We start from the raw sequence: 50392 nt of genomic DNA on the forward strand, positions 1-50392 counted from the left end.
CTTGCGTTTCCGACTCTATCAGATCTTTCCGATCCGATTTCCTCGGTGCTTTCCAGGTTTCCGCTCTCGCGTTTCCCTTTCCGGCGGTTCCGACTTTATCAGAAGTTCTGAGCCGGAATTTCCACCCGGTCCTGGAGAACCGGATCCGATCCGTGAAGGACCGGGGTTCCCCGCTGGGCGGAGCCGTAAACGTACTGGAGCGGGGCGCCCCGATGCAAATCGAGGCGCCCCGCTCCTGGTTGACGCGTGCGAGCGTCAGACCTCCACGACCACCGGGAGGATCATCGGCCTGCGGCGATACGTGTCGGAGACCCACTTGCCGAGGGTCCGACGGATGAGTTGCTGCAGCTGGTGCGGCTCCACCACGCCGTCCTGGGCCGAGCGTTCCAGGACCTCCGAGATCTTCGGGACGACGTCCGAGAACGCCGAGTCGTCGATGCCGGAGCCACGCGCCTGGATGTGCGGGCCGCCCGTGATCTTGCCGGTGGACGAGTCCACCACGACGAAGACCGAGATGATGCCCTCGTCACCGAGGATCTTGCGGTCCTTCAGGGCCGGCTCGCCGACGTCACCGACGGAGAGGCCGTCCACGTACACGTAACCGGCCTGCACCTTGCCGGAGATCCTGGCCTTGCCCTCGACCAGGTCCACGACGACGCCGTCCTCGGCGATGACGATCCGGTCGTGCGGGATGCCCGTCAGGGCGCCCAGTTCGGCGTTGGCCCGCAGATGGCGCCATTCGCCGTGCACCGGCATCAGGTTCTTCGGCCGGCAGATGTTGTAGAAGTACAGCAGCTCGCCGGCCGAGGCGTGGCCGGAGACATGCACCTTGGCGTTGCCCTTGTGGACGACGTCGGCGCCCCAGCGGGTCAGTCCGTTGATGACGCGGTAGACCGCGTTCTCGTTCCCGGGGATCAGGGACGACGCCAGGATGACGGTGTCACCGTCGACGATGCGGATCTGATGGTCCCGGTTGGCCATCCGGGACAGGGCGGCCATCGGTTCGCCCTGTGAACCCGTGCAGACCAGGACCACCTGGCTGTCCGGGAGGTCGTCGAGCGTCTTGACGTCGACCACGAGGCCCGGCGGGACCTTGAGGTAGCCCAGGTCCCGGGCGATGCCCATGTTGCGGACCATGGAGCGGCCGACGAAGGCGACCCGGCGACCGTACTCGTGGGCGGCGTCCAGGATCTGCTGGATGCGGTGGACGTGGCTGGCGAAGCTGGCCACGATGATCCGCTTGCGGGCTCCGGCGAACACCTGGCGCAGCACGTTCGAGATGTCCCGCTCGGGCGGCACGAAGCCCGGCACCTCGGCGTTGGTCGAGTCGGCCAGCAGGAGGTCGATGCCCTCCTCGCTCAGCCGCGCGAAGGCGTGGAGGTCCGTCAGGCGGTGGTCCAGCGGAAGCTGGTCCATCTTGAAGTCGCCGGTGTGCACGGCCATGCCGGCCGGGGTGCGGATGGCCACGGCCAGGGCGTCCGGGATGGAGTGGTTGACGGCGACGAACTCGCAGTCGAAGGGTCCGATGCGCTCGCGCCGGCCCTCCGCCACTTCCAGGGTGTACGGCCGGATCCGGTGCTCCTGGAGCTTCGCCTCGATGAGGGCGAGGGTCAGCTTGGACCCGATGAGCGGGATGTCCGGCTTCTCGCGGAGCAGGAAGGGAACGCCGCCGATGTGGTCCTCGTGGCCGTGGGTGAGGACGATGCCCTCGATGTCGTCGAGGCGGTCCCTGATGGACGTGAAGTCCGGCAGGATCAGGTCGATTCCGGGCTGCTCCTCCTCGGGGAAGAGCACTCCGCAGTCGACGATCAGCAGACGGCCGCCGTACTCGAAGACGGTCATGTTTCGGCCGATCTCGCCGAGCCCGCCGAGCGGGGTGACGCGCAGGGCGCCTTCGGGGAGCTGGGGCGGCGGGCCGAGTTCGGGATGCGGATGACTCAAAAGACTCTCCTGACCACGCACGCCACGTACCGGTCGGGCACGTGGCGTGCGTGACGTTCGTGCATAAGCAGTTGTCGTTGTGGAATGCGGGCACCGGTGGCCCGCCGTATTCAGTTGTTAAGCCTCGCTACGCGGACGTCCGCGCGAAGTCTGTTGTCAGAGCTGTACCCCGCCGGCACCAAGATCGATCTTGAGCTGGGCAATCTCCTCGGGCGAACATTCGACCATGGGGGCGCGTAGCGGCCCGGCGGGCAGGCCCTGGAGGGCCAGCGCGGCCTTGGTCGTCATGACGCCCTGGGTGCGGAACATGCCGGTGTAGACCGGCAGCAGCTTCTGGTGGATCTCCGCGGCCTTCTGCACGTCACCGGAGGTGAAGGCCTCGACGAGGGCCCGGAGGTCCGGGGTGACCACGTGGCCGACGACGGAGACGAAGCCGACGGCGCCCACGGAGAGCAGCGGCAGGTTGAGCATGTCGTCGCCCGAGTACCAGGCCAGTCCGGACCTGGCGATGGCCCAGCTCGCCCGGCCGAGGTCGCCCTTGGCGTCCTTGTTGGCGACGATCCTCGGGTGCTCGGCCAGCCGGACGAACGTCTCGGTGCTGATCGGGACACCGCTGCGGCCGGGGATGTCGTAGAGCATGACCGGCAGGCCGGTGGTGTCGGCGACCGCGGTGAAGTGCCGGTACAGGCCCTCCTGAGGGGGCTTGTTGTAGTACGGCGTGACGACCAGCAGGCCGTGTGCGCCGTCGCGCTCGGCCTGACGGGCCAGCTCGGTGCTGTGGTGGGTGTCGTTGGTGCCGACGCCGGCCACCACGTGGGCGCGGTCGCCGACCGCCGCCACGACGGCCCGTACGAGTTCCGATTTCTCCGCATCGCTGGTGGTGGGCGACTCGCCGGTGGTGCCGTTGATGATCAGGCCGTCGTTGCCTGCGTCCACCAGGTGGGTTGCGAGCCGCTGCGCGCCGTCGAGGTCGAGTGCGCCGTCCGCCGTGAAGGGCGTGACCATGGCGGTGAGGACCCGCCCGAAGGGGGTCTGCGGAGTGGAGGTCGGAGCCATGGGTTACACGCTACTCGGTGCTCACGGCGCGGTCTGCCCTTGGGGTACGGGGAAAGTCCGGACAAATGCGGAGCCCGGCACTGCCTGCTCGGGGGTTCAAGCAGTGCCGGGTCCGTTTGATCAGGCTAGATGAACTTCTCCAAATGCCGCAATACGGACACTTCGCCAGGCTGATCCGCACATCTGTGCCGAGCACGACAACACGCGCGAGAAGCCGGGCGCCGCAACGGCCGGGTCACGGCGCGACGCGCCCGTTGGCGTTGAAGGCGGCGTGGGTGAGCGGCATGAGCCTGGCCCACTCCGCCTCCATCTTCTCGCCGACCATCTCGATCTCCCGCTGCGGGAAGGACGGCACCTTGGCCAGCTCGTGCTGGGTGCGCAGGCCGAGGAAGTGCATCAGTGAGCGGGCGTTGCAGGTGGCGTACATCGAGGAGAAGAGCCCGACGGGCAGCACCGCACGGGCCACCTCACGGGCGACACCGGCGGCGAGCATCTCCTGGTAGGCCTCGTAGGCCTGCCGGTAGGAATCCTCCATCGTCCGGGCGACGAGTTCCCGCTGGGCCTGGGTGCCCTCCACGAAGACGTACTTGCCGGGGCGGCCCTCCTGGACGAGCTTGCGGGACTCGTCGGGCACGTAGAACACGGGGTCCAGGCGGCGATACCTTCCCGACTCCTCGTTGTAGGACCATCCCACCCGGTGCCTCATGAACTCGCGGAAGACGAAGATCGGGGCGCTGACGAAGAAGGTCATCGAGTTGTGCTCGAAGGGGCTGCCGTGCCGGTCCCGCATCAGGTAGTTGATCAGACCCTTGGAACGCTCCGGGTCCTTCTTCAGCTCGTCCAGGGACTGCTCGCCGGCGGTGGAGACCCGGGCGGCCCACAGCACGTCGGAGTCGGCCGCGCTGTGCTTGACCAGCTCGACGGTGACATCGCTGCGGAAGCTGGGCTTGAGGTCGTCGGCGGGGGTGTCGGTCACGGCTCGGAGGGTCCTTCCATCACTTCTCTCGGGCGGCGCCCACTCTACGGCCCGGCACCGACAACAGGGCGTCGGCGGCGGGGCGCGACATCTTCGGCCAACTTCGGTGAAGTTCTGTGAATTCGGGGCAACCGGGCACCTAACGCTTCGTTCGCTCGTCTGTATCGGTGAGGGCGATTCGTTCGATCCCGTCCCGCAGTGCCCACCGCTCCCGAGAGGAGACACTCCAGATGTTCCGCCGGCGCGAGCCCGTGCCCTTCGCCTTCGTCGCCGAGGCCGACAGGTTCCGCAGCAACGTCACGCCCCCGCCCCGCGAGCGGTCGTCCGTGAGTCAGATAACCGGGCGGTGGCTGCTCGGACTCACCCTCGTCGCCGGAATGGCGGGTTCCCTGGTCCTGGGCATGCCGGCGCTGTCCACGCCGTCCGATCCGGGCACCCAGCAGTCGCAGGCCTCACAGGGGCACTGACCCTTCCGGCCCCCCGCGAGTGGTGGGCCGGGATCCGGCCGGATAATCTCACCGGGCACAGCCCATGCATGGATTGAGTGAGGACCAGCCGTGCCCCTGCCCTTCCTGATGGCCGACCGCGTCGACGACGCGGAACTCGACAGCGCCCTGCCCTACGACGACCGGGACCGCTGGCGCCGGCCCTACCGGCCAGGCCCCTGGCGGGTGGGCGGCGCCGCCCTGTGGCTGCTGCTGGCCTCGTTCGTGCTGTTCGCCGCCGTCGCGCTGGCCCTGACCGGCTCGCTGTCCGCCGCGGGTGTCGTCCTCGGCATCGCGCTGGTGATCATCGCCGCGGCCCTGCGGATACTGCGCATGGGCGTGTGGGTGAGCGCACGCGGAGTGCGCCGGATCGGTCTGCTGCAGACCCGGACGGTGCCCTGGAAGCGGGTCGTCGCGGTGCGCACCGCGCAGCAGCCGGTCCGCTGGCTGGGGCTGCCCCGCACGGTGCAGGGACAGGCCCTGACGCTCGTACGGCAGGACCGGACGGCCGACACCGAGCCGCTGCTGACCACGCACGGGATGGACTTCCTGGGCCGGGCCTCGGCCTTCGACCGCGCGGCGGACGCGGTGGAGGCGTGGGCGGCGGAGTACGGCCGCCGCTGAACGGCCGCCGACACCAGACGGCAGGGGCCGGTCCGCGTGACGCGGGCCGGCCCCTGCCGTGTGTGCGCGGGTTCTCAGGCCTCCAGCGGCCTGCCGTCGTGCAGGGCGATGGCCCGCTGCATGGCCTTGCGGGCGCGTGGGGTGTCCCTGGCGTCGTGGTAGGCGACGGCGAGCCGGAACCAGCTGCGCCAGTCGTCCGGGGCCGCCTCGGTCTCGGCCTTGCGCTTGGCGAAGACCTCGTCGGCGGAGTCCCGGTCGATGCGGCCGCCGGGGGTGCGCTTCAGCTCGTCCACGGGCAGGCCGCCCTCGGCGTCGAGCTTCGCGGCGAGTGCGTTGGCCCTGCGGACGAACTGGGTGTTCTTCCAGAGGAACCAGACGCCGATGACCGGCAGGATCAGCACGGCCACCCCGAAGGTGACGGTGAAGACCGTGCCGGTCTGGATGAGCATCACGCCGCGGCTGCCGACCAGGACGAAGTAGAAGACCAGGACGGCGGCCGTGAGGGCGTAGGAGAGCTTCGCGCGCATTGTCAGAGGCCTCGAATCAGCCCAGGTCCAGGAAGTTTTCCAGGCCGAAGGTCAGGCCCGGGGCGGTGACCACGCGGCGGGCGCCGAGCAGGATGCCCGGCATGAAGCTGCTGTGGTGCAGGGAGTCGTGCCGGACGGTGAGGGTCTCGCCCTCGCCGCCCAGCAGGACCTCCTGGTGGGCCAGGAGACCGCGGAGGCGGACCGCGTGGACCGGGACGCCGTCGACGTCGGCTCCGCGCGCGCCGTCCAGGGCGGTGACGGTGGCGTCCGGGGCCGGTGCGGTGCCGGCCGCGCGGCGGGCCTCCGCGATGAGCTGGGCCGTGCGCGTGGCCGTGCCGCTCGGCGCGTCGACCTTGTCCGGGTGGTGGAGTTCGACGACCTCCACGGATTCGAAGTACGGGGCGGCGATCTGCGCGAACTTCATCGTCAGCACGGCCCCGATGGAGAAGTTCGGGGCGATGAGCACGCCGGTCTCCGGGGACTGGGCGAGCCAGCCCGTCAGCTGCGCGAGGCGCTCCTCGGTCCAGCCCGTCGTGCCGACGACCGCGTGGATGCCGTGCCGGACGCAGAAGTCGAGGTTGCCCATGACGGAGGCGGGCGTGGTCAGTTCGACCGCGACCTGGGCGCCCGAGTCGGCGAGCGCCTCCAGCTTGTCGCCCCGGCCGAGGGCGGCGACCAGCTCCATGTCCTCGGCGGCCTCGACCGCCTTGACCGCCTCGGACCCGATCCTGCCCTGGGCGCCGAGGACCGCCACGCGCAGCTTGCTCATCTTCTTCGTTCCTTACCGGTGGTGTGTCAGGCGACGGCGTCGTGCAGGCGCGCGGCCTGTTTGTCCTTGAGCGGTCCGATGACCGACAGCGACGGGCGCTGTCCGAGGACGTCCCGGGCGACCGAGCGGACCTCGTCCGGGGTCACGGCGGCTATCCGGGCCAGCATGTCGTCGACGGACATCTGCTCGCCCCAGCACAGTTCGCTCTTGCCGATACGGTTCATCAGCGCGCCGGTGTCCTCCAGGCCGAGGACCGTGGAGCCCTGGAGCTGGCCGATGGCGCGGCCGATCTCGTCGTCCGGCAGGCCGTGCGCGGCGACCTGGTCCAGTTCGTCCCGGCAGATCTTGAGGACGTCGTGGACCTGCGAGGGCCGGCAGCCGGCGTAGACGCCGAACAGGCCGCAGTCGGCGAAGCCCGAGGTGTAGGAGTACACGCTGTAGGCCAGGCCGCGCTTCTCGCGGACCTCCTGGAAGAGCCGGGAGGACATGCCGCCGCCGAGGGCGGTGTTGAGCACTCCGAGCGCCCAGCGGCGGTCGTCGGTGCGGGGCAGCCCGGGCATGCCGAGGACGACGTGCGCCTGTTCGGTCTTGCGGCCGAGGAGTTCGACGCGTCCGGCGGTGCGGATGGTGCGGCTGCCTTCGCGCGGGCCGATGGGGGCGGCCTCGGCGGTCCGGAAGGCGCCGGCCTTCTCGAAGGCCGCGCGGACCTGTCGTACGACCTTGGCGTGGTCGATGTTGCCGGCCGCGGCGACCACCAGGTGGGTGGGGTCGTAGTGCTTCTTGTAGAAGCGGCGGATGCGGTCGGCGGAGAGCGCGTTGACCGTGTCGACGGTGCCGAGGACCGGGCGGCCGAGGGCGTTGTCGCCGAACATGGTGTGCGCGAACAGGTCGTGCACGCAGTCGCCGGGGTCGTCCTCGGTCATGGCGATCTCTTCGAGGATCGCGCCGCGCTCGACGTTGACGTCGTCCTCGAGGATGAGCGAGCCGGTCAGCATGTCGCAGACGACGTCGATGGCGAGCGGCAGGTCGGTGTCGAGCACGCGCGCGTAGTAGCACGTGTACTCCTTGGCCGTGAACGCGTTCATCTCGCCGCCGACGGCGTCGATGGCGGAGGAGATGTCCAGGGCGGAGCGGCGCGTGGTGCCCTTGAAGAGCAGGTGCTCCAGGTAGTGCGTGGCGCCGTTCAGGGCGGGGGTCTCGTCGCGGGAGCCGACGTGGGCCCAGATGCCGAAGGTCGCGGAGCGGACCGAGGGCAGGGTCTCGGTGACGATGCGCAGGCCGCCGGGGAGGGTGGTCCTGCGGACCGTGCCGATGCCGTTCTCGCCCTTGATCAGGGTTTGGGTACGGGCGACGGCCCGCGCCTCCGAGGAGGTGCGGGCCGTCGTCGTGGGGCTGCTCGACGTCACTTGTCGGTGTCGTCCTTTGCGTCCTCGGAGGAAGCGTCTTCCTCGCCCTCGACCACGGGGATGAGGGAGAGCTTGCCGCGGGAGTCGATCTCGGCGATCTCGACCTGGACCTTCTGGCCCACACCGAGGACGTCCTCGACGTTCTCCACGCGCTTGCCGCCGGCCAGCTTGCGGATCTGCGAGATGTGCAGCAGACCGTCCTTGCCGGGCAGCAGGGAGACGAACGCGCCGAAGGTGGTCGTCTTGACGACCGTGCCCAGGTAGCGCTCGCCGACCTCGGGCATCGTCGGGTTGGCGATGCCGTTGATCGTGGCACGGGCGGCCTCGGCGGCCGGGCCGTCGGAGGCGCCGATGTAGATGGTGCCGTCGTCCTCGATGGTGATCTCGGCGCCGGTGTCCTCCTGGATCTGGTTGATCATCTTGCCCTTGGGGCCGATGACCTCACCGATCTTGTCCACGGGGATCTTGACGGTGATGATCCGCGGGGCGTTCGGGGACATCTCGTCCGGCTTGTCGATCGCTTCCATCATCACGTCGAGGATGTGGAGGCGGGCGTCCCGGGCCTGCTTGAGGGCGGCGGCCAGGACGGAGGCCGGGATGCCGTCCAGCTTCGTGTCGAGCTGGAGGGCGGTCACGAACTCCTTGGTGCCGGCGACCTTGAAGTCCATGTCGCCGAAGGCGTCCTCCGCACCGAGGATGTCGGTGAGGCTGACGTAGTGCGTCTCGCCGTCGATCTCCTGGGAGATCAGGCCCATGGCGATACCGGCGACCGGGGCCTTCAGCGGCACACCGGCGTTCAGCAGCGACATGGTGGAGGCGCAGACCGAGCCCATGGACGTCGAGCCGTTGGAGCCGAGCGCCTCGGACACCTGACGGATCGCGTAGGGGAACTCCTCGCGGGTCGGCAGGACCGGGACCAGGGCGCGCTCGGCGAGGGCGCCGTGGCCGATCTCGCGGCGCTTCGGGGAGCCGACGCGGCCGGTCTCGCCGGTGGAGTACGGCGGGAAGTTGTAGTTGTGCATGTAGCGCTTGCGGGTCACCGGGGAAAGGGTGTCCAGCTGCTGCTCCATCCGGAGCATGTTGAGGGTGGTGACGCCCAGGATCTGGGTCTCGCCACGCTCGAACAGCGCCGAACCGTGCACGCGCGGGATGGCCTCGACCTCGGCGGCCAGGGTGCGGATGTCGGTGACACCGCGGCCGTCGATGCGCTTCTTCTCCTTGATCACGCGCTCGCGGACCAGCTGCTTGGTCAGCGAGCGGTACGCGGCGGAGATCTCCTTCTCGCGGCCCTCGAACTCCGGGAGGAGCTTCTCGGCGGCCAGACCCTTGACGCGGTCCAGCTCGGCCTCGCGCTCCTGCTTGCCGGCGATGGTCAGCGCGGCGGCGAGCTCGGGGCGGACGGCGGCGGACAGCGCCTCCAGGACGTCGTCCTGGTAGTCGAGGAAGATCGGGAACTCGCCGGTCGGCTTGGCGGCCTTCGCGGCGAGGTCGGCCTGGGCCTTGCAGAGCACCTTGATGAAGGGCTTCGCGGCGTCCAGACCGGAGGCGACGACCTCCTCGGTCGGCGCCTCGGCGCCGCCCTTGACCAGCTGGATGGTCTTCTCGGTGGCCTCGGCCTCGACCATCATGATCGCGACGTCGCCGTCCTCCAGGACGCGGCCGGCGACCACCATGTCGAAGACGGCGTCCTCGAGCTCGGTGTGGGTCGGGAACGCGACCCACTGGTTGTTGATCAGCGCGACGCGGACGCCGCCGATCGGACCCGAGAAGGGCAGGCCGGCCAGCTGGGTGGACGCGGACGCGGCGTTGATCGCGACGACGTCGTACAGGTGGTCGGGGTTGAGCGCCATGATGGTGGCGACGACCTGGATCTCGTTGCGCAGGCCCTTCTTGAAGGACGGGCGCAGCGGGCGGTCGATCAGGCGGCAGGTGAGGATCGCGTCCTCGCTCGGCCGGCCCTCACGGCGGAAGAAGGAACCGGGGATCTTCCCGGCCGCGTACATGCGCTCCTCGACGTCCACCGTGAGGGGGAAGAAGTCGAGCTGGTCCTTGGGGTTCTTGGAGGCGGTGGTGGCCGACAGCACCATGGTGTCGTCGTCCAGGTACGCCACGGCGGAGCCGGCGGCCTGCTTGGCCAGGCGGCCCGTCTCGAAGCGGATGGTGCGGGTGCCGAAGGCGCCGTTGTCGATGACGGCCTCGGCGTAGTGGGTCTCGTTCTCCACTAGCGTTTTCTCCGTTACTTTCGTCTGCGTTGCGTCTTTTGTCCCGGTCTGCCCGTGTGGCAGGGGGACGGTCCCGGAGAAGCGCGCCGTGCTGTGCGGGCCGGTCTTCGATCGAAGCACCCGGGGCTCGCTTCCCCCCGGGGGCCACTACCGAGGACCGGCGGCGGCTTGGGTGCGCTTCTCCTCGTTCTGGGTCGTACGGCGTCATTCTCTGTCGTACGACGTTCCGTGTCGTGCGTATTGCGTCGTGCTACCACACTACAAAGCGTCGGTGACACTCCGCACGTTTCCGCACGTACGGCAAAGGGAGCGGTCCCGGGTCTCTCCGGGAACCGCTCCCTTCACGGCGTGTTACTTGGCGCCCGCCGCACCGCGGCGGATGCCCAGGCGGTCGACCAGCGCACGGAAGCGCTGGATGTCCTTCTTCGCCAGGTACTGCAGGAGGCGACGGCGCTGACCGACCAGGATCAGCAGACCACGACGGGAGTGGTGGTCGTGCTTGTGGGCCTTGAGGTGCTCCGTCAGGTCGGAGATCCGACGGGAGAGCAGGGCCACCTGGACCTCGGGGGAGCCGGTGTCACCCTCCTTGGTGCCGAACTCGGAGATGATCTGCTTCTTCACTGCGGCGTCGAGCGACACGCGTACTCCTCATGATCTGTGGGTGCCCACCGAGCGCCCCCGGTCTTCATCGCGGGGGATCTTCCACAACTCGGAAGGCGGAATCCGTCGGCCGCGGCCTCAGGGGTCCACGGGGGACTCCGGGGGTGCGAACACAAACGGCCGTCGACCAGGGTACCAGTGCCGGGGTACGCGGATGTCCGTGACCGTCTCGGACGGCCGGAGACGGTGCCACCGCCAGTAGTGTGACCGTCACAGCGTAGGTACGTCGTCGGGAAGGGGTCGCCGCGGTATGAGCGAGACGGCTGAGGAGATGAAGGCACGCAAGGAGCGGGAACGGGACGAGCTCTACGCGCTCGACATCTCGGGCGTCGAGTGGCACTGCGCACCCGGCACCGAGCAGGACGAGGAGCGGGTGGAGATCGCCTATCTGCCCGAGGGCGCGGTCGCCATGCGGTCGTCGCTCGACCCGGGCACCGTGCTGCGTTACACGGAGGCGGAGTGGCGGGCCTTCGTACTGGGGGCCCGGGACGGCGAGTTCGACCTGGAGCCCAACGAGCGGAACGGCGGTCTGGCCGCGCAGTGACCGCCGGTCCGGTGGCGGGGGGCACACGCGCGTGCCGCCCACCACCGGACCCGGCCCCCTCCCCGCGCGACCGGCGCCCGCCCCGCCGTGCGGGCCCCCGCGCTGACCGAACCGCGGGCGGCCGGACGGGACGCAGCCAGGATCGCGCCGAAGTCTCCCTTTCCTCCCGCTTGTTGGCGGCTCGCGTCACCCTCCCCCGAGAGCGTCGATCCCGTCCCGCCCGCAGCCCCGGCATCATGGGCGTGACGCGCGGCCCACACACGGCCAACTACCGCCCGAACTGACGGTTCTTGCCCGATTTGTTCATCTTTTGTTCGGCAATACGAAAGCTCTGCACAGGAGTTCAGGGCATGGTGTGACCAGGCGGACGACCGTATCGAGACGGACGGGCCTGCCGAGGTGCGGCTCCCGGTGATTAGGCTGGGAGGGGGGCGCGACGTCAGGACCGTGCACACGGCGTCGGCATCCCGCGGGGGAGCGCCGGTGGATCGGACTACCTCGAACGAATACGGATGCTGAGAACGACACGACATGGTCGTCGCGCCGGCACGGCACGAGGTGCTCGACCACACCAGGAGGAACTGTGAGCAGCGATCGGGACGGGATCCGCGGGGGCTGGGCCACACCCGGCGAAGACCAGCCCGACGCGGAGTCCCTCAACGAGATGACGGGCGAGTTCACGATCGACTACGCGCCGCCCGCCTGGTACACGCAGAACGCGGCGAGCGGCCCGGACGCGGCCGAAGGGGCCGAAGGGCCGGGGACGGCCGGCTCCGGCTCCGGTTCCACGCCTGCCGCCACGACGCCCGCCGCGCAGCCCCGCTCACCGTTCCCGCCGGGGGCGCCGATCCCGGGGCTGACTCCCCCGCCGCATGCCCAGCAGGGGGGCGGAGCGGCCGGCCCCGCCGGACCGTTCGCTCCCGCACCGGCCCCGGCTCCGGCTCCGGCGGCGCCCTTCACCCCGCCGCCCACCGCCGCACCCGGGGCACCGTTCACGCCGCCGCCCGCCGCGACACCCGGCGCGCCCTTCACCCCGGCGCCCGCCGCGACACCCGGCGCACCCTTCACGCCCCCGCCCACCGCGGGTCCGGGTGCTCCGCCCGCGCCGCCCGCCGCGACGCCCGGCGCGCCCTTCACCCCGGCGCCCGCGTCGACGCCCGGCGCACCGTTCACGCCCGCGCCCGCGTCAACCCCGGGGGCGCCCTTCACCCCGCCGGCCGCGACGCCGGGGGCACCGTTCACGCCCCCGCCCGCCGCGACACCCGGCGCGCCCTTCACCCCGCCCGCCCCGCGGGCCGACGCGGGCGCGCAGGCCGCGCCGGTGGCCAAGCCCGCCGCGCCGTTCACCCCGGCCGCACCGCCCGCGGACGCCGCGGCCGCCGTGCCGAGGCTCCCGGTCGGTTTCGAGCCGCAGCCCGCCACCGCCGAGGAACCGGCACCGGAGCCCGAGTCGGACAGCGGTGACCTGGAGAGCGGGGCGACGATGCGGTTCTCCGCCGTCGCACTGAAGCGCGACATCGCCGAGGCCGCCGAGCGGACCGCCGCCGCCGAGGACACGGCCGACGGGCGGGGCGGCGCCGCGCACGAGGACGCGACCGAAGCCGAGGCGGAGGCGGACAGGCAGCCGGCCGCCGACGTCATCGCGATGCTGGTCGACTCCGACGCCCCGCGCCCGGACAGCGCGCCCCACGCCGACGCCTCCGAAACCGACGAGGGCGACGAGGGCGACGAGACCCACCCCGAGGACGCCGCCTCCCACGGCCGCACCGGAGCCCGCGCCGACGCCGAGACGGACGAACCCGCCCCGGACCTCGCCGATGACGGAGCCCGCGACGCGGCCCCGGCGGACGGCACCGAGGACGACGAGCCCGCGGACGCGGTCGCCGACGGCGAGTCCGACGGGCCCACCGACGAGACGCACTCCGGCTCCAGCGCCGACGCCGTGGCCCCCGAGGACGGCGACGAGCCCGCGGACGCGCCCCCCGCGTCACAGGACGCCGTAGCCGCCGCTGCCGCGCCGCAGGACGCGCCCCCGGCTCCCGAGACCGCCGCGCCGCCGGTCCACTGGGCTCCGCCGCCGGTCCCGCCTGTCCCGCCTGTCCCGCCGACGCCGCCCGCCGGGGTGCCGCCCCTGCCGCCGTCGTACCAGCCCGCGACCCCCGCACCGGCCGGCCACTGGCCCGCCCAGCCGGCGCCCTCGCAGGCCGGGCCGGCACAGTCGGCGCCGTCGCAGCCCGCTCCCGGGCAGGGTGCCGGGGGCGGAGCCGGGCAGCAGCCGCCGTTCCAGGCACCGCACGCGCCGATGCCCGCTCCCGCCGCCTGGCACCAGGCCCAGCCCCAGCCCCAGCCCCAGGAGCCGCACGCCCCCGTCCAGCCGCAGGCATCGGGCGGCTACGGCTTCCCGCAGCCCGGTGTGCAGCACCCCGCTCCCCCGGCCGCGCAGCCGCAGCAGGCCGCCGCCGACCCGCAGGGCGGCTACGGCTATCCCGGGGCCCCCGTGCCCCAGGCACCCGCCCCGGCCGGTTACGGCTTCCCGCAGCCCGGCCCGGCTCAGGCACCCCAGGACCCGCGCGCCGCGCAGCCCGCCCAGCCCCCGGCGCCGGCCCCGCACCCCGGGCAGCCGGACCCGCAGGCGCCGCAGGTCCCGCAAGCCCCGGTCGACCCGCGGGCCGGTGCCGCCTGGCCGCAGCCCATGCAGCACGACCAGCGGCAGATGACCAACCCCGGTGCCGCGCCGCTGGGTTACACCGCGGCCGTGGAGCTGTCCTCGGACCGGCTGCTCAACAACAAGAAGCAGAAGACGAAGAGCGGCCGGCCCGGTGCCGCGCCCTCGCGGTTCAAGCTCGGCGGCAAGAAGGAGGAGGCGGAGCGGCAGCGGAAGCTGGACCTGATCCGTACGCCGGTGCTGTCCTGCTACCGGATAGCGGTGATCAGCCTCAAGGGCGGTGTCGGCAAGACCACCACGACCACCGCGCTCGGCTCCACCCTCGCCACCGAGCGCCAGGACAAGATCCTGGCCATCGACGCCAACCCGGACGCCGGCACCCTCGGCCGCCGGGTGCGCCGCGAGACCGGGGCCACCATCCGCGACCTGGTCCAGGCGATCCCGTACCTGAACTCCTACATGGACATCAGGCGGTTCACCTCCCAGGCCTCGTCCGGTCTGGAGATCATCGCCAACGACGTCGACCCCGCGGTGTCGACCACGTTCAACGACGAGGACTACCGGCGCGCGATCGACGTCCTGGGCCGGCAGTACCCGATCATCCTCACCGACTCGGGCACCGGCCTGCTCTACAGCGCCATGCGCGGCGTACTGGACCTCGCCGACCAGCTGATCATCATCTCGACGCCGTCCGTGGACGGGGCGAGCAGTGCCAGTACGACACTGGACTGGCTCTCCGCGCACGGGTACGCCGACCTGGTGTCGAGGTCGATCACCGTGATCTCCGGGGTCCGGGAGACCGGCAAGATGATCAAGGTCGAGGACATCGTGCAGCACTTCGAGATGCGCTGCCGGGGCGTCGTGGTCGTGCCGTTCGACGAGCATCTGTCCGCCGGTGCCGAGGTCGACCTCGACATGATGCGGCCGAAGGTGCGCGAGGCGTACTTCAACCTCGCGGCGATGGTCGCCGAGGACTTCGTACGCCACCAGCAGATGCACGGGCTGTGGACCAGCGACGGCAATCCGCCGCCGGTCGCCGCCCCGCCGCTGCCGGGCCAGCCGCTGCCGGGCCAGCCGCTGCCCGGCCAGCAGTACACCCCGCCCCCGGCTCCGGGACAGCAGCCGTACCCGCAGCAGCCGTACGCGCCCGGACAGCCGTACCCGCAGCAGCCCTATCCGCAGCAGCAGCCGGGACAGCCCTACCCCGCGCAGGCCCCGGGGCCGCAGCAGCCGGGGTACGGCTACCCGCAGCCCGGCGCCCAGCCGCCCGCTCCCCCGGCCCCGCCCGCCGGCTACGGCTTCCCGCAGCAGCCGCAGCCCGGGGAGGCCCAGGAGCCGCCGCAACCGCCGCAGCAGTAGCCGCAACGCCGAAGGGCGGCCGGTGCCTCAGCGCACCGGCCGCCCTTCGGCGTCGAATGATCCGAACCCCCGGACGGGGCCCGGTCAGGCCTCCTCGGCCGCCACCAGGACACGGCAGCGGTCGACGTCGTCGGCCATCTGCACGAGGAGCGCGTCGAGCGAGTCGAACTTGGCCTGCCCCCGGACGAAGGCCAGGAAGTCGACGGCGACGTGCAGCCCGTACAGGTCGAGGCCGACCCGGTCGATGGCGTACGCCTCCACCGTGCGCTCGGTGCCGTCGAACTGCGGGTTCGTGCCGACGGAGATCGCCGCCGGCATCACCTCGCCCTGGGCGTGCAGGAATCCGGCGTAGACGCCGTCGGCGGGGATGGCGGTGTGCGGCAGGGTCTCCACGTTGGCGGTCGGGAAGCCCAGCTCACGGCCGCGCTGCGCGCCGCGTACGACCACGCCCTCCACCCGGTGCGGGCGGCCCAGGATCTCGCGGGCACCCGCCATGTCACCCTCGGCGACCAGCCGCCGGGTCAGGGTCGAGGAGAACGGCTCGCCGCCGCCCGCCTCGCCGCGCATGTACAGGTCGACGACCTCGACCTCGAAGTCGTAGACCTTGCCCTGCTCGGCGAGGAACTCGACGTTGCCCGCGGCCTTGTGGCCGAAGCGGAAGTTGGGGCCCTCGACGACCGCCTTCGCGTGCAGCCTGTCGACCAGCACCTTGACCACGAAGTCGGCCGGCGACAGCCGCGAGAACTCTGTGGTGAAGGGCAGGATCAGCACCGCGTCCACGCCCAGGTCCGCCATCAGCCCGGCACGGGTGTGGTGCGGGGCGAGCAGCGGCGGGTGGCTGCCCGGGCGGACGACCTCGCTGGGGTGCGGGTCGAAGGTGACGACGACGGCCGGAATGCCCAGCTCACGGGCGCGGTCCACGGCATGCCGGATGATCAGCTGGTGACCGCGGTGCACCCCGTCGTAGGACCCGATGGTGACGACGCTGCGCCCCCAGTCCTCGGGGATGTCCTCCAAGCCACGCCAGCGCTGCACTGTGACCGCTCCTCGAACCTGTGTCCGTTGTCCGTCGTACGCAGGTCTAAGGGTGCCATGTTTGGTGGACACGTCTCACACCGGCACGGTCGCTGTGACCTTGCGCACCCGTCCTGCGCGTCACGCCGGCACCCGGGCACCGGCCAGGTTCCCCAGCATCCGCCGGGTGCTCGGCCCCACCACAGCTGCCCATTCCTCCGGAGTGTCGGTGAGCCAGCGGATCATCAGCGCCGCGAACCCGGGCACGTGCCGGCCCAGGTCGACCAGTCCGCGGTCGAACCGGGTCGCCCCGTCCGGGGTACGGACCAGCAGCAGACCGGTGCGCCTGACCAGCTCACGCGTCCGGTCGCCGTCCTCCTCGCGCCGCCCGGCGGCCGCGTGCAGCAGCGCGTCGAGCACGCCCGGGTCCTCCTCGCGGTCCAGCAGGAACTCCACCAGCTCCCGCCGCAGCGGGCGGGAACCCGTGGTGCCGGCCGCGCCCAGCACCGTCGCCAGGGCCGCCCGCACCGGCTCGGGGCCGTCCGTCAGCAAGGCGGTGACCAGTGGCAGCAGGACGGCGCGGGATCCGGCACCCCGGTCGAGACGGCGCTCCACGAACCCGGCCACCTGCCCGGCGGTCTCCGGACGCAGCCGGGCGGCCTCCAGGACCAGCTCGGTGACCCGGTGGCCGAGATCCGGTGCGGTGACGTCGGCGAGGGCGCGCACCACCTGCCCCGCGGCGGGCCCGTGCAGCCCGGCACGGAAGGCCTCCAGGACCTCCTCGGGGTGGGTCACCATGGCGGGGACGAGGGCGCCGGCCGTGAGCTGCGGATCGCCGGTGGCGAAGTGCCGCAGCGCCTGCGGGAGATGACGGGTCCGTGTCCACGGGTCCCGCACCAGCAGGGCGAGCGCGCCGCCGTGCAGCGCGCAGTCGGCGGGGCGGGCGAGCAGGGCGAGCGCGGCGTAGCGCAGCAGTGCGCGGTCGGGCTCGCCGCGGACGTGCGGGGCGGCGCGCAGCGCGTGGGCCACGGCCGCCACCCGGCGGGCCGGGCGCTCGTCGTGGGCCCAGCGGTCGACGGCCCGGCACATGGCGGACGGTTCGTCCTCGGCGAGCACGGCGAGCAGCTCGTCGCCCCGCCGGTGCGCGGCGTCGACCAGCACCTCGGTCAGGTTGTCCAGCCCCCGGTGCCGGTGGGTGTGCAGCAGCGCCTGCGCGGCGGTCGCCACGGTGGCGTGCGGCATCGCCCGCAACGGCCGCTCGTCGTCGAACCACCGGGTCAGACACGGCTGTACGACGGCGGGGTCGGCGGCGAGCAGCCGGGCGACGGCGTCCAGGTACCGCGGAGCCCGGCTCGTCGGGGCCGTCGCCGTCGGCCGGGTCCCGAAGCGGCCTTCGTCCGCGGACTCCGGCGGCGGTTCGTCGGCGCGCACCAGCCTGCGCAGCAGGTCGAACCGGTCCGCGTCGGGCAGCGCGAGTGCGGTCCAGAAGTCCGGGCCGAACCCGGCGGGCGCGGTGCGCCGCCGGCCCACGACGCGGTCGGCTAGGAGCCGCAGCACCCCGGTGTACGGCGTGGCGTCGGGCAGCCTCGGCAGGGTCTGGGCGAGCAGCCGGGCGGCCCACCAGGAGCCGGGGTCCAGGTCCAGGGCGTGCGCCAGGTCGTTGAGCCGGGGGCCGAGGTGGGCGGGGCCGTACTGGCGGTCGAGCAGCAGCAGCGCCTGGACGACCGGGCCGACACGGTGGTGCGGGACGGGCTGGGGGTGGGCGCTGCCGGGGGTCCGGGGACGGTGCACGAGGGCGTGCAGGGCCTCGTCCACGTCCAGGTGCGAGCCCTGGATCCAGTCGGCGAACTCCTCGTGGGCGAAGCGGTAGCCCGCACCGGCCGGGACCAGCAGGCCCTCGGTGAGTACGGCGGAGGCCCAGCTCGAACCGCCGCCGAGCCGGGCCGGGGCGGGCCCCGGGGGGAACACCGCCTCGAACGACTCCCGGTCCAGTTCGCCCAGGCCGGGTCCGAGGCTGCGCCGGGCGGCCTCGTGCACCTGGCCGCAGACGCGGGCGGCGAGTCGTCGTAGCGCCGTACCGCGCAGGCCGCTCCCGGCGGCGACCCGGACGGCGATGCGCAGGCACAGCAGGTCGAGATGGGCGGCGAAGACGTCGTACCGGTCGAGCGGACCGGCGTCGGGGGCGTCCGGGAGGGCGGCGCGGACCTCGGAGAGCAGGCGCAGGGCGAGGGGGTGGCCGGCGTCGCGCTCGGTGAGGGCGCCGTCGGGCACGCCGTGGCTGGAGCGGGCTCGGCGGGCCTCGTCGGGCGTGAGACCGGGCAGGCGCACGCAGGCGAGGCCGTCGGCGTCCGCGCTCCGGTGCAGCAGCTCGGGCGGGAACTCGGCGCCGGCCCGCTCCCAGTACTCCTCGCGGCAGGCGAACAGGAGCCGGGCGCCGGTGTCGCGCAGCCATGAGGCGGTGCCGGCGGTCCACGCGGGCAGCCGGTGGGCGAGGAGCGGGGGCATCTCCTCCGGGCCGTCCAGCAGCAGCAGGAGCGGGCGTCCGGCCCGGGCGGCGAGCCGGGCCAGCCGCTCCACGGTGAGTTCGCCCAGGTCGCCCGGGAGCTGGGAGCGGGCGGCGGCGACGGTCCGGACCGCGCGCTCCAGGGCGCGGCGGGCCGCGTCGGCGACCGAGTCGTCGGTGTCCTCGAGGTCGGCGCCGCGGATCCAGAGGGTGGGGGCCGGGTGCGGTGCGCGGGTACGGCGGGCGGCGAGGGCGGCGAGTTCGGTGGTGCGGCCGGTTCCGGGGGCGCCGACGAGGGCGAGGACACTGGCGTTGGCCTTGGCGGTGCCTGTGCCTGTGCCTGTGCTGGTGCCGGTGACTGTGCCGGTGCCTTCGGCGAAGGTCGACAGCTCTTTCGCGATTGCCGCGCGTTCGACGGGCTGGACGTGCGCTCCGTGTCCGTCTGCGGCCGCGTGGGGGCCGTTCGCGCCGTTCCCCGCGCCCCTCCAGGGGGCCGACGGTCCGTATTCCGCTGCAGGTGCGTGGGGGCCGTTCGCGCCGTTCCCCGCGCCCCTTCGGGGCCCGGACGGTCCGGATTCGCCTGCAGGTGCGTGGGGGGCGATCGCGCAGTTCCCCGCGCCCCTTCGGGGCCCGGACGGTCCGGATTCGCCTGCAGGTGCGTGGGGGGCGATCGCGCAGTTCCCCGCGCCCCTTCGGGGCCCGGACGGTCCGGATTCGGGGGTGGGTGCGTGGGGGGCGATCGCGTCGTTCCCCGGGCCCCGCCAGGGCGCGGACGGTCCGGATTCGGGGGTGGGGGGGTCGGGGAGGGCGGTGTGGGGGGCGTCCTGGCTTAGGGAGGTGGTGGTCAGTTCCAGGATGCCGGCGAGGTTGAGGTCGATGCCGTGGGCGGGGACGGTCGCGGCGTTGCGGGCGAGCAGGTCGGTCAGGGGGGTGCGGTCCGTGTGGTGGAGGGGGACGGCGAAGCCGACGTCGCGGTGGCCGGACCGGAGGGCCGTGCCGAGGACCGCGAGGACCGCGCCGGTCTCCGTGTCCAGGACCGGGCCGCCGGCCGCTCCACCACCCAGGCGCAGGGCGTCGCGGCCGGCCGTGCCCATCGCCAACTCGAGTGCCTCGGGCAGGAGATGGAAGCGGTCGGTGGCCGTGTACGTCGCCTCCGCCGCGGCCAGCACCCGGGCCTCGCGCCAGCGGTCGGCGGCGATCCGTACGTACGTGCCGGACGGGATCCGGTCCCGCACCGTGATGGGCAGCGGGGGCACGCACAGGCCCTCGGTGCGGATCAGGGCCAGGTCGTGGGCGGGCAGCGGGGTGACCGCGTCCGAACCGACCACGCAGGTCCGGTCCCCGGCGGCGTGCAGCACGATACGGGCGAGGCCGTCGACGGCCTCGTGGCTGGTGACCAGGGTGCCGTCGTGGTCGGCGAGGAAGCCGGTACCGCGTGGGCGTCCGGCGAGGTCGCGGACCCGGACCAGCCGGTCGTCGAGTTCCGGCCAGGTGTCGTGCCGTGTCTCCCGCGCGCCGTCCGCCGTGTGGCGGCCGCTCCCGGTCCGCGGGGTCCGTCCCGCCATGATCGAACCTCCCGCCCGTGCACCCGTGCGCGAGGGCCGTTCCGGCGAGTCCGCCGGGGTCCGGCACGCGCGGCCGCGTGCCGGGACCCGCGTCGGCGTCGCCCGTGGGCAGGCCCTCGTTCGAGACGGTAGGGGCGAAATGATCAGCGGGACAGAGCCGGAGCCGAACGCGCCCCCCTCCGCTCCCCCGGTTCACTCCGAGCGCCTGCTCGGTCGGGTGAATAGGCCGGGACAGGTGGATACACCCTAGGGGTGGGGGAACCGAGGGGGGACCGTGGAGCGGCGGCGACATCAGACCCCGTGGTCGCCGCTCCACGGGCACACCCGGCGGTTCAGCCGAACACGGCGAGGCTCTTGGCCTTGCCCTTCTGCTCCTCGACGAGCACGAGGAAGCGCCCCTCGGGATCGAACACGGCGACGGGACCGGCGCCCGCGTACTGCTCGGGCATGTCGATCCGCACCCCGTTGGTGAGCAGACCGGCACGCCTCGCGTCGACCTGCCAGCGCGGGAACGCGGCCGTGGCCGCCTCGGCGACCGGCATCACGGTCAGCTCCTGCTGGAGCTGGTCCAGGGTGCGCGCGGAGTCCAGCTTGTACGGTCCCACGCGGGTGCGGCGCAGCGCGGTGAGGTGGCCGCCGACCCCCAGGCCGGCCCCGAGGTCCCGGGCGAGGGCACGGATGTAGGTGCCGGAGGAGCAGACCACGGAGACGACCAGGTCGAGCACGGGGGTGCCGTCCTCGGCGACGGCGTCCCGGACGTCGTAGACCGTGAACGAGGAGACGGTCACCGGGCGGGCCGGGATCTCGAACTCCTCGCCCTCCCGGGCGCGCTTGTAGGACCGCACGCCGTTGATCTTGATGGCGCTGACCTTGGACGGCACCTGCATGATGCGCCCGGTCAGCTCGGCGATGCCGGCGTCGACGGCCTCGCGGGTGACCCCGGAGGCGTCGGTGGACGAGGTGATCTCGCCCTCGGCGTCGTCGGTGAGGGTGTTCTGTCCGAGGCGGACGGTCCCCAGGTACTCCTTCTCGGTGAGGGCGAGGTGCCCTAGGAGCTTGGTCGCCCGCTCGATACCGAGGACGAGGACGCCGGTGGCCATCGGGTCGAGGGTGCCGGCGTGCCCGACGCGCCGCGTGCGGGCGATGCCCCGCATCTTGGCGACGACGTCGTGCGAGGTGAAGCCCGACGGCTTGTCGACGATGACAAGGCCGTCGGGCGGGGTGGGCTTGCTGGTCATTCGGTGGCGTCGTCCGTCTCGTCGGCGTCGTCCTCGGAACCCGGCTTCTTGTACGGGTCCGCTTCACCGGCGAAGGCGGCGCCGGCGGAGACCTCGCGGACCTTGGCGTCCGAGGCCTTCGCCTTGTCGAGCAGGTCCTCGATGGTCTTCGCGGTGTCCGGGAGGGCGTCCGCGACGAACGTGAGGCTCGGCGTGAACTTCACGCCCGCCGCCGCGCCGACCGCCGAGCGGAGCACGCCCTTGGCGCTCTCCAGGCCCGCGGCGGCCGCGGCCCGCTCCTCGTCGTCGCCGTACACCGTGTAGAAGACGGTCGCCTCCCGGAGGTCACCGGTGACCCGGGTGTCCGTGATGGTGACGTGGGTGCCGAGCCGCGGGTCCTTGATCCCGCGCTGCAGCTTCTGGGCCACCACCTCTCGGATGAGGTCCGCCAGCCTCTTGGCGCGCGCGTTGTCGGCCACTGGTCCGTCTCCCGTTCTTTCTTCTGTGTCGTTCTCAGGTCTAGTCGTCGTCGCCGTGCAGCCGCCGTCGCACGGACAGCAGCTCCACCTCGGGACGGGCGGCGACCAGCCGTTCGCACCGGTCGAGCACCTCGGTCAGGTGCGCGGTGTCTCCGGAGACCATGGCGAGGCCGATGCCGGCCCGGCGATGAAGGTCCAGGTGGTCCACCTCGGCCGCGCTCACGGCGAACTTCCGCTGGAGTTCGGCGACGATCGGGCGGACGACGGAGCGCTTCTCCTTCAGCGAATGGATGTCGCCGAGGAGGAGGTCGAAGGACAGAGTCCCCACGTACATGTGTGTAACCGGTTCACCCGCCGGCCCGGGATCGATGGCCCTGTTCAGGAACGGTACCCCGTCCCCGCCGGGGGCTCGACCGACTTTCCCCGCCGTTGGCGGAGCGACCGCTCCGGCCACGGGAAAAGTGCTGGCCGACGGGAGCGGACTCCCGTCGGCCAGCACCAACCACAGGTGTTACGCCCGCGGCTTCTCGCGCATCTCGTACGTCGCGATGACGTCGTCGATCTTGATGTCGTTGAAGTTTCCGAGGTTGATACCGCCCTCGAAGCCTTCGCGGATCTCGGTGACGTCGTCCTTGAAGCGGCGCAGGCCCTCGATGTTGAGGTTCTCCGCGATGACCTTGCCGTCGCGGATGAGTCGGGCCTTGGTGTTGCGCTTGACCTCGCCGGAGCGGATGAGAACACCCGCGATGTTGCCCAGCTTGGACGACTTGAAGACCTCGCGGATCTCCGCCGTGCCGAGCTCGACCTCTTCGTACTCCGGCTTGAGCATGCCCTTGAGGGCCGCCTCGATCTCCTCGATCGCCTGGTAGATGACCGAGTAGTAGCGGACGTCCACGCCCTCGCGCTCGGCCATCTGCGCCGCGCGGCCTGCCGCGCGGACGTTGAAGCCGATCACGATGGCGTCCGAGCCCATCGCCAGGTCGATGTCCGACTCCGTGACCGCACCGACACCGCGGTGCAGGACGCGGATGTCGACCTCTTCGCCGACGTCCAGCTGGAGCAGGGAGGACTCGAGAGCCTCGACGGAGCCAGAAGCGTCACCCTTGATGATGAGGTTGAGCTGCTGGACCTCGCCGGCCTTGAGCACCTTGTCCAGGTCCTCGAGGGAGACGCGGCGCGTGCGCTTGGCGAACGCGGCGTTGCGCTCACGGGCGGCGCGCTTCTCGGCGATCTGACGGGCCGTACGGTCCTCGTCCACCACCAGGAAGTTGTCGCCCGCACCCGGGACGTTGGTCAGACCCAGGACCTGGACCGGCGTCGCGGGTCCGGCCTCGGCGACGTTGTTGCCGTTGTCGTCGAGCATGGCGCGGACGCGACCGTAGGCGTCGCCCACGACCATCGTGTCGCCGACCCGCAGGGTGCCTCGCTGGACGAGGACCGTCGCCACGGCACCGCGGCCGCGGTCGAGACGGGACTCGATCGAGATGCCCTGCGCGTCCTGGTTCGGGTTGGCCCGAAGGTCGAGCGAGGCGTCCGCGGTCAGGATGACCGCTTCGAGCAGCGAGTCGATGTGCAGACCCTGCTTGGCGGAGATGTCGACGAACATGGTGTCGCCGCCGTACTCCTCGGCCACCAGGCCGTACTCGGTCAGCTGACCGCGCACCTTGGTCGGGTCGGCGCCCTCGACGTCGATCTTGTTGACCGCGACGACGATCGGGACGTCGGCCGCCTTGGCGTGGTTGAGCGCCTCGACCGTCTGCGGCATGACGCCGTCGTTGGCCGCGACGACCAGGATCGCGATGTCGGTCGACTTCGCACCACGCGCACGCATGGCGGTGAACGCCTCGTGACCCGGGGTGTCGATGAAGGTGATCTTGCGCTCTTCTTCGTTGACCTCGGTGGAGACCTGGTAGGCACCGATGTGCTGGGTGATGCCGCCGGCCTCGCCCGCGATGACGTTCGTCTTGCGGATGGCGTCGAGCAGTCGGGTCTTACCGTGGTCGACGTGACCCATGACGGTGACGACCGGCGGACGGACCACCAGGTCGTCCTCGCCGCCCTCGTCCTCGCCGAACTCGATGTCGAAGGACTCGAGCAGCTCGCGGTCCTCCTCCTCGGGGCTGACGATCTGGACCGTGTAGTTCATCTCGCCGGCGAGGACCTCGAGGGTCGCGTCGGAGACGGACTGCGTGGCCGTGACCATCTCGCCGAGGTTCATCATGACCGCGACGAGGGACGCCGGGTTGGCGTTGATCTTCTCCGCGAAGTCGGTGAGCGACGCGCCGCGGGAGAGACGGATGGTCTCGCCGTTGCCGCGCGGCAGCATCACGCCGCCGACGCTCGGGGCCTGCATGGCCTCGTACTCCTGGCGACGCTGCCGCTTCGACTTGCGACCGCGACGCGCCGGACCGCCGGGACGGCCGAAGGCGCCCTGCGTGCCACCACGGCCACCGGGACCGCCGGGACGACCGCCGAAGCCGGGACGACCGCCGCCGCCACCGCCGGGACCGCCGCCGAAGCCGCCGCCACCGCCGCCGGGACCGCCGGGACGACCGGCGAAGCCGCCGCCACCGCCCGGACGCGCACCGCCGCCGCCGGGACCGCCGGGACGACCGGCGAAGCCGCCGCCACCGCCGGGACGACCGGCACCGCCGGGACGACCCGCACCGCCGGGACCGCGACCGCCGCCACCGGGGCCGGGACGCGGGCCCGCAGCGGGACGCTGCGGCATCATGCCGGGGTTCGGACGCGGGCCCGCGGAACCGCCGCCGGGACGCGGACCGCCCTGCGGACGGGGCATGCCGGACGGGCTCGGACGGGCACCGCCGGGAGCCTGCGGACGCGGACCGCCGCCCTGGGCGCCGGGCGCCTGGGGACGGGGAGCGCCGCCGGGACCGCCGGGGCCGGGACGGGCGCCGCCCTGCGGGCGCGGGGCCTGCGGGCGGGCCATGCCGGTGGAGCCACCGGAGGTGAAGGGGTTGTTGCCCGGACGCGGACCGGCCGGACGGGCACCGCCCGGACGGGGGGCGCGCTCACCGGGACGCTGGCCGCCGCCCTGACCCGGACGGGCCTGGCCCTGACCGGGGGCGGGACGGCCACCGGGGCGCGGGGCGCCCTGGCCGGGACGGGGTGCGCCACCGGGACGCTGCCCCTGAGCCTGGCCTTGGCCCTGAGCCTGGCCTTGGCCCTGAGCCTGGGCAGCGGCCGGGCTCTGCGCCGGGGCGGCCGGAGGGGCCGGCGGGGCGGTGAACTCGGGCGCGGCCGGAGCCGGACGCGGGGCGGGCTTGGGACCCGGAACCGGGCGCGGGCCGGAGGCGGCCGGCGCGGGGGTGACCGGGGCCGGAGCCGGAGCCGAGGGCGCCGCCGGGGCCGAGACCTCGGAGGCGGGTGCCACGGGGGCCGACGGCTGGGGGGCGGCCGGACGCGGGGCGCCCGGCTTCGGGGCACCCGGGCGGGCCGCCTGCGCCGGAGAGGGCGCGCCGGGCCTGGGCGCGGCCTTGCGCGGGGCGGGCCTGCCGGCGGACTTGCCGTTGCCACCGCCCTGGAAGGCGTCTGTCAGCTTGCGTACAACGGGCGCCTCGATCGTCGAGGACGCCGAACGGACGAATTCACCGAGTTCCTGGAGCTTGGCCATGACGACCTTGCTCTCAACCCCGAACTCCTTGGCGAGTTCGTATACCCGGACCTTAGCCACTTCGCTCCTTTTAGGTCCGGGTGCGTCCGGACCGTCGCTACTTCATGGGCGTACTCATCGCGTGCTCATCGAGTGCTCATCGCAATCTCGACCTACTTCCAACTCGCGGGGTACCAGAGCCGCACGGAGGTTCCGTACGACGCTTCTTACGGTGTTACTGCTCGACGTGAGGCCGCAACGCCTTTACGTCCAGCGGACCCGGGACGCGGAGCGCCCTCGGAAGTGCCCGGCGGCGCACCGCCTGGTCCAGACAGACCTGGGCGGGGTGCACATAAGCACCCCGGCCGGGCAGCGTACCGCGAGGATCGGGGACACATTCGTCCTCGACCGCCACGATCCGCAGCAGTTCGTTCTTGGCCGCTCGCTGCCTGCACCCCACACAGGTGCGCTCAGGGCATGCGCGGGCACGCGTCCGGCCAGACACTGCTAAGTCTACCTCCCCGCACCGACCTCACCCCTTCGGGGCAAAGATCGAACGGCCGTTGTCGTAATCCAAGCGAGCTGCGGCTTGGAACTATTCCCCCCGTCCGGGTGAACCCCGCCGGGGGGACGAGTGATCTACTCGGACACCTGTTCGGTATCCGGGCGGATGTCGATCCGCCAGCCGGTGAGCCGGGCGGCGAGACGGGCGTTCTGTCCCTCTTTGCCGATCGCCAGGGACAGCTGGTAGTCCGGCACGGTCACCCGGGCGGACCGGGCCGCCAGGTCCACGACCTCCACCTTGGAGACCCGGGCCGGCGACAGCGCGTTCGCCACCATCTCGGCGGGGTCGTCCGACCAGTCCACGATGTCGATCTTCTCGCCGTTCAGCTCGCCCATGACGTTGCGTACCCGGCCGCCCATGGGGCCGATGCAGGCGCCCTTGGCGTTCAGGCCCGAACGGGTGGAACGGACCGCGATCTTCGTGCGGTGCCCGGCCTCACGGGCGATGGCCGAGATCTCCACGGACCCGTCGGCGATCTCCGGCACCTCCAGGGCGAAGAGCTTCTTCACCAGGTTGGGGTGCGTACGGGACAGCGTGACGGAGGGACCGCGGACGCCCTTGGCCACCCGGACGACGTACGAGCGCAGCCGCAAGCCGTGCGGGTAGGTCTCGCCCGGAACCTGCTCCTGCACCGGCAGGATGGCCTCCAGCTTGCCGATGTCCACGAGCACGTTCTTCGGGTCGCGGCCCTGCTGCACCACTCCGGTGACGATGTCGCCCTCGCGGCCGGCGTACTCGCCGAGCGTGGCGTCGTCCTCGGCGTCACGCAGCCGCTGCAGGATGACCTGCTTGGCGGTGGTGGCGGCGATCCGCCCGAAGTCCGACGGGGTGTCGTCGAACTCGCGGGGCGCCTGCCCCTCCTCCAGGTCCTCGGGGTCCTCCTTCGCCCACACGGTCACATGCCCGGTCTCCCGGTTGAGCTCCACGCGCGCGTGTCGGCGGCTTCCCTCGGTGCGGTGGTAGGCGATGAGGAGGGCCGACTCGATCGCTTCGACCAGCAGGCTGAAGGAGATCTCCTTCTCCCGCACCAAGCCACGCAGGGCACTCATGTCGATGTCCACGGCTACGCCTCCTCTTCTTCCGTCATGTCCTTCTTGTCCTTGCGGTTGAACTCGACCTGCACACGCGCCTTGTCGATCTCGGCGAAACCCAGTCTGCGGCCGGTGGCCTTGCGGCCCTTGACTCCGGGCACCTCGAGATCGAGGCCCTCGTCGTCGACGTCCAGGATCCTCGCGACCAGTTCCCCGCCCTCGGCCAGCTGGAACCTCACCAGGCGCTCCACGGCACGCACGTAGTGCCGGTGCTCGGTGAGGGAGCGCTCCGCGCCCGGGGTGCCGACCTCGAGGGTGTACTCGCCCTCGCCCATCGCGTCGTTCTCGTCGAGCTTCGCCGAGAGCTCGCGGCTCACATCGGCGATCTGGTCGAGGTCGGCCCCGGCGTCGGAGTCGACGACCACACGCAGCACCCTCTTGCGTCCGACCGAGTCCACGGCGATCTCTTCGAGATCCAGGCCCTGGGAGGTGACGAGCGGTTCCACGAGCTCTCGCAGCCTCTCGCTCTGGGTCGTGCTCATCCGGGTGACTCCTCGGCCGCGTGTGCTGTTGTGGGTTGGGTCGCGTGTCTGGTCAAAGGGTATCCGGTCGTGAGGAGTGTTGCCGTCCACCCGGGTACGGACGGTGCCGATGAGTGGCTTCGGACAGGTGCGCGGGTACGGTGATCACGCGCGGGTCCGTCCCGTGTCCCATTCCTTTCGTTTTTCTTCGTATCCAGCTCCCCCGAGGACGTCTGCCGTGTCGTTCCCCCCGCCGTCGCGTACCCCTTGGGAAGTACGCAGAAGGAGCCTGATCGTCTCCGCCGCCTCGGCCGTCGCGCTCGCGGGCTGCTCCGCCGGCCCCGACTCCGCCGGCCGCGGGGGCAGCACGTCGGTCACCGCGCGGGCACGCGCGCGTGCGGCCGGGGACAGCCGGGCGCTGCTCCGGCAGTACGACGCCGTCCTCGCCGCCCACCCCGCACTCGCGGACCGGCTGCGGCCGCTGCGCGCCCAAGTCGCGGCCCATGCCGAGGCCTTCGCCGAGGGCTCGGCGACCGCAACGGCCACGGCTTCACGCACGGCGACGGGCTCGCCCTCGGCCACCGCCTCCGCGTCGGCCTCCCTCGCGGCACCGGCCGACGAGAAGTCCGCGCTCGCCTCGCTGGCCGCCGCCGAACGCGCCCTCGCCGACCGGCGGGCCGAGGAACTGCTCGACCTGCCCGGCGAACTGGCACGGCTGCTGGCCGGTGTGTCGGCGGCCGGGTCCGCGCACGTCTATCTGCTGACGGAGGGTGAGAAGTGAGCGACGAGGCCACGGCCGAGGTGCTGAAGGCCCTCCAGTCGGCGCTGGCGGCCGAGCACGCGGCCGTCTACGGGTACGGGGTGGTCGGCGGCCGGATCGGCGCGCAGCGGCTGACCGAGGCCCGCTCGGCCTACGACGCGCACCGCGCCCGCCGGGACGCGCTCGCCCGCGAGGTACGGGACGCGGGAGCCGTGCCGGTCGCCGCGAGCGCCGCCTACGCGCTGCCGTTCGAGGTCACCGACGCGACGACGGCCGCACGGCTCGCCGCCGAACTGGAGGCACGGGTGGCCGACGTGTACTCGGACCTGGTCCGGGCCGCCGGCGGCGAACAGCGCGGATCCGCGGCCGCGGCGCTGCGGGAGGCCGCGGTGCGGGCGGTGCGGTGGAGCGGGGAGAGCGTAGCCTTCCCTGGTCTCGCCGAGCGGGACGCGCCGCTGGGCCGGGCCGGCGGTCCGGCCACGGCCACGGCCATGCCTTCGGCCGCGTCGACTCCGTAGAGCACCACAGCAGGGAAGGAAAGACTCGCGTATGGCTTTCGAACCGCCGCGGCGCCTGGTGAAGGCGCTCGGTGAGACGGCGCCGGACGGTGACGAGTGGCTGGAAAAGCTGCCGACTGCGGTGGAACAGGCCCTCACCCTGCACGAGTTGACCGTGGAGCGGGTGCAGGTGCCCGGCGGGCGAAGCAGCGTCGTCCTGTTGGTACGGCGGCCCGACGGGACACCGGCGGTGCTGAAGCTGGCGCCGCGGCGGGCCCGGCCGCGGAGCGAGGCGGCGGCACTCGCGCACTGGGGTGGGCTGGGTGCCGTACGACTGCTGGACGCGGAGCCGGAGGCCGGGGCGCTGCTGCTGGAACGGCTGCACCCGGAGGTCTCGGTGCGGTCGCTGCCCGAGGCGAAGGCGTTGCTGGAGGCGGCGGGGACGCTGCGGCGGCTGTGGGTGGAACCGCCCGAGGGCACGGTCTTCGAGACGGTGGCGGAGCGGACCGGACGGCAGGCCGCGGCGATGCGGACGGCCGCCGGGCCCGAGGTGGCCCCGCTGGTGGACGCGGCGCTCGCCGCCCGGGAGGAACTGCTGGCCGGGCCTCCCGAACGGCGGTTGCTGCACGGCACGTTCCGGCAGAGCAAGGTGCTGGCCGGGGAGCGGCTGCCATGGCTGTCGGTGGGGCCGGACCCGGTGGTCGGTGAGTGCGCGTTCGATCTGGCGCGGCTGGTGCGGGACCGGGTGGAGGACCTGATCGCCTCGCCGTCCGGAGCGACGATCACGCGGCGGCGGATCAAGCGGCTCGCGGAGTCGCTCGAGGTGGACCAGGAGCGGTTGCGGGGCTGGACGTTGTTCCGGGCGGTGGAGTCGGGTGTACGGGCGCTGCGGGTGGGGCGGCCGAAGGACGCCGAGCTGCTGCTCGAATTCGCCGGGTGGCTTTAGGGCTGACGGCCGGGGCGACTCGGATGGCCTGCGGGCCGCGGGTGGTCCGTGGCTCGTCGCGCGGTTCCTCCCCCAGCCTCCGGCCGGGGGTACCCCCAGCGCCCCTGCAGGGGCGCTCGGCCGGCCCCGGTTTCGAGGAACCGTCCGGGGATGCGGCTGAAAAGGCGCGGCGGCCGGCCGGTGGGTCACCGGTGGCCGCCGCGACGGGAGTTGGGGCTCAGCTGGTCAGGCGGGCGATCGCCTCGTCCACCGTGAGCTCCTCGCGCTCGCCGGACTTGCGGTCCTTGAGCTCCATGACGCCCTCGCCGGAGCGGCGGCCCGCGATCAGGATCTGCGGTACGCCGATCAGGTCGGCGTCCGCGAACTTCGCGCCCGGGGAGACGCCGGCCCGGTCGTCGACCAGGACACGCAGACCGGCCGCGCGCAGCTTCTCGGAGACGTCCAGGGCGAGTTCGGTCTGCAGGGCCTTGCCCGCGGCGACCACGTGCACGTCGGCCGGGGCGACCTCACGCGACCAGACCAGGCCCCTCTCGTCGGCGGTCTGCTCGGCGAGGGCGGCGACCGCGCGGGAGACGCCGATGCCGTAGGAGCCCATCGTGACGCGGACCGGCTTGCCGTGCTGGCCGAGGACGTCCAGCTTGAGCGCGTCGGCGTACTTGCGGCCCAGCTGGAAGATGTGGCCGATCTCGATGGCGCGGTCCAGCTTCAGGCCGGTGCCGCACTTCGGGCAGGGGTCGCCTTCCTGGACGACGACGACGTCGACGAACTCGTCCACCTCGAAGTCCCGCCCGGAGACCACGTTCCTGGCGTGCGTGTCCGCCTTGTTGGCGCCGGTGATCCAGGCGGTGCCGGGGGCCACGCGCGGGTCGGCGATGTACTTCACCTTCTCGCCGAGGCCCTGCGGACCGACGTACCCGCGGACCAGGTCGGGACGGCCGGCGAAGTCGGTCTCGGTGACCAGCTCGACGGCGGCCGGGGCGAAGTGCGCCTCGACCTTGTCCAGGTCGACCTCGCGGTCACCCGGGACGCCCACGGCCACGATCTCGCCGTCGACCTTCACCAGCAGGTTCTTCAGGGTGGCGGAGGCCGGCACGCCGAGGTGGGCGGCAAGGGTCTCGATGGTCGGGGTGTCCGGAGTCGGGATCTCCTCCAGCGCGGGCACGGCGGACCCGTCCACCGGCTTCAGCTCGTAGGTGATCGCCTCGGTGTTGGCCGCGAAGTCGCAGTTCGGGCAGTCGGCGAAGGTGTCCTCGCCGGCCTCGGCCGGGGCCAGGAACTCCTCCGACTTCGAGCCGCCCATGGCACCGGCGGTGGCCGCGCAGATGCGGTAGTCCAGGCCGAGGCGCTCGAAGATCCGCTGGTAGGCCGCCCGGTGCAGGGCGTAGGAGTGGGCCAGGCCCTCGTCGTCGAGGTCGAAGGAGTAGGAGTCCTTCATCAGGAACTCGCGGCCGCGCAGGATGCCGGCCCGCGGGCGGGCCTCGTCCCGGTACTTGCTCTGGATCTGGTAGAGGATGACCGGCAGGTCCTTGTACGAGGACGCCTGGTCCTTCACCAGCAGGGTGAAGATCTCCTCGTGGGTGGGGCCGAGCAGGTAGTCGCCGCCCCTGCGGTCCTGGAGGCGGAACAGCTCGGCGCCGTACTCCTCCCAGCGGCCGGTCGCCTCGTACGGCTCCCGGGGCAGGAGGGCCGGCAGCAGCACCTCCTGGGCGCCGATCGCGTCCATCTCCTCGCGGACGATCCGCTCGATGTTGGACAGCACCTTCAGACCGAGGGGCAGCCAGGACCAGATGCCGGCCGCGGTGCGGCGGACGTAGCCGGCGCGGACGAGGAGCTTGTGGCTGAGGACCTCGGCGTCCGCCGGGTCGTCACGCAGCGTCTTCGCCATCAACTGGGACATGCGTTGGACCGGTGCGTTCGCCATGGTTCTCGTACTCCTGCCGGGAAAGGGTGATGGCTAGGAGGTTAGCCGGGCGTGCCGCACCGGTGGAAATCCGTTATCGGGGTTGGCTCCCCGGGCGGCGCAACGGCAGGGGGGCGCCCATCACGGCGTACGGCTTCGGTGCGCTCGGGAAGTGGACCTGCCGGGCGAGGTCCTCGTAGCCGAGGGAGTGGTAGAGACCGCGGGCGGGGCTGTCGGTGTCGATCGCGGAGAGGATCGAACGGGGCTCGGTGGCGCCGTCCGTGATCGTCGTGATCAGCCGGCGGCCGACCCCGCGGTTCTGGTGGCCGGGGTGGACGTGCAGCTCGGTGATCACGAAGGAGTCGTCGAGCCAGCCGGCGTGGCCCTGGGTGCGGAGATAGGGCTCGACGACGGTGGACCACCAGTGGGTGCGGCTGTTCGGCATGCCGTAGACGAAGCCGACGAGCAGGCCGTCCGCGGTCGCGCCGAGGGCTCTGGCGCCGGGGTACTGCATGTGACGGACGACGATCTGACGTCGTACCGCTACCTCGTCGGGGCCCAGCCCGAAGGCCATCGCTTGGACTGCCAGGGCCTCGTCCACATGGGAGGAGAGGTCCAGGGGGCCGATCACGAGGTCCATGAGGGGAGGGTACAGGGCGGTTCCGCCTGTCGTCCGGTGTCGTCCGGGCGTGCGTTGTGCGCGGCCGGTGGCGCGGCTCCCCCGCCCCTTCGGCGGGTTGCCCCGCGGAGCGCCTAGAACAGCACGCTCATGAACGCCCCGACCTCCTGGAAGCCCACTCGCAGATAGGTCCTGCGCGCCGCCGTGTTGAAGTCGTTGACGTAGAGGCTGACCACCGGGGCCACGTCGGCGAGCGCGTAGCCGAGGACGGCGGCCATGCCGGGGGCGGCCAGGCCCATGCCCCGGTACTCGGGGGCGACCCAGACTCCCTGGATCTGGCAGGCCTGTGGGGTGGCCGCGCCGATCTCCGCCTTGAAGACCACCTTGCCGCTGTCGTCGAGGCGGGCGAAGGAGCGGCCGGTGCCGACGAGTTCGGCGACCCGCGCCTGGTAGAGGAGGCCGCCGTCGCCGGCCAGCGGCGAGACGCCCACCTCCTCGGTGAACATCGCCACGCACGCAGGCATGATCGTCTCCATCTCGTCCTTGCGGATGCGGCGGACGTACGGATCCGGGGTGATGTCGGCGGGCATCCGCTCGGTGACCATCAGGGGCTGGTGGGCGCGGATCTCTCGGGCCGGGCCCCAGTGCTGTTCGAGCAGGCGCCACAACTGGGCGGTGGCCTCGCTGGGGCCGACGATCGAGGAGCACCGGCGGCCGGCCCGGCGCGCGCGGTCGGCGAACGCGCGGATCGCGCGCGGAGTGGCGCAGATCGGGACGAGGTTGGCGCCGGCGTAGCAGAGGGACGTGAGCATGCCGTCCTCGTACCAGCCCCACATCTCGCCGCCGAGGCGCCAGGGGTCGAGGCCCGCCACCTGGACACGCGAGGTCACGAAGGCGTTCGTGACCGGCTCGCGGCCGAGTACGGCGAGCGCGGCGTCCAGGTCGCTCGGTTCGAGCACTCGGGAGGTGGTCTGCGTCAACACGTGCGGGGCCTCACCCTGAGGGGTTCTGCTGATCTCCGCACTGTACCTGCGGAAGCCTGGCCGTGCCGCCCCGTGTGGGTGACCGCCCGCCCGGCGGGCACCGTCGCCGCCGGGGGCGCCTCCCCCGGACTCGGGCTCGGCCCTGCCGCCCCGATGACCGCCGGCTCGCGGGCCCCGTCACCGGGTCCTACCCCCGGGGCGGCTGCCCCGGGCCCCGGCGTCGGGGGCCCACCGGCTCGGAGGGTGTCCGTGGAGCGCGGGTGCGGGTCGTACGGGGCTCGGCGCGCGGTTCCTCCCCCAGCCTTCGGCCGGGGGTACCCCCCAGCGCCCCTGACGGGGCGATGCGGACGGCGGAGTCGAGGGGGCACGGCTCCTCTTCGGGGCGGCGGGGGTGGAGAGTTCTCCCCCGCCGGCCGGAGGGTGTGTCAGCCCGCGACCGAGATCGACGGCTCGCCCGAGGCCACGCCGTCCGCCTCCATCTGCTCGGCCAGCTTCATGGCCTCCTCGATGAGGGTCTCCACGATCTTGGACTCGGGGACGGTCTTGATGACCTCGCCCTTGACGAAGATCTGGCCCTTGCCGTTGCCCGAGGCGACCCCGAGGTCGGCCTCGCGCGCCTCGCCCGGACCGTTCACCACGCAGCCCATGACTGCGACGCGCAGCGGGACCTCCATGCCCTCCAGGCCCGCGGTGACCTCCTCGGCCAGCTTGTAGACGTCGACCTGGGCGCGGCCGCAGGACGGGCAGGAGACGATCTCCAGGCCGCGCTGCTTGAGGTTGAGGGACTCCAGGATCTGGTTGCCGACCTTGACCTCCTCGACCGGAGGGGCCGACAGGGAGACCCGGATGGTGTCGCCGATGCCCTGGGAGAGCAGCGCGCCGAAGGCGACGGCCGACTTGATGGTGCCCTGGAAGGCGGGGCCGGCCTCGGTGACGCCGAGGTGCAGCGGGTAGTCGCACTGCGCGGCGAGCTGCCGGTACGCCTCGATCATCACGACCGGGTCGTTGTGCTTGACGGAGATCTTGATGTCCCGGAAGTCGTGCTCCTCGAAGAGGGACGCCTCCCACAGGGCCGACTCCACCAGCGCCTCGGGGGTCGCCTTCCCGTACTTCTGGAGCAGCCGGCGGTCCAGGGAGCCGGCGTTGACGCCGATCCGGATCGGGGTGCCGTGGTCCTTGGCGGCCGCCGCGATCTCCTTGACCTTGTCGTCGAACTGCTTGATGTTGCCGGGGTTGACCCGGACCGCGGCGCAGCCGGCCTCGATGGCCGCGAAGACGTACTTCGGCTGGAAGTGGATGTCCGCGATGACCGGGAGCTGGGACTTCCTCGCGATGGTGGCGAGGGCGTCGGCGTCGTCCTGGGTGGGGCAGGCGACGCGGACGATCTGGCAGCCGGACGCGGTCAGCTCGGCGATCTGCTGGAGGGTGGCGCCGATGTCCGACGTACGGGTCGTGGTCATCGACTGGACCGAGACCGGGGCGTCTCCGCCGACAGCCACGGAGCCGACCTGGATCTGCCGGCTCTTCCGGCGCTCGGCGAGCTTGGTCGGAACGGACGGCATGCCGAGAGAAATCGCAGTCATCTGCTGTGCAACCCCAAGTCGTGGATCTAGGTCCAGGTCCCGTCGAAAGCGGGTTCCAGACTCCGAGATTACGGTACCGGTCCGGGCGCGAGCACATCCCCCACCGCTAAACCCACTCGATGGAAGCGGCCCGGAACACAGTGTTCCGGGCCGCTTCGAACGTCGTATGGCTACGAGCTTTTCCCCGGGTTAACCGGGTCCGGCCCGATCGCCCTCCGCTAGCTGATCTTGACCGGGTTGACCACGTCGGCCACCAGGACGAGCAGCGTGAAGCAGATGAAGACGCCGGCCACCACGTAGGCCACCGGCATCAGCTTGGCGACGTCGAAGGGGCCGGGGTCCGGACGGCGCAGCACCTTCGCCAGGTTGCGGCGCAGCGACTCCCACAGGGCGCCCGCGATGTGCCCGCCGTCGAGCGGGAGCAGCGGGAGCATGTTGAAGAGGAACAGCGAGAGGTTGAATCCGGCGACCAGCATCAGGGCCATGGCCAGCTGCTGGGTGGGCGGGATGTCGAGGGTGAAGATCTCGCCGCCGACCCGCGCCGCGCCGACCACGCCCATCGGGGAGTCCGGCTGGCGGGGGGCGCCGTCGAAGGCCGCGTTCCACAGGGCCGGGATCTTGCCGGGCAGGCCGGCGATGGAGTCGACGGCCTCGCCGAGCCGGTCGCCCATCCAGGTCACCGACTGGCCGAGGTCCTGGTGGACGATGCCGGTCGCCGCGCTGAAGCCGAGGAAGCCGGCCGAGACGTACTTGCCCTGGACGATCTGGCCGCTGGAGTCCTTCTCGGCGACCTGGTTGGTGGCGATCTTCGCGTGCAGGGTGACGTCCTCGCCCTTGCGGTCGACGACGATCGCGACGTCCTTGCCGGGGGTGGCGCGGATCAGGTCGGAGAGCTGGTTCCAGGTGGTGGTCGGCGTCCCGTCGAAGGAGACGATCCTGTCACCGGCCTTCAGGCCCGCGGCGGCGGCCGGGGAGGCCGCGTCGGTCTTCTTGCAGCTGTCGCGGTTCTCGCTCTGGGCGATCACGCACTGGGAGACCGAGCTGACGGAGGTGGTCTGCTGGCTGATGCCGAAGCCCATCAGGACCGTGAGGAACAGGGCCACCGCGAGGATCAGGTTCATGAAGGGGCCCGCGAACATCACGATCACGCGCTTCCAGGGCGCGCGCGTGTAGAAGAGGCGGGTCTCGTCACCGGGCTGGAGTTCCTCGAAGGCGGCCGACCGGGCGTCCTCGATCATGCTGCGCCACGGCGAGGTGGAGCGCGCGGTGATCCGGCCGTCGGCGCCCGGCGGGAACATGCCGATCATGCGGATGTAGCCGCCGGCCGGGATGGCCTTGAAGCCGTACTCGGTGTCGCCCCTGCGCCGCGACCAGATCGTCGGGCCGAAGCCGACCATGTACTGCGGGACGCGGATGCCGAAGAGCTTGGCGGTGGACAGGTGCCCCAGCTCGTGCCAGGCGATCGAGACCAGCAGGCCGACCACGAAGACGACTATGCCGAGGATCATCATCAGGGCTGTCATGCACGCGCCTCCGCGGTCGCCGTCTGTGCTGTCAGTTCCCGGGCCCGGGCCCGTGCCCAGGTCTCCGCTTCGAGGACGTCCGGCACGGTGAGCGAAGTTCCCGTACGAGGTGTGCCGTGTTCCTCGACGATCCGGGTGACGGTCTCGATGATGCCGTTGAAGGGCAGCAGACCGCTCCGGAACGCCTCGACGCATTCCTCGTTGGCGGCATTGAACACCGCCGGAGCGGTGCCCGCGAGCTCGCCGACGTGCCGGGCGAGGTTCACGGAGGGGAAGGCCTCGTTGTCCAGGGGGAAGAACTCCCAGGTGGAGGCCTTGCTCCAGTCGAAGGCGGGGGCCGCGTCCGGCACCCGTTCGGGCCAGCCGAGACCGATGGCGATCGGCCCCCGCATGTCGGGGGGCGTCGCCTGCGCGATCGTGGATCCGTCCGTGAACTCGACCATCGAGTGGACATACGACTGCGGGTGCACGACCACCTCAATCCGGTCGAAGGGAATGTCGTAGAGGAGGTGCGCCTCGATGACTTCGAGTCCCTTGTTGACCAGGGTGGCCGAGTTGATCGTGATGACCGGCCCCATCGCCCAGGTGGGGTGGGCGAGTGCCTCCTCGACGGTGACCCGGGCCAGGTCGGCCCTGGTGCGGCCCCGGAAGGGCCCCCCGGACGCCGTGACGACCAGCTTGCGGACGTCGGCCCGCGTGCCGGAGGCCAGTGCCTGGAAGAGCGCCGCGTGCTCGGAGTCGACCGGGATGATCTGGCCGGGCTTGGCCAGCGCCTTCACCAGCGGGCCGCCGACGATCAGCGACTCCTTGTTGGCGAGGGCGAGGGTACGGCCCGCCTCCAGGGCGGCGAGGGTGGGCGCGAGCCCGATGGAGCCCGTGATGCCGTTGAGGACCGTGTGGCAGTCGGAGGCGGCGACCCGGGTGGCCGCCTCCGGTCCGGCGAGGATCTCGGGAAGCGGCTCACCCTGGCCGTACAGTGCGGCCAGGGCCTCGCGCAGTGCCGGTACGACGTCCTCGCGGGCGACCGCGACGGTCCGCACCCGCAGCCGGTGCGCCTGCTCGGCGAGGAGGGCGACCCGGCCGCCGTTGGCGGACAGGGCGGTGACCCGGAAGCGGCCGGGGTTGCGCAGGACGAGGTCGATGGCCTGGGTGCCGATGGATCCGGTCGAGCCGAGGATCACCACGTCCTTGGGGCCGTCGCCCGCGAGCGGGTCGTAGACGAGGTGCGGGTCGGCGAGGGGGGCAGGACTGTCGGTCATCCCCCCATTGTGGCCGCATCCGGGGGCCCGGAGGACAGCGCGTCCCTCACGCGGGTGCCTTAGCAGCTCTTGCCGCCCTATGGAGCGGATTTCCCTTTGTGAGGTTCACGTGAAGATCGTGTGATAACACTTCTGTCGGGCCGGCAGGGGGTCGGTCCGACCGGAAGACATCCTGGGGGGATCTCTCCATGCGTACTGTGCGCATTCGTGCCGCCGTGCCCGCGCTCGCGGGCGCCGCGCTGCTCACCGGCACCCTGCTCAGCACCCCGGCGCAGGCCGCCGGCGGCGTGACCGTCTACCACGTGTGGTTCGACAGCCCGGGCAGCGACAACCGCTCCAACAAGAGCCTGAACGCCGAGTGGGTGCAGATCAAGAACACCGGCGGGTCGGCGGTCTCGCTCAAGGGGTGGGTCCTCAAGGACACCTCCAACCACCGCTACGTGTTCAAGAACATCAAGATCGGCGCCCACAGGACGATGAAGGTGCACACCGGCAAGGGCACGGACACCGCGTCGGACAAGTTCCAGAACCGTGGCGCCTACGTGTGGAACAACACGAGCGACACGGCGACCCTGACCAGGGCGAGCGGCAGCAAGGTCGACTCCTGCTCCTGGACGACGCGGGATCCGAGCGACAAGTACTGCTGACCTACTCGAAGGGGCGGCGGACGTTCTCGTGCCGGGACGGTCCCGGGGTCGCGTCGGCGATCCACGGGCCGTCGCCGGACGGGTCGACGATCCCCTTCTCCAGCCACTCGTAGGAGCCGCCGAGCACGCCCTTGACGACCTTGCGGTCCAGGTCGTCGGTGTTCGACCACAGGCGGGTGAACAACTCGTCGACGCGGACCCGGGACTGCCGGCAGAACGCGTCGGCGAGCTGGTAGGCCTCGCGCCCGTGGTCGCCCTGGCTGCGCATCAGCTCGGCCCGCACGCAGACCGCGCTCATCGCGAACAGCTCGGCGCCGATGTCCACGATCCGGCCCAGGAAGCCCTGCTTGGTCTCCATCCGGCCCTGCCAGCGGGACATGGCGTAGAAGGTGGACCGGGCGAGCTTGCGGGAGTGCCGTTCGACGTAGCGAAGGTGCGGGGAGAGGTCCACGCCGTGCTTGAAGTCCGCGTACGACGTGGGGAGCTGCCCCGGACCCGCGACCAGCTTCGGCAGCCACTTGGCGTAGAAGACGCCCGCGTTGGCGCCCGCCTTCGCCTTGTCCTGGAGGGACTTGTCGGGGTCGATGAGGTCGCCCGCGACCGAGAGGTGGGCGTCCACGGCCTCCCGCGCGATCAGCAGGTGCATGATCTCCGTGGAGCCCTCGAAGATCCGGTTGATGCGCAGGTCGCGCAGGAGCTGCTCGGCGGGGACCGCACGTTCGCCGCGCGCCGCGAGCGACTCCGCCGTCTCGAAGCCGCGGCCGCCGCGGATCTGCACCAGCTCGTCCGCCATCAGGCAGCTCATCTCGGAGCCGAACAGCTTGGCGAGGGCGGCCTCGATGCGGATGTCGTTGCGGTTCTCGTCGGCCATCTGGGAGGACAGGTCGACGACCGCCTCCAGGGCGAAGGTGGTCGCGGCGATGAAGCTGATCTTGGAGCCGACCGCCTCGTGCAGCGCGACCGGCTTGCCCCACTGCTCCCGGGCGCCCGACCACTCGCGGGCGATCTTCAGGCACCACTTGCCGGCGCCCACGCACATCGCGGGCAGCGAGAGCCGGCCGGTGTTGAGCGTGGTCAGCGCGATCTTGAGGCCCGCACCCTCGGGGCCGATCCGGTTGGCGGCCGGCACCCGCACCTGATGGAACCGGGTGACGCCGTTCTCGATGCCGCGCAGGCCCATGAAGGCGTTGCGGTTCTCGACCGTGATGCCCTCGGCGGCCGCCTCGACGACGAAGGCGGTGATGCCGCCCTTGCCCTCCGGGGACTTCGGGACCCGGGCCATCACCACGAGGAGGTCGGCGACCACGCCGTTGGTGGTCCACAGCTTGACCCCGTCGAGGACGTAGTCGTCCCCGTCGCGTACCGCGGTGGTGGCCAGGCGGGCCGGGTCCGAGCCGACGTCCGGCTCGGTGAGCAGGAACGCGGAGATGTCGGTGCGGGCGCAGCGGGGCAGGAAGGCGTCCTTCTGCTCCTGGGTGCCGAAGATCTTCAGCGGCTGGGGCACGCCGATCGACTGGTGCGCGGAGAGCAGCGCGCCGACCGCCGGGTTCGCCGAGCCGACCAGCGACAGGGCCCTGTTGTAGTACACCTGGGTCAGACCGAGACCGCCGTACTTGGTGTCGATCTTCATGCCGAGGGCGCCGATCTCCTTGAGGCCGGCGACGACCTCGTCGGGGATGCGGGCCTCGCGCTCGATGCGGGCCGAGTCGATCTTCGTCTCGCAGAAGTCACGGAGCCGCGCGAGGAACTCCTCGCCGCGGCGCACGTCCTCGTCCGCGGGAAGCGGATGCGGGTGGATGAGGTCGAGCCGGAAGCGCCCGAGGAACAGTTCCTTGGCGAAGCTGGGCTTGCGCCAGTCCTGTTCCCGGGCGGCCTCCGCCACCTGACGGGCCTCCCGCTCGGTGACGGTGGGTTTCTTGGTGGTGGGGGCGGACATTGAGGCTCACCTCGCCACGAAAAGGGTTGTTTGAGGACCGTTCGTTACCGACCAGTGCTACTGGATCGTTGGTACCTGAAACGGGCCGCACCCACCAGTCCTCGCGGTCCGATCGGGTCACCGGAACCCGCGGAACGCGGGCCGCGGTGTTGCGCCGGGAGGTTCTGCCGGGGGACGGTTCGGCGGGGCGTACGACGGATTCGCTGTCGAAGCGCTTCGACAGCATCTGGACACCCACCCTCACCGGAGTTAGTGTCGAACCGCCCTCACTCCCTGTTGTCGGTCACGCACACTGTCGAAGCGCTTCACAAACTTGGAGAGCCGGATGGTCACCCTCGCCGAGGTCGCCCAGCACGCCGGAGTCTCGGCGAGCACGGTGAGCTACGTCCTCAGCGGCAAGCGGTCCATCTCCACCACCACCCGGCAACGGGTCGAGCAGAGCATCCGCGAGCTGGGTTACCACCCGAACGCCGGCGCCCGCGCCCTGGCCAGCAGCCGGTCGAACATCATCGCGCTCATGATCCCGCTGCGTACCGACATGTACGTGCCGGTGATGATGGAGATCGCGGTCGCGGTGGCCACCACGGCCCGCACGCACGGCTACGACGTGCTGCTGCTCACCGGGGAGGAGGGCCCGGACGCGGTGCGACGGGTCACCGGCAGCGGACTGGCCGACGCCATGATCCTGATGGACGTGGAACTGGAGGACGAGCGGCTGCCGCTGCTGCGCGGCACCGACCAGCCCTGCGTGCTCATCGGACTGCCCGCCTCCACCACCGGGCTGACCTGCGTCGACCTCGACTTCAGGGCGACCGGGGCGCTGTGCGTGGAACACCTGGCCCGACTCGGCCACCACGACGTCGCCGTCATCGGGGAGGCGCCCGCGGTCTACGAGCGGCACACCGGCTTCGCCGAGCGCACCCTCGACGGACTCCGCTCCCGGGCCCGTGAGTTGGGCCTGCGGGTGCTGCACAGGCCCTGCGAGGGCGGCTACGACGCGATGGCCCTCACGCTGGCCCGGATCTTCGACGAGCGGCCGGGCACCACGGGCTTCGTCGTCCAGAACGAGTCCGCGGTGGAGCCGCTGCTCGCGCTGCTGCGCCAGCAGGGCCGCGCCGTGCCCGAGGACGTGTCGGTGGTCGCGATCTGCCCGGACCAGGTCGCCGTCCAGGCCTCGGTGCGGCTGACGTCGGTCGCCATCCCCGCCCAGGAGATGGGCCGTTACGCCGTGGAACACCTGGTCGCCAAGTTGGCCGGCCGCGGCGGTGACGACGTCGTCCTGATCGCCCCCGAACTGACGGTACGGGCGAGCACGGGCCCGGCGCCGACGGCCGGATCCTGACCCCTCCCGCCCGCTCCGACGGGTCACGCTCCTCGCCGCGACCGGCACGCGCCGCCTCCGGACCGTATACCGCCGTTCCCGCGCGGGACGGGGTGGAACCGCCGGTCACGGAGCGGTGGTCACGGGCTCCGGCGACCAGCCGGTTAATGTCTCAACTCATGGGTGCAGAGAAGCAGTTGGCGGCGGTATGAGATAGCGCATCCCCTTGTCCCCCACGAAGGGTCCCGTTGCCGTGTCCTTCGCACCGCTGCCGCTCGCGCTCGCCGAACTCCTGCTCAGACCGGCCTTCCGCACCCGCCGCGCACCGGACCGCGCCTTCGAGCGGCTGCTCGCCGCGGCCGGGCCGGCGGAAGGCGACGAGCAGTTCACCGACGACCTCCGTCACCTGCTGCGCTGCTGGTCGGGCGCCGAGCACCTCACCGCCGTCGGCTGGCTGTCCGCCCGCGGCCACGTCGGACGCCACCTCGCCAACCGGGCCCGCGTCCGGCGCCTGCTCGCCGAACACCCCGGGATCGAGCGGGAGCCCGTGGACCGGCCGGTGTTCGTGGTGGGCCTGCCCCGCACCGCCACCACGCTCACCCACAGCGTGCTCTCCCTCTCCGCGGACCACCGCTGCCCGCTGCTGTGGGAGTTGCTCACCCCGGACCTCGAACCCGGCCCGGAACGGCGGACGAAGGCGGTCGCCGCCGCCCGCCGCCTGGTCGGCGGGATCAACCTCCTCGCCCCGGACTTCCGCCACATCCACCACCTGCGCCCGGAGGGCCCGGAGGAGTGCACCTTCGCCCTGCCGCACACGGTGATGCCGCTGTCCCAGGCCGTGATCCCGCAGTACCTGCCCTGGCACGAGAGCCGTGACTTCACGCCCGACTACCGCTACCTCAAGCAGATCTACCAGGTGCTCCAGTACGGCCGCCCGCGCCGCCGCTGGATACTCAAGTCCCCGCTGCACCTGGAGAACCTGGACGCGCTGCGCGCCGTCTTCCCGGACGCCACGATCGTGTGGACGCACCGCGATCCGGCCACCGCCGTGGCCTCGTTCTGCAGCCTCGTCGAGCACGGCATGGTGGTCAACACCCGCCCCCTCGACCTCGACCGGATCGGCGCCACCTGGCTGGAACTGCTGGCCCGCTCGGCCGCCCGCGGTCTGGCCGCCCGGGCGCGCATCCCCGGCGAGGCGCTGGTGGACGTCCCGTACACGTGGCTGGGCACCGACCCGGGAGCGGGTGCCCCGAAGCTCTACGCGGCCGTGGGCGCCCGCTGGACCGAGGCCGACGCGGCCCGCCTGCCCGCCGCCGTCGCCCGCCCCAGGGGCGCCCGCGTCCACAGCTACGACCTGGCCCGCTACGGCCTCACCCGGGCCGACGTCGACGCGGCCTTCGCCGGCTACAACGAGCTGCGCGCGGAGGTCGACCGGCCCTGACCGCGTCCGGTACCGGCGGCCGGCCGCGGCTCGCGCACCCCGGGTGCTCCGGTCGGGAGTCCGCGGCGGCCGTCGTCGGAAGGATCCCGAAAACCCGTTGGCGGGCCGCGGCGGGCCCTGTTACCTTCCTGGAGGCCGTGCGAGAGAACAAGGAGGTGGTACCCGTGAACACACTGTCGACATGGGTGCTCTCCTCCGGGGTCACGGTCGGGCGATAGGTCGTCCGGGAGCGCCGTCCAAGCGCACTCCCGAAAGGCACGACCATGCACTTCACTTCTGAGCGACACCTCGAAGACGGCGTCCTCGAACGCGGTTTCACCCTCGACGGGATCCCCGGCACCCTGTGGACGCCCGGATCCGCGTCCGCGTCCACGCCGGTACCGCTGATCCTGCTCGGCCACCCGGGCGGACTGGACAGGATGTACCCCCGGCTGGCGGGCCGAGCCCGGCACGCCGTGGCGGACGGTTTCGCGGCGGCCACCATCGAACTCCCCGGAAGCGGTGACCGGCCCCGTTCGGCCGCCGCCGAGGAGGCCCGCGCAGACCTGCGCCGGGCGCTGCAAGCCGGCGAACGGGTCGGCGACGACGTCGTGGACCGGCTGGTCCTCCCCCTGGTCGAGAAGTCGGTCCCGGAATGGCGGACCACCCTGGACGCCCTCCTGTCCCTCCCCGGGATCGGCGGCCCGGTCGGGTTCTCGGGGGGCGTGATCTCCATCGGAATCCGCCTCGCGGTGGTCGAACCGCGCATCGTGGCCGCCGGCCTCTTCGCCGGGAGTTTCGTGCCCCGGGCGATGTTCGAGGAGGCCCGCCGGGTCACCATCCCGTTGCACGTCCTTCTGCAGTGGGACGACGAGAGCAACGACCGGCAGGCGGCCCTCGACCTGTTCGACGCCTTCGGCTCCAAGGAGAAGTCCCTGCACGCCAACATGGGCGGCCACACCGGTGTCCCGCAGTTCGCGGGGGACGCCGCGGCCCAGTTCTTCACCCGGCACCTGAGGTGACACCGGCCCACCGTCCCGACGACGCCTGACACACGACGGCCGGAGCCCCCGCGTCCTGATGCCCTCCGCAGGATGCCTGACCTGCCGGTTTGCTCCGACTAGGGCCGATCCGTCCAGCCCGAGCCCGGTCCGGGCGGCTTCAGCCCGCCCCGAGCCGTCCACGCGTCGAAGCGTGTCGCGTGGGAACACCGGCGAGAACACCCAGCCGGGTCGCCGTTCCCACCTGCGCGTTCTTCGCGCTGGACGGCTCTCGGCGCGGGACTCCGGCAAGACGACCGAAAGGTCACCCCGTGACGACCCGGGAACGTCAGGCTGCGTCCGCTCGTGCGATGCGCGGCCCGCACCTCCTCGGGCGACACGCGGCCCGGGCGGATGTGTTCCCACAGCCAGTCAGCCGTTGCCGCACACGCCGGTGTTGCCTCGCCCTGTCGCGCCACTGGGCCGGCAACTCCTGGACGCCGTCAGGCGGGAGCGGGTGTCGAGGGGAGAGGCCGCCTCCTCCTCGAATCGAGAGAGGTCGCGTCGGGCGGGAAGGGGCAGGGCAGGGTGTGGAACAGGTTGGGGCAGCAGACGACGGCGTAGGACGCGAGCAGGCGCGAGTGGGTCCAGTAACCCCAGACGATGTCCACCCCGCGCGGCAGCGCGTCCAGGGCGTACTCCACCTTGGACTCCAGGGTGTTGTACGCGGCCTTGCCGTCCTCCCGGACGACGGGAGGCGTCTCGGCGTACCGTTCCGCGAGCCACGCCACGGCACCCTCTGAGGTGGTGCAGGTGGCGGCCACCTGGCGATCCCTCATCAGCCAGTGGCCCGTCATCACCGGTGGCAGCTTCTCCTCCAGGAAGATGCGGGTCTGCGGGTCCTGCGAGTTCTGGCCGGGGCGGCGCCGCCCCTCCTGCTTGTGGGTGTCCCCGCTCCCGATCCACGGGCCGAACACGTGCCAGTGTCCGGTCCAGTTCTGGCTGGTCAGCTTGCCCTCACCGCTCACCCTGTGACCCCTTCCCAGGTAGAAAAGCGGGCCCCCGCCCGCAGGGAGCGGGGGCCCGCCCGAAACGCTCCGAGGCTTGGCGGCCTCAGACTGTAGGGCCCGGCACTGACATCGCCGGGATACCGGCGTCACACGCCGAAGATCAGCCCGGACGGGGCGGGCGCGGTACGCGGTTCGGCGCGGGTGAAACGCAGCACCGGGCCGCTGGACGGCTCCGAACATCCCCGACAGCACGCGGTCGTGGGGGAACTACGACGCCGCGACCCGCACAGGAAGGGCCGGGTCGCCGTCGGCCCGGCCTGCCGGGTCAACACCGTGCGGGCCGGAGCCCCGCCTGGAACCTGGGCGGGACTTGAGCACCGCTGACCGGCCACATCCGGCGTTCGTCACGATTGAGTGAATCCCCCCGACAAGCGGCAACCACGCGACACCTCCACAAGTCACACACCCCACAGTCACACTCGAACACCCCAGGGGGAACCATGCGCCTCAAGACCGCCGCCGCACTCACCGCCGGCGCCACGCTCGCACTCGTCGGCTGCTCCAACTCGAGCAACAGCAGCGGCGACACCGGCGCCCCGCCCAAGGCGGAGGCGGCCGTCAGCAAGCCGGTCACCGCCGACACTGCGTTCACGCAGCTCTCCGACGCGGTCACCTCGGCGAAGCTCTCCGGCACGGTCACCGCGGAGAACGACCCCAACCACCTTCTGGGACGCCCCAACCAGTACACCTCGAAGATCACCTTCACCGACACCCGCATCAAGACGTCCGACGTCGAAGGCTCCGACAAGGGCGACGTCGACCGCGGCGGTGCCATCGAAGTCTTCGCCGACGGCGCCGGCGCACAAGCCCGAGCCGAGTACATCCAGACCGTCACCAAGTCGATGCCCGCGCTCTCCGAGTACGACTACGTCCACGGCACCGTCCTGGTCCGGGTATCGCACTACCTGACCCCGACGCAGGCCGCCGGGTACAAGACCGCCGCGAACGGCCTCGGCTGAACGGGAAGGCGCTCGCCATGACGCGCACGCTCACAACCGCAGCAGTGCTCCTCGCCGGGCTGGCCGTCGCTGGATGTTCAGCCGGACCTTCGTACAACGAGACCGTCGAAAACTGCCGAGCCGCGCTCGTCAAGCAGTACAGGGAAGGCGGCAAGGGCAAGCCCACGGAGTGCGACGGGGTGAAGCAGGACGACTACGACGTCCTCGTCCTGAACGCCGCGATGGGCCACCTCGGCTGGACCGACAGCGACGGCGACTTCGACGAGAACAAGATGCTCGACTCGGCGACAGAGGAACCGTAGACCGCACGGTCCGGCTCCTCGCACCGTGTTCCCGCGCGCCCGTGGACATCCGCCAAGATCCGGCCGTCAGCCCAGGTCGTCCCCTATGGGACACACGACGGCCGGAGCCCCCGCACAGGGAGCCCTCCATATAGGGCCTGACCTGCTGGTTTCCTCTGACCAGGGCGAATGCGTCCCGCCCCAGCCCGGACTGAGCCGCTTCAGCCCGCCTCAAGCCGTCCGCGCGTCGAAGCGTGTTCCCGCGGGAACACCGGCGAGAACACCCGCCCCGGACCTGGTTCCCACCTGCGCACTCCTCGCGCTGGACGGCCCTCCGGGCAGCACTCCAGCAAGACGACCGAAAGGAGCTCACGGAGGAGGCGCGCGGACGGCACGCTTCGTCCGCTTGTGCAAAGTTTCGGGCCCTCCTGCAACCGGCAAGCCTTTTCATGCCGTAGAACGCAATGGGGCCCGGCGGCACGTCTCGCCGCCGGGCCCCACCATGGCACCCCCTGTCCAACTTGCGGAGTATGGACGAGGGGCCACCCACCGCGCCGAAGCGCGGCAGCTTGTCGGATGTAACGGCCGTTGGCCAGAAACACGGGTGACATTTAACCGCGAACTATGCACCGTGACTAGATGAACGTGACTAACTACCATCAGTCACCCAAATGAGCTAACCTAGGATGTTTGCCGTCGAACGGACGCCCGCAACTCCCGGGTGTGGCGGTCACGTTCCGGTCTCGGACTCGAGGGTGAGGTAGGCCCGTAATTCAGCGGCACAGGCGGCCGCGTGGATCGTCTCCCGGGTCATTTCGGCAGCGGCGGTGCTGTGCCATAAGCGCGCGACAGCAGCCGAGAACGCGCGCAGCGCCGTGGGGGCAGCTTCACGCCAGGACCACAGTTGACGCGCCCAGCTCACCGCCACCGCCACCGCCTGCCCCGCCTCCATGATCCGCAGCGCCCACAGAAATGGCTCGATCCATGCGGCCCCCCGCGTAGGGCATGCCCAGTCGACCGGGCATGCCTGGCTGTCGGTGATGAGCACGTTGTCAGGCCGTAGGTCGGTGTGGAGCAGGGCCTGGCCGTCGAACAGTTCCGCGTCGCCGTCGTCTGCGTACGGGCCCCACCGCTCCTGGGCGGTCGTGAGACTCAGGCCGGCCGGGGCGGTCGCCTGTCGCAGCTCCTCCAGGGCGGCGAGCACCAGGCCGAGGTCCGCGGGTTGCGTGTAGTCCGCGTGGCGCCCCTCCACGGCCTGGTAGCCGAGCAGGGACCAGCCGAAGGCGTCCGTGGACCACAGCAGCCGCGGGCAGGAGCTGGGGGTGTGGGGGTTGATGGCTGCCTCGCGCCTCTGGCTCTGTATGCGAGGGTCGCCAAGGGGCACGCCCTTGAGGAACACGGGGCCGCCTTCGGTGTCCAGCACCGAGGCGATCGCGCAGTTGCGGCCGGCGGTGACCGTGCGGTCGGCGCGGACGGGGCCGGTCTGGGCGATGACGGCGCGGCGGACGGGGACGGGTAGGTCCTGGTAGTCGTAGCGGGGCAGGCTGCTCACGGAACAAGGTCCTCACAGTGGGGCAGAGGGTGAGAAAGCGGGGCTGCCCCGGCCAACGGCTGGCCGGGGCAGTCGAGTAGCGCATGGTTCAGGTGGTGTACTCCAGGTCAGTGAGGGCGTTCTGGCTCACCTGGCCAGCGAGCGCGGCGACGTCCACGCGGCCCAGGTGATCCAGGAGGCGCTGGCGGACGTCGTCCAGTCGGCCGGGCAGGTCGGGGCCGAGCAGGTCGCCAGGCCTGATCACGCGGCGCAGCTCCGGGTCCTTGATGGCCTCGCCCAGGAGCTGCTCCGCCAGCCAGTACGGCGTCCGCTCCCGGATCGCGAACGTCAGGTGGGTGCTGTCCTCGCCGTCGGCCGGCACCCACGGGTTGTGGATCCAGCCGCGGGGCAGCAGCAGCGACTGGCCCGGTTCCAGCATCACCACCTGGTCGGGGCCCCGGCGTTCCCAGTCATCCACCCACTCAGGGCGCCATACGGCGTACGACTGGTTGACCGTGCGCATGGGGGCGTCCACGACGGGAGCCCACAGCTCCCACCGCTTGACGCCTTCCAGTTGGACGATGACCGCCATCTGCTGGTCCCAGTGATGGCGCAGGCCCTGCTGTCCGGGTGCCGTCATGAACGCGTGAACGTAGTTGCTGTAGCCGGTCTCCGCCTGGATGCCTCGCGAGATCCGGCCGAACACGGCCATGCACCGCTGGAGGTTGCCCAGGCGGATGGTGTAGCCGCGCTCGTACAGGGACCGCAGCCGGTCCCCGTCCAAGCGGCCGTGCGTGGAGAACGCGTGGGCGGTGACGGCCGGCACGTCGCCCTTGAGGGCGCGCACTTCCTCGGGCGGCACGCAGCCCAGGCGGATGTGCTCCCACAGCCAGTCAGCCGTGATGCCGTCCACGCCGGTGTTGCCGCGCACGTACACCTGCGGCTTGTCGGGCCACTCCGTCAGCAGCTCCTTGACGCCGTCAGGCGGGAGCAAGTGTTGAAGGGACATTCCCCCTCCTCCTCGAATCGAGAGAGGTCACGTTGGGCGGGAAGGGGCAGAGCAGATTGTGGAACAGGTTGGGGCAGCACACGACGGCGTAGGACGCGAGCAGGCGCGAGTGGGTCCAGTAACCCCAGACGATGTCCACCCCGCGCGGCAGCGCGTCCAGGGCGTACGCCACCTTGGACTCCAGGGAGTTGTACGCGGCCATGCCGTCCTCCCGAACGACGGGAGGCGTCTCGGCGTACCGCTCCGTGAGCCACTCCACGGCGTCCTCTGCCGTGGTGCAGGTGGCGGCCACCTGGCGACCCCGCATCAGCCAGTGGCCCGTCATCACCGGGGGAAGCTTCTCCTCCAGGAAGATGCGGGTCTGCGGGTCCTCCGGGCTCTGGCCAGGGCGGCGCCGCCCCTCCTGCTTATGGGTGTCCCCGCTCCCGATCCACGGGCCGAACACATGCCAGTGTCCGGCCCAGTTCTGGCTGGTCAGCTTGCCCTCACTGCTCACCCTGTGACCCCTTCCCAGGTCGAAAAGCGGGCCCCCACCCGCAGGGCGAATTCCAGGGGTCGTTGCAACACGGTGGTCAACTGGCTGTGGCCAGGAGCCTAGCGAGACGCTCGGCTGGGGTTTCCCAGTCGAGCGTTTTGCGTGGCCGGCTGTTCAGTTCGGCGGCGACGGCCGCGAGGTCCTGGGCGGTGTGGGCGGCCAGATCGGTGCCCTTGGGGAAGTACTGCCGCAGCAGCCCGTTCGTGTTCTCGTTGGAGCCGCGCTGCCAGGGACTGGCCGGATCGCAGAAGAAGACCGGGATGCCCGTGGCGACGCTGAAGGACCGGTGCGCGGTCATCTCGGAGCCCTGATCCCAGGTCAGGGACCGCCAGAGGTGGCGCGGGAGGGACTCGATGCTCGCTGCGAGCGCGTTGCGGGTGGCCATGGAGCTGTGACCGGTGGGCAGGTGGACGAGCATCAGGTAGCGGGTGGAGCGTTCGACCAGGGTGCCGATCGCCGACTTGCTGTTCTTGCCGATGATCAGGTCGCCCTCCCAGTGGCCCGGGACGGCTCGGTCGGCCGCCTCGGCGGGCCGCTGGCTGATCATGACCATGTTCTTGATGGGGCCCGGCTGGCGCTTGTAGGCGTGGCGGTGCGGGCGGCGCATGGCGCGGCCGGTCCGTAGCGAGCGGGTCAGTTCCCGGCGGAGCTCTCCGCGGCCTTGGACGTAGAGCGCCTGGTAGATCGTCTCGTGGGTCACGTGCATCTCCGGCCGGTCGGGGAAGCGTGCCCGCAGAGCGTGGCAGATCTGCTCGGGGCTCCAGCGCATCGCCAGATGTTCCTGGATGAAGTCGCGCAGTTCGGGGTTCTGGCCGATCTTGCCCACCTTGGGCCGGGGGCGGCGACATTCGGCCCGGCGGTGGGCGTGGAAGGGCTGGTAGGTGAAGCCGC

Annotated in this window: 42 protein-coding genes; 13 read left to right on the forward strand and 29 right to left on the reverse strand. The window is 71.7% G+C overall.

The genetic code is table 11. The features are described from left to right. Positions 1 to 255 precede the first annotated feature (255 nt). The 3 genes from ACFY3I_RS42600 to thyX form a co-directional block, all read right to left on the reverse strand. On the reverse strand, positions 256 to 1941 hold the full coding sequence (locus ACFY3I_RS42600) for a ribonuclease J (protein ID WP_390866335.1): 1686 nt from the start codon (positions 1939 to 1941) through the stop codon (positions 256 to 258). Positions 1942 to 2097: 156 nt separating this feature from the next. Next, positions 2098 to 2997, reverse strand: coding sequence for a 4-hydroxy-tetrahydrodipicolinate synthase (gene dapA, locus ACFY3I_RS42605; protein WP_390866336.1), 900 nt, complete (start codon positions 2995 to 2997; stop codon positions 2098 to 2100). A 235-nt stretch (positions 2998 to 3232) separates the two neighbouring features. Further along, positions 3233 to 3973, reverse strand: coding sequence for an FAD-dependent thymidylate synthase (thyX, locus tag ACFY3I_RS42610; RefSeq protein WP_390866337.1), 741 nt, complete (start codon positions 3971 to 3973; stop codon positions 3233 to 3235). 230 nt (positions 3974 to 4203) lie between these two features. Between thyX and ACFY3I_RS42615 the strand changes: the two genes are divergently transcribed. Further along, entirely contained in the window at positions 4204 to 4440 is a 237-nt protein-coding gene (locus tag ACFY3I_RS42615; RefSeq protein ID WP_390866338.1) for a hypothetical protein, read from the forward strand. A gap of 90 nt (positions 4441 to 4530) precedes the next feature. After that, a complete protein-coding gene (locus ACFY3I_RS42620; RefSeq protein WP_390866339.1) occupies positions 4531 to 5082 on the forward strand; it encodes a hypothetical protein in 552 nt (183 codons plus the stop codon). A gap of 74 nt (positions 5083 to 5156) precedes the next feature. On the opposite strand, the gene ACFY3I_RS42625 is transcribed toward ACFY3I_RS42620, so the two are convergent. From ACFY3I_RS42625 to rpsO, 5 genes are all read right to left on the reverse strand, one after another. Further along, positions 5157 to 5609, reverse strand: coding sequence for a hypothetical protein (locus ACFY3I_RS42625; RefSeq protein ID WP_390866340.1), 453 nt, complete (start codon positions 5607 to 5609; stop codon positions 5157 to 5159). Between the two features lie 16 nt (positions 5610 to 5625). Next, positions 5626 to 6378, reverse strand: coding sequence for a 4-hydroxy-tetrahydrodipicolinate reductase (gene dapB / locus ACFY3I_RS42630; RefSeq protein ID WP_390866341.1), 753 nt, complete (start codon positions 6376 to 6378; stop codon positions 5626 to 5628). A 26-nt stretch (positions 6379 to 6404) separates the two neighbouring features. Continuing rightward, positions 6405 to 7784 (reverse strand): M16 family metallopeptidase, encoded by a 1380-nt coding sequence (locus ACFY3I_RS42635; protein WP_390866342.1) that lies wholly within the window; start codon positions 7782 to 7784, stop codon positions 6405 to 6407. Beyond that, positions 7781 to 10006, reverse strand: coding sequence for a polyribonucleotide nucleotidyltransferase (locus tag ACFY3I_RS42640; protein WP_390866343.1), 2226 nt, complete (start codon positions 10004 to 10006; stop codon positions 7781 to 7783). Before ACFY3I_RS42640 ends, ACFY3I_RS42635 begins: the two co-directional genes overlap by 4 nt. A gap of 351 nt (positions 10007 to 10357) precedes the next feature. Then, complete coding sequence (gene rpsO / locus ACFY3I_RS42645) at positions 10358 to 10645, reverse strand: 30S ribosomal protein S15 (protein ID WP_365296669.1); 288 nt, start codon at positions 10643 to 10645, stop codon at positions 10358 to 10360. A gap of 271 nt (positions 10646 to 10916) precedes the next feature. Between rpsO and ACFY3I_RS42650 the strand changes: the two genes are divergently transcribed. After that, entirely contained in the window at positions 10917 to 11210 is a 294-nt protein-coding gene (locus tag ACFY3I_RS42650) for a DUF397 domain-containing protein (protein ID WP_365296671.1), read from the forward strand. A gap of 583 nt (positions 11211 to 11793) precedes the next feature. Continuing rightward, complete coding sequence (locus tag ACFY3I_RS42655) at positions 11794 to 15234, forward strand: SCO5717 family growth-regulating ATPase (protein WP_390866344.1); 3441 nt, start codon at positions 11794 to 11796, stop codon at positions 15232 to 15234. Positions 15235 to 15318: 84 nt separating this feature from the next. On the opposite strand, the gene ACFY3I_RS42660 is transcribed toward ACFY3I_RS42655, so the two are convergent. The 9 genes from ACFY3I_RS42660 to rimP all read right to left on the reverse strand — a co-directional run bounded on the left by ACFY3I_RS42660 (position 15319) and on the right by rimP (position 27763). Continuing rightward, the gene (locus tag ACFY3I_RS42660) at positions 15319 to 16269 is read right to left on the reverse strand and encodes a bifunctional riboflavin kinase/FAD synthetase (protein WP_365296674.1); all 951 of its coding nucleotides are present in this window, start codon (positions 16267 to 16269) and stop codon (positions 15319 to 15321) included. Positions 16270 to 16389: 120 nt separating this feature from the next. Continuing rightward, entirely contained in the window at positions 16390 to 20316 is a 3927-nt protein-coding gene (locus tag ACFY3I_RS42665; protein ID WP_390866345.1) for a trypsin-like peptidase domain-containing protein, read from the reverse strand. A 332-nt stretch (positions 20317 to 20648) separates the two neighbouring features. Next, positions 20649 to 21554 carry a tRNA pseudouridine(55) synthase TruB gene (gene truB, locus ACFY3I_RS42670; RefSeq protein ID WP_365296677.1) on the reverse strand — a complete coding sequence of 302 codons (906 nt, stop codon included), beginning with the start codon at positions 21552 to 21554 and terminating at the stop codon, positions 20649 to 20651. Beyond that, a complete protein-coding gene (gene rbfA / locus ACFY3I_RS42675; RefSeq protein ID WP_365296679.1) occupies positions 21551 to 22012 on the reverse strand; it encodes a 30S ribosome-binding factor RbfA in 462 nt (153 codons plus the stop codon). Before rbfA ends, truB begins: the two co-directional genes overlap by 4 nt. A gap of 40 nt (positions 22013 to 22052) precedes the next feature. Continuing rightward, positions 22053 to 22346, reverse strand: a complete 294-nt coding sequence (locus ACFY3I_RS42680; protein ID WP_365296681.1) for a DUF503 domain-containing protein — start codon at positions 22344 to 22346, stop codon at positions 22053 to 22055. Between the two features lie 177 nt (positions 22347 to 22523). After that, positions 22524 to 25706, reverse strand: coding sequence for a translation initiation factor IF-2 (infB, locus tag ACFY3I_RS42685; protein WP_390866346.1), 3183 nt, complete (start codon positions 25704 to 25706; stop codon positions 22524 to 22526). 154 nt (positions 25707 to 25860) lie between these two features. Beyond that, a complete protein-coding gene (locus tag ACFY3I_RS42690; protein ID WP_365296684.1) occupies positions 25861 to 26130 on the reverse strand; it encodes a YlxR family protein in 270 nt (89 codons plus the stop codon). 134 nt (positions 26131 to 26264) lie between these two features. Next, entirely contained in the window at positions 26265 to 27251 is a 987-nt protein-coding gene (gene nusA / locus ACFY3I_RS42695) for a transcription termination factor NusA (RefSeq protein ID WP_390866347.1), read from the reverse strand. Positions 27252 to 27253: 2 nt separating this feature from the next. Then, the gene (gene rimP / locus ACFY3I_RS42700) at positions 27254 to 27763 is read right to left on the reverse strand and encodes a ribosome maturation factor RimP (RefSeq protein WP_390866348.1); all 510 of its coding nucleotides are present in this window, start codon (positions 27761 to 27763) and stop codon (positions 27254 to 27256) included. A gap of 217 nt (positions 27764 to 27980) precedes the next feature. Between rimP and ACFY3I_RS42705 the strand changes: the two genes are divergently transcribed. From ACFY3I_RS42705 to ACFY3I_RS42715, 3 genes are read left to right on the forward strand one after another with little or no spacing between them, the layout of a single operon-like run. Next, positions 27981 to 28523 carry a hypothetical protein gene (locus ACFY3I_RS42705; protein WP_390866349.1) on the forward strand — a complete coding sequence of 181 codons (543 nt, stop codon included), beginning with the start codon at positions 27981 to 27983 and terminating at the stop codon, positions 28521 to 28523. Continuing rightward, the gene (locus tag ACFY3I_RS42710) at positions 28520 to 29020 is read left to right on the forward strand and encodes a ferritin-like domain-containing protein (protein WP_390866350.1); all 501 of its coding nucleotides are present in this window, start codon (positions 28520 to 28522) and stop codon (positions 29018 to 29020) included. The genes ACFY3I_RS42705 and ACFY3I_RS42710 overlap by 4 nt, the downstream gene beginning before the upstream one ends. Before the next feature lie 31 nt (positions 29021 to 29051). Next, complete coding sequence (locus tag ACFY3I_RS42715; RefSeq protein WP_390866351.1) at positions 29052 to 29945, forward strand: aminoglycoside phosphotransferase family protein; 894 nt, start codon at positions 29052 to 29054, stop codon at positions 29943 to 29945. A gap of 217 nt (positions 29946 to 30162) precedes the next feature. Here the strand turns inward: ACFY3I_RS42715 and ACFY3I_RS42720 are convergent, their stop codons facing one another. The 6 genes from ACFY3I_RS42720 to dxr form a co-directional block, all read right to left on the reverse strand. Beyond that, on the reverse strand, positions 30163 to 31866 hold the full coding sequence (locus tag ACFY3I_RS42720) for a proline--tRNA ligase (protein WP_390866352.1): 1704 nt from the start codon (positions 31864 to 31866) through the stop codon (positions 30163 to 30165). 73 nt (positions 31867 to 31939) lie between these two features. Then, positions 31940 to 32485 (reverse strand): GNAT family N-acetyltransferase, encoded by a 546-nt coding sequence (locus ACFY3I_RS42725; RefSeq protein ID WP_390866353.1) that lies wholly within the window; start codon positions 32483 to 32485, stop codon positions 31940 to 31942. A 113-nt stretch (positions 32486 to 32598) separates the two neighbouring features. Further along, positions 32599 to 33447 (reverse strand): GNAT family N-acetyltransferase, encoded by an 849-nt coding sequence (locus tag ACFY3I_RS42730; protein WP_390866354.1) that lies wholly within the window; start codon positions 33445 to 33447, stop codon positions 32599 to 32601. Positions 33448 to 33872: 425 nt separating this feature from the next. Then, on the reverse strand, positions 33873 to 35030 hold the full coding sequence (gene ispG / locus ACFY3I_RS42735; RefSeq protein WP_390866355.1) for a flavodoxin-dependent (E)-4-hydroxy-3-methylbut-2-enyl-diphosphate synthase: 1158 nt from the start codon (positions 35028 to 35030) through the stop codon (positions 33873 to 33875). Between the two features lie 218 nt (positions 35031 to 35248). After that, positions 35249 to 36541, reverse strand: coding sequence for a M50 family metallopeptidase (locus ACFY3I_RS42740; protein WP_390866369.1), 1293 nt, complete (start codon positions 36539 to 36541; stop codon positions 35249 to 35251). Between the two features lie 8 nt (positions 36542 to 36549). Next, positions 36550 to 37812: a 1-deoxy-D-xylulose-5-phosphate reductoisomerase gene (gene dxr, locus ACFY3I_RS42745; protein WP_390866356.1), complete on the reverse strand. Its 1263-nt coding sequence runs from the start codon at positions 37810 to 37812 to the stop codon at positions 36550 to 36552. Between the two features lie 188 nt (positions 37813 to 38000). Between dxr and ACFY3I_RS42750 the strand changes: the two genes are divergently transcribed. Continuing rightward, positions 38001 to 38459 carry a lamin tail domain-containing protein gene (locus ACFY3I_RS42750; protein ID WP_390866357.1) on the forward strand — a complete coding sequence of 153 codons (459 nt, stop codon included), beginning with the start codon at positions 38001 to 38003 and terminating at the stop codon, positions 38457 to 38459. A 1-nt stretch (position 38460) separates the two neighbouring features. On the opposite strand, the gene ACFY3I_RS42755 is transcribed toward ACFY3I_RS42750, so the two are convergent. After that, on the reverse strand, positions 38461 to 40395 hold the full coding sequence (locus ACFY3I_RS42755) for an acyl-CoA dehydrogenase family protein (RefSeq protein ID WP_390866358.1): 1935 nt from the start codon (positions 40393 to 40395) through the stop codon (positions 38461 to 38463). 325 nt (positions 40396 to 40720) lie between these two features. On the opposite strand from ACFY3I_RS42755, the gene ACFY3I_RS42760 reads away from it, so the two are divergent. From ACFY3I_RS42760 to ACFY3I_RS42770, 3 genes are all read left to right on the forward strand, one after another. Continuing rightward, positions 40721 to 41737, forward strand: coding sequence for a LacI family DNA-binding transcriptional regulator (locus ACFY3I_RS42760; protein ID WP_390866359.1), 1017 nt, complete (start codon positions 40721 to 40723; stop codon positions 41735 to 41737). Between the two features lie 232 nt (positions 41738 to 41969). Next, entirely contained in the window at positions 41970 to 43157 is a 1188-nt protein-coding gene (locus ACFY3I_RS42765) for a sulfotransferase family protein (RefSeq protein ID WP_390866360.1), read from the forward strand. A 263-nt stretch (positions 43158 to 43420) separates the two neighbouring features. Then, the gene (locus ACFY3I_RS42770; RefSeq protein WP_390866361.1) at positions 43421 to 44158 is read left to right on the forward strand and encodes an alpha/beta hydrolase; all 738 of its coding nucleotides are present in this window, start codon (positions 43421 to 43423) and stop codon (positions 44156 to 44158) included. A 461-nt stretch (positions 44159 to 44619) separates the two neighbouring features. On the opposite strand, the gene ACFY3I_RS42775 is transcribed toward ACFY3I_RS42770, so the two are convergent. Then, on the reverse strand, positions 44620 to 45144 hold the full coding sequence (locus ACFY3I_RS42775; RefSeq protein ID WP_390866362.1) for a hypothetical protein: 525 nt from the start codon (positions 45142 to 45144) through the stop codon (positions 44620 to 44622). A 482-nt stretch (positions 45145 to 45626) separates the two neighbouring features. On the opposite strand from ACFY3I_RS42775, the gene ACFY3I_RS42780 reads away from it, so the two are divergent. Together ACFY3I_RS42780 and ACFY3I_RS42785 are read left to right on the forward strand one after the other, a co-directional pair. Beyond that, on the forward strand, positions 45627 to 46145 hold the full coding sequence (locus ACFY3I_RS42780; RefSeq protein ID WP_390866363.1) for a hypothetical protein: 519 nt from the start codon (positions 45627 to 45629) through the stop codon (positions 46143 to 46145). A 17-nt stretch (positions 46146 to 46162) separates the two neighbouring features. Further along, positions 46163 to 46447, forward strand: coding sequence for a hypothetical protein (locus ACFY3I_RS42785; RefSeq protein WP_390866364.1), 285 nt, complete (start codon positions 46163 to 46165; stop codon positions 46445 to 46447). Positions 46448 to 47156: 709 nt separating this feature from the next. Here ACFY3I_RS42785 and ACFY3I_RS42790 read toward each other — a convergent pair. The 4 genes from ACFY3I_RS42790 to ACFY3I_RS42805 all read right to left on the reverse strand — a co-directional run. Then, entirely contained in the window at positions 47157 to 47978 is an 822-nt protein-coding gene (locus ACFY3I_RS42790; protein ID WP_390866365.1) for an aminoglycoside phosphotransferase, read from the reverse strand. An 88-nt stretch (positions 47979 to 48066) separates the two neighbouring features. Continuing rightward, complete coding sequence (locus tag ACFY3I_RS42795) at positions 48067 to 48966, reverse strand: JmjC domain-containing protein (protein WP_390866366.1); 900 nt, start codon at positions 48964 to 48966, stop codon at positions 48067 to 48069. Continuing rightward, positions 48938 to 49462: a hypothetical protein gene (locus ACFY3I_RS42800; RefSeq protein WP_390866367.1), complete on the reverse strand. Its 525-nt coding sequence runs from the start codon at positions 49460 to 49462 to the stop codon at positions 48938 to 48940. Before ACFY3I_RS42800 ends, ACFY3I_RS42795 begins: the two co-directional genes overlap by 29 nt. Before the next feature lie 76 nt (positions 49463 to 49538). Next, positions 49539 to 50392, reverse strand: an 854-nt coding sequence (locus ACFY3I_RS42805; RefSeq protein WP_390866368.1) for an IS30 family transposase, incomplete at its 5' end; no start/stop codon positions are given.

The organism is Streptomyces sp. NPDC001068 (assembly GCF_042897315.1).
GTDB lineage: Bacteria > Actinomycetota > Actinomycetes > Streptomycetales > Streptomycetaceae > Streptomyces.

Excerpts from the sequence above, each read along its gene's own strand:
- dapA (WP_390866336.1), bottom strand. The coding sequence starts at position 2,997 with ATGGCTCCGACCTCCACTCCGCAGACCCCCTTCGGGCGGGTCCTCACC.
- ACFY3I_RS42615 (WP_390866338.1), top strand. The coding sequence starts at position 4,204 with ATGTTCCGCCGGCGCGAGCCCGTGCCCTTCGCCTTCGTCGCCGAGGCC.
- ACFY3I_RS42625 (WP_390866340.1), bottom strand. The coding sequence starts at position 5,609 with ATGCGCGCGAAGCTCTCCTACGCCCTCACGGCCGCCGTCCTGGTCTTC.
- dapB (WP_390866341.1), bottom strand. The coding sequence starts at position 6,378 with ATGAGCAAGCTGCGCGTGGCGGTCCTCGGCGCCCAGGGCAGGATCGGG.
- ACFY3I_RS42650 (WP_365296671.1), top strand. The coding sequence starts at position 10,917 with ATGAGCGAGACGGCTGAGGAGATGAAGGCACGCAAGGAGCGGGAACGG.
- ACFY3I_RS42665 (WP_390866345.1), bottom strand. The coding sequence starts at position 20,316 with ATGGCGGGACGGACCCCGCGGACCGGGAGCGGCCGCCACACGGCGGAC.
- truB (WP_365296677.1), bottom strand. The coding sequence starts at position 21,554 with ATGACCAGCAAGCCCACCCCGCCCGACGGCCTTGTCATCGTCGACAAG.
- ACFY3I_RS42680 (WP_365296681.1), bottom strand. The coding sequence starts at position 22,346 with ATGTACGTGGGGACTCTGTCCTTCGACCTCCTCCTCGGCGACATCCAT.
- rimP (WP_390866348.1), bottom strand. The coding sequence starts at position 27,763 with ATGAGCACGACCCAGAGCGAGAGGCTGCGAGAGCTCGTGGAACCGCTC.
- ACFY3I_RS42715 (WP_390866351.1), top strand. The coding sequence starts at position 29,052 with ATGGCTTTCGAACCGCCGCGGCGCCTGGTGAAGGCGCTCGGTGAGACG.
- ACFY3I_RS42720 (WP_390866352.1), bottom strand. The coding sequence starts at position 31,866 with ATGGCGAACGCACCGGTCCAACGCATGTCCCAGTTGATGGCGAAGACG.
- ACFY3I_RS42725 (WP_390866353.1), bottom strand. The coding sequence starts at position 32,485 with ATGGACCTCGTGATCGGCCCCCTGGACCTCTCCTCCCATGTGGACGAG.
- ispG (WP_390866355.1), bottom strand. The coding sequence starts at position 35,030 with ATGACTGCGATTTCTCTCGGCATGCCGTCCGTTCCGACCAAGCTCGCC.
- ACFY3I_RS42740 (WP_390866369.1), bottom strand. The coding sequence starts at position 36,541 with ATGATGATCCTCGGCATAGTCGTCTTCGTGGTCGGCCTGCTGGTCTCG.
- dxr (WP_390866356.1), bottom strand. The coding sequence starts at position 37,812 with ATGACCGACAGTCCTGCCCCCCTCGCCGACCCGCACCTCGTCTACGAC.
- ACFY3I_RS42750 (WP_390866357.1), top strand. The coding sequence starts at position 38,001 with ATGCGTACTGTGCGCATTCGTGCCGCCGTGCCCGCGCTCGCGGGCGCC.
- ACFY3I_RS42755 (WP_390866358.1), bottom strand. The coding sequence starts at position 40,395 with ATGTCCGCCCCCACCACCAAGAAACCCACCGTCACCGAGCGGGAGGCC.
- ACFY3I_RS42760 (WP_390866359.1), top strand. The coding sequence starts at position 40,721 with ATGGTCACCCTCGCCGAGGTCGCCCAGCACGCCGGAGTCTCGGCGAGC.
- ACFY3I_RS42770 (WP_390866361.1), top strand. The coding sequence starts at position 43,421 with ATGCACTTCACTTCTGAGCGACACCTCGAAGACGGCGTCCTCGAACGC.
- ACFY3I_RS42780 (WP_390866363.1), top strand. The coding sequence starts at position 45,627 with ATGCGCCTCAAGACCGCCGCCGCACTCACCGCCGGCGCCACGCTCGCA.
- ACFY3I_RS42785 (WP_390866364.1), top strand. The coding sequence starts at position 46,163 with ATGACGCGCACGCTCACAACCGCAGCAGTGCTCCTCGCCGGGCTGGCC.
- ACFY3I_RS42795 (WP_390866366.1), bottom strand. The coding sequence starts at position 48,966 with ATGTCCCTTCAACACTTGCTCCCGCCTGACGGCGTCAAGGAGCTGCTG.